Annotated in this window: 49 protein-coding genes, 2 pseudogenes and 1 other annotated feature; of the genes and pseudogenes, 25 read left to right on the top strand and 26 right to left on the bottom strand. The window is 64.7% G+C overall.

Annotation, left to right across the window (positions count from 1 at the left end):
* Positions 1 to 160 precede the first annotated feature (160 nt).
* The gene (locus tag CF70_RS13435) at positions 161 to 499 is read right to left on the bottom strand and encodes a single-stranded DNA-binding protein (RefSeq protein WP_011013259.1); all 339 of its coding nucleotides are present in this window, start codon (positions 497 to 499) and stop codon (positions 161 to 163) included.
* A 109-nt stretch (positions 500 to 608) separates the two neighbouring features.
* Between CF70_RS13435 and CF70_RS13430 the strand changes: the two genes are divergently transcribed.
* The 18 genes from CF70_RS13430 (at position 609) to CF70_RS13345 (ending at position 15,112) form a co-directional block, all read left to right on the top strand.
* Entirely contained in the window at positions 609 to 968 is a 360-nt protein-coding gene (locus tag CF70_RS13430) for a transcriptional regulator (RefSeq protein ID WP_011013260.1), read from the top strand.
* A 314-nt stretch (positions 969 to 1,282) separates the two neighbouring features.
* Positions 1,283 to 2,248 carry a P-type conjugative transfer ATPase TrbB gene (gene trbB, locus CF70_RS13425; RefSeq protein WP_011013261.1) on the top strand — a complete coding sequence of 322 codons (966 nt, stop codon included), beginning with the start codon at positions 1,283 to 1,285 and terminating at the stop codon, positions 2,246 to 2,248.
* A 29-nt stretch (positions 2,249 to 2,277) separates the two neighbouring features.
* Positions 2,278 to 2,742 carry a conjugal transfer system pilin TrbC gene (trbC, locus tag CF70_RS13420; protein WP_011013262.1) on the top strand — a complete coding sequence of 155 codons (465 nt, stop codon included), beginning with the start codon at positions 2,278 to 2,280 and terminating at the stop codon, positions 2,740 to 2,742.
* Positions 2,743 to 2,745: 3 nt separating this feature from the next.
* On the top strand, positions 2,746 to 3,057 hold the full coding sequence (locus CF70_RS13415; RefSeq protein WP_011013263.1) for a conjugal transfer protein TrbD: 312 nt from the start codon (positions 2,746 to 2,748) through the stop codon (positions 3,055 to 3,057).
* A complete protein-coding gene (locus tag CF70_RS13410; protein WP_011013264.1) occupies positions 3,054 to 5,612 on the top strand; it encodes a VirB4 family type IV secretion/conjugal transfer ATPase in 2,559 nt (852 codons plus the stop codon). The genes CF70_RS13415 and CF70_RS13410 overlap by 4 nt, the downstream gene beginning before the upstream one ends.
* Positions 5,609 to 6,397, top strand: coding sequence for a conjugal transfer protein TrbF (locus CF70_RS13405; RefSeq protein ID WP_011013265.1), 789 nt, complete (start codon positions 5,609 to 5,611; stop codon positions 6,395 to 6,397). The genes CF70_RS13410 and CF70_RS13405 overlap by 4 nt, the downstream gene beginning before the upstream one ends.
* 17 nt (positions 6,398 to 6,414) lie before the next feature.
* Positions 6,415 to 7,308 (top strand): P-type conjugative transfer protein TrbG, encoded by an 894-nt coding sequence (gene trbG, locus CF70_RS13400; RefSeq protein WP_014386236.1) that lies wholly within the window; start codon positions 6,415 to 6,417, stop codon positions 7,306 to 7,308.
* Positions 7,309 to 7,310: 2 nt separating this feature from the next.
* The gene (locus tag CF70_RS13395; RefSeq protein ID WP_011013267.1) at positions 7,311 to 7,772 is read left to right on the top strand and encodes a lipoprotein; all 462 of its coding nucleotides are present in this window, start codon (positions 7,311 to 7,313) and stop codon (positions 7,770 to 7,772) included.
* Positions 7,773 to 7,775: 3 nt separating this feature from the next.
* The gene (locus CF70_RS13390; RefSeq protein ID WP_035827489.1) at positions 7,776 to 9,155 is read left to right on the top strand and encodes a TrbI/VirB10 family protein; all 1,380 of its coding nucleotides are present in this window, start codon (positions 7,776 to 7,778) and stop codon (positions 9,153 to 9,155) included.
* Between the two features lie 16 nt (positions 9,156 to 9,171).
* Positions 9,172 to 9,945, top strand: a complete 774-nt coding sequence (gene trbJ / locus CF70_RS13385; protein ID WP_011255135.1) for a P-type conjugative transfer protein TrbJ — start codon at positions 9,172 to 9,174, stop codon at positions 9,943 to 9,945.
* Between the two features lie 9 nt (positions 9,946 to 9,954).
* Complete coding sequence (gene trbK / locus CF70_RS13380; RefSeq protein ID WP_011255136.1) at positions 9,955 to 10,176, top strand: entry exclusion lipoprotein TrbK; 222 nt, start codon at positions 9,955 to 9,957, stop codon at positions 10,174 to 10,176.
* 11 nt (positions 10,177 to 10,187) lie between these two features.
* Positions 10,188 to 11,906 (top strand): P-type conjugative transfer protein TrbL, encoded by a 1,719-nt coding sequence (gene trbL / locus CF70_RS13375; protein WP_012478193.1) that lies wholly within the window; start codon positions 10,188 to 10,190, stop codon positions 11,904 to 11,906.
* 18 nt (positions 11,907 to 11,924) lie between these two features.
* Entirely contained in the window at positions 11,925 to 12,503 is a 579-nt protein-coding gene (locus CF70_RS13370; RefSeq protein WP_011255138.1) for a TrbM/KikA/MpfK family conjugal transfer protein, read from the top strand.
* 1 nt (position 12,504) lies between these two features.
* A complete protein-coding gene (locus CF70_RS13365) occupies positions 12,505 to 13,140 on the top strand; it encodes a transglycosylase SLT domain-containing protein (RefSeq protein ID WP_011255139.1) in 636 nt (211 codons plus the stop codon).
* A gap of 29 nt (positions 13,141 to 13,169) precedes the next feature.
* The gene (locus tag CF70_RS13360) at positions 13,170 to 13,439 is read left to right on the top strand and encodes a hypothetical protein (protein WP_011255140.1); all 270 of its coding nucleotides are present in this window, start codon (positions 13,170 to 13,172) and stop codon (positions 13,437 to 13,439) included.
* Positions 13,436 to 14,134: a TraX family protein gene (locus CF70_RS13355; protein WP_012478194.1), complete on the top strand. Its 699-nt coding sequence runs from the start codon at positions 13,436 to 13,438 to the stop codon at positions 14,132 to 14,134. The genes CF70_RS13360 and CF70_RS13355 overlap by 4 nt, the downstream gene beginning before the upstream one ends.
* A gap of 15 nt (positions 14,135 to 14,149) precedes the next feature.
* Positions 14,150 to 14,593 carry an OmpA family protein gene (locus CF70_RS13350; protein WP_011255142.1) on the top strand — a complete coding sequence of 148 codons (444 nt, stop codon included), beginning with the start codon at positions 14,150 to 14,152 and terminating at the stop codon, positions 14,591 to 14,593.
* Between the two features lie 102 nt (positions 14,594 to 14,695).
* A complete protein-coding gene (locus tag CF70_RS13345; protein WP_012478195.1) occupies positions 14,696 to 15,112 on the top strand; it encodes a hypothetical protein in 417 nt (138 codons plus the stop codon).
* 215 nt (positions 15,113 to 15,327) lie between these two features.
* On the opposite strand, the pseudogene CF70_RS13340 reads toward CF70_RS13345, so the two are convergent.
* Positions 15,328 to 15,870 (bottom strand): annotated as a pseudogene (locus CF70_RS13340) (Tn3 family transposase); the annotation flags it as partial.
* Between the two features lie 66 nt (positions 15,871 to 15,936).
* Between CF70_RS13340 and CF70_RS13330 the strand changes: the two are divergent.
* Positions 15,937 to 17,498 (top strand): IS3 family transposase gene (locus tag CF70_RS13330; protein WP_152548611.1). Its coding sequence is split into 2 segments (ribosomal slippage): positions 15,937 to 16,375 and positions 16,375 to 17,498, totalling 1,563 coding nucleotides; the frame shifts between segments, so codons are not numbered across the junction.
* A 36-nt stretch (positions 17,499 to 17,534) separates the two neighbouring features.
* Here the strand turns inward: CF70_RS13330 and CF70_RS13325 are convergent.
* Both CF70_RS13325 and CF70_RS13320 read right to left on the bottom strand, forming a co-directional pair.
* Positions 17,535 to 17,960: pseudogene (locus tag CF70_RS13325) on the bottom strand (Tn3 family transposase); the annotation flags it as partial.
* Positions 17,961 to 17,997: 37 nt separating this feature from the next.
* Positions 17,998 to 19,229, bottom strand: a protein-coding gene (locus tag CF70_RS13320) for an IS3 family transposase (RefSeq protein WP_152548598.1) whose coding sequence is annotated in 2 segments (ribosomal slippage) — positions 17,998 to 18,941 and positions 18,941 to 19,229 — 1,233 coding nt in all. Because the reading frame shifts where the segments join, the coding sequence is not laid out codon by codon here.
* Positions 18,835 to 18,951 (bottom strand) — a sequence feature (AL1L pseudoknot). Its footprint overlaps the gene before it by 117 nt.
* A 272-nt stretch (positions 19,230 to 19,501) precedes the next feature.
* On the opposite strand from CF70_RS13320, the gene CF70_RS13310 reads away from it, so the two are divergent.
* Positions 19,502 to 19,741 carry a tyrosine-type recombinase/integrase gene (locus CF70_RS13310; RefSeq protein WP_035865128.1) on the top strand — a complete coding sequence of 80 codons (240 nt, stop codon included), beginning with the start codon at positions 19,502 to 19,504 and terminating at the stop codon, positions 19,739 to 19,741.
* 199 nt (positions 19,742 to 19,940) lie between these two features.
* Here CF70_RS13310 and CF70_RS13305 read toward each other — a convergent pair whose 3' ends face one another.
* The 9 genes from CF70_RS13305 to CF70_RS13265 all read right to left on the bottom strand — a co-directional run bounded on the left by CF70_RS13305 (position 19,941) and on the right by CF70_RS13265 (position 35,803).
* Positions 19,941 to 22,856 (bottom strand): Tn3-like element IS1071 family transposase, encoded by a 2,916-nt coding sequence (locus CF70_RS13305; protein ID WP_003158660.1) that lies wholly within the window; start codon positions 22,854 to 22,856, stop codon positions 19,941 to 19,943.
* A 390-nt stretch (positions 22,857 to 23,246) separates the two neighbouring features.
* Positions 23,247 to 27,983: a zincin-like metallopeptidase domain-containing protein gene (locus CF70_RS13300; RefSeq protein WP_012478234.1), complete on the bottom strand. Its 4,737-nt coding sequence runs from the start codon at positions 27,981 to 27,983 to the stop codon at positions 23,247 to 23,249.
* Positions 27,984 to 27,986: 3 nt separating this feature from the next.
* A complete protein-coding gene (locus CF70_RS13295; RefSeq protein WP_012478235.1) occupies positions 27,987 to 28,379 on the bottom strand; it encodes a hypothetical protein in 393 nt (130 codons plus the stop codon).
* Positions 28,380 to 28,403: 24 nt separating this feature from the next.
* A complete protein-coding gene (locus CF70_RS13290) occupies positions 28,404 to 30,464 on the bottom strand; it encodes a DNA topoisomerase III (RefSeq protein ID WP_011255183.1) in 2,061 nt (686 codons plus the stop codon).
* A 14-nt stretch (positions 30,465 to 30,478) separates the two neighbouring features.
* Positions 30,479 to 31,015: a conjugative transfer signal peptidase TraF gene (gene traF / locus CF70_RS13285; protein ID WP_012478236.1), complete on the bottom strand. Its 537-nt coding sequence runs from the start codon at positions 31,013 to 31,015 to the stop codon at positions 30,479 to 30,481.
* Complete coding sequence (locus CF70_RS13280) at positions 31,012 to 32,916, bottom strand: type IV secretory system conjugative DNA transfer family protein (RefSeq protein WP_012478237.1); 1,905 nt, start codon at positions 32,914 to 32,916, stop codon at positions 31,012 to 31,014. Before CF70_RS13280 ends, traF begins: the two co-directional genes overlap by 4 nt.
* Positions 32,913 to 35,171 (bottom strand): TraI/MobA(P) family conjugative relaxase, encoded by a 2,259-nt coding sequence (gene traI / locus CF70_RS13275; protein WP_012478238.1) that lies wholly within the window; start codon positions 35,169 to 35,171, stop codon positions 32,913 to 32,915. The genes CF70_RS13280 and traI overlap by 4 nt, the downstream gene beginning before the upstream one ends.
* A 34-nt stretch (positions 35,172 to 35,205) precedes the next feature.
* Positions 35,206 to 35,577 (bottom strand): conjugal transfer transcriptional regulator TraJ, encoded by a 372-nt coding sequence (gene traJ, locus CF70_RS13270; protein ID WP_011255188.1) that lies wholly within the window; start codon positions 35,575 to 35,577, stop codon positions 35,206 to 35,208.
* 4 nt (positions 35,578 to 35,581) lie between these two features.
* The gene (locus CF70_RS13265; protein ID WP_011798730.1) at positions 35,582 to 35,803 is read right to left on the bottom strand and encodes a hypothetical protein; all 222 of its coding nucleotides are present in this window, start codon (positions 35,801 to 35,803) and stop codon (positions 35,582 to 35,584) included.
* Positions 35,804 to 36,166: 363 nt separating this feature from the next.
* On the opposite strand from CF70_RS13265, the gene CF70_RS13260 reads away from it, so the two are divergent.
* From CF70_RS13260 to CF70_RS13250, 3 genes are read left to right on the top strand one after another with little or no spacing between them, the layout of a single operon-like run.
* Positions 36,167 to 36,586: a TraK family protein gene (locus CF70_RS13260; protein ID WP_012478175.1), complete on the top strand. Its 420-nt coding sequence runs from the start codon at positions 36,167 to 36,169 to the stop codon at positions 36,584 to 36,586.
* Entirely contained in the window at positions 36,586 to 37,311 is a 726-nt protein-coding gene (locus CF70_RS13255) for an ArsA-related P-loop ATPase (RefSeq protein ID WP_012478176.1), read from the top strand. Before CF70_RS13260 ends, CF70_RS13255 begins: the two co-directional genes overlap by 1 nt.
* Positions 37,311 to 37,751 (top strand): conjugal transfer protein TraM, encoded by a 441-nt coding sequence (locus CF70_RS13250; RefSeq protein ID WP_012478177.1) that lies wholly within the window; start codon positions 37,311 to 37,313, stop codon positions 37,749 to 37,751. The genes CF70_RS13255 and CF70_RS13250 overlap by 1 nt, the downstream gene beginning before the upstream one ends.
* Before the next feature lie 193 nt (positions 37,752 to 37,944).
* Here CF70_RS13250 and CF70_RS13245 read toward each other — a convergent pair whose 3' ends face one another.
* The 13 genes from CF70_RS13245 to CF70_RS13185 all read right to left on the bottom strand — a co-directional run bounded on the left by CF70_RS13245 (position 37,945) and on the right by CF70_RS13185 (position 46,125).
* Complete coding sequence (locus CF70_RS13245; protein WP_035827498.1) at positions 37,945 to 38,580, bottom strand: IncP plasmid survival protein KfrC family protein; 636 nt, start codon at positions 38,578 to 38,580, stop codon at positions 37,945 to 37,947.
* A 29-nt stretch (positions 38,581 to 38,609) separates the two neighbouring features.
* Positions 38,610 to 38,957 (bottom strand): IncP plasmid survival protein KfrB, encoded by a 348-nt coding sequence (gene kfrB, locus CF70_RS13240; RefSeq protein ID WP_011255193.1) that lies wholly within the window; start codon positions 38,955 to 38,957, stop codon positions 38,610 to 38,612.
* Positions 38,958 to 39,130: 173 nt separating this feature from the next.
* A complete protein-coding gene (locus CF70_RS38680) occupies positions 39,131 to 40,153 on the bottom strand; it encodes a DNA-binding protein (RefSeq protein ID WP_012478179.1) in 1,023 nt (340 codons plus the stop codon).
* A 199-nt stretch (positions 40,154 to 40,352) separates the two neighbouring features.
* Positions 40,353 to 41,411: a transcriptional repressor gene korB gene (locus tag CF70_RS13230; RefSeq protein ID WP_012478180.1), complete on the bottom strand. Its 1,059-nt coding sequence runs from the start codon at positions 41,409 to 41,411 to the stop codon at positions 40,353 to 40,355.
* Positions 41,408 to 42,172 carry a ParA family protein gene (locus tag CF70_RS13225; protein WP_013397098.1) on the bottom strand — a complete coding sequence of 255 codons (765 nt, stop codon included), beginning with the start codon at positions 42,170 to 42,172 and terminating at the stop codon, positions 41,408 to 41,410. Before CF70_RS13225 ends, CF70_RS13230 begins: the two co-directional genes overlap by 4 nt.
* Positions 42,169 to 42,477: a transcriptional regulator KorA gene (locus tag CF70_RS13220; RefSeq protein ID WP_011255197.1), complete on the bottom strand. Its 309-nt coding sequence runs from the start codon at positions 42,475 to 42,477 to the stop codon at positions 42,169 to 42,171. Before CF70_RS13220 ends, CF70_RS13225 begins: the two co-directional genes overlap by 4 nt.
* A gap of 120 nt (positions 42,478 to 42,597) precedes the next feature.
* Entirely contained in the window at positions 42,598 to 43,008 is a 411-nt protein-coding gene (locus CF70_RS13215) for a DUF2761 domain-containing protein (RefSeq protein ID WP_011255198.1), read from the bottom strand.
* A gap of 1 nt (position 43,009) precedes the next feature.
* Entirely contained in the window at positions 43,010 to 43,336 is a 327-nt protein-coding gene (gene kleE / locus CF70_RS13210) for a KleE stable inheritance protein (protein ID WP_012478184.1), read from the bottom strand.
* A gap of 209 nt (positions 43,337 to 43,545) precedes the next feature.
* The gene (gene kleA, locus CF70_RS13205) at positions 43,546 to 43,782 is read right to left on the bottom strand and encodes a stable inheritance protein KleA (protein ID WP_011255200.1); all 237 of its coding nucleotides are present in this window, start codon (positions 43,780 to 43,782) and stop codon (positions 43,546 to 43,548) included.
* Between the two features lie 157 nt (positions 43,783 to 43,939).
* Positions 43,940 to 44,197: a transcriptional repressor KorC gene (gene korC, locus CF70_RS13200; protein WP_012478185.1), complete on the bottom strand. Its 258-nt coding sequence runs from the start codon at positions 44,195 to 44,197 to the stop codon at positions 43,940 to 43,942.
* A 16-nt stretch (positions 44,198 to 44,213) separates the two neighbouring features.
* Positions 44,214 to 45,422: a hypothetical protein gene (locus CF70_RS13195; RefSeq protein ID WP_012478186.1), complete on the bottom strand. Its 1,209-nt coding sequence runs from the start codon at positions 45,420 to 45,422 to the stop codon at positions 44,214 to 44,216.
* A gap of 11 nt (positions 45,423 to 45,433) precedes the next feature.
* Positions 45,434 to 45,652 carry a hypothetical protein gene (locus CF70_RS13190; RefSeq protein WP_012478187.1) on the bottom strand — a complete coding sequence of 73 codons (219 nt, stop codon included), beginning with the start codon at positions 45,650 to 45,652 and terminating at the stop codon, positions 45,434 to 45,436.
* 44 nt (positions 45,653 to 45,696) lie between these two features.
* Positions 45,697 to 46,125, bottom strand: coding sequence for an antirestriction protein (locus tag CF70_RS13185; protein WP_011114069.1), 429 nt, complete (start codon positions 46,123 to 46,125; stop codon positions 45,697 to 45,699).
* Positions 46,126 to 46,297: 172 nt separating this feature from the next.
* Between CF70_RS13185 and CF70_RS13180 the strand changes: the two genes are divergently transcribed.
* Together CF70_RS13180 and CF70_RS13175 are read left to right on the top strand one after the other, a co-directional pair.
* On the top strand, positions 46,298 to 46,561 hold the full coding sequence (locus tag CF70_RS13180; RefSeq protein ID WP_011114070.1) for a type II toxin-antitoxin system RelB/DinJ family antitoxin: 264 nt from the start codon (positions 46,298 to 46,300) through the stop codon (positions 46,559 to 46,561).
* On the top strand, positions 46,548 to 46,829 hold the full coding sequence (locus CF70_RS13175; RefSeq protein ID WP_011114071.1) for a type II toxin-antitoxin system YafQ family toxin: 282 nt from the start codon (positions 46,548 to 46,550) through the stop codon (positions 46,827 to 46,829). Before CF70_RS13180 ends, CF70_RS13175 begins: the two co-directional genes overlap by 14 nt.
* The last annotated feature ends 221 nt before the right edge of the window (positions 46,830 to 47,050 follow it).

Raw genomic sequence — 47,050 nt, 5'->3', positions numbered from 1 at the left:
GCGCGTTGCGCTCGGCCGCGTAGCGGCGGGCAAGCGCCGTCGCGTCGGCCTCACTCAACCCGCCGTCGATGAGCTTGCGGCGGTAGCCCTGCTCGTCGAAACTGTCCGGCATATCTTCGTCCTCCTAGCATAACGCCCGGCCTGTGGCCGGGCGCGTTTCTCATTTGCCGCCTGGTTCCTTGGTATCCAGGTACTCGATCACGTCGGCGATGAAGTCAAAGCCGTACTCGGTCTGGCCGTCCTTCTCGAACTTCGTCGGCTCGATGCGGCCCTGGACGAACACCTTGGAGCCTTTGCCAAGGTACTTGCCCGCGTTCTCTGCCAGGCCGGCAAACGACTTGATGCGGAAGAAGTCGGTTTGCTCTTTCTTCTCGCCGGCGCGGTCGCGCCACACGCGGTTCACGGCCAGGTCGAATACGGCGCGGGCGCTGTTTTCGCTATGGCGAACATCAGTATCACGGGTAAGATTGCCGATAAACTGGAATTGGTTATGGCTCATGCGTAGCTCTCCAGGCTGTGATGAAGCCTAGAGTTTAGCTAAACCTAATTCCGAGGTCAAGAACTTTAGCGGCTAAAATTTCGAGCCGCCCATGCGCAAGGCGACGCCTTTGTATAACTACATCTTCTTCACGAACGTGCTGCGGCTGCTTGATGAGCGCCACATGACGAAAAAGGAGCTATCGGACAGGTCGGGGGTTTCGATCTCCTTCCTGTCCGATCTCACTACGGGCAAGGCCAATCCGTCCCTCAAGGTCATGCAGGACATTGCCAAGGCCCTTGATGCGCCGTTGCCCCTTCTGCTTGAATCAACCGACTTGGACAAGGACACGCTCGATGCCCTGGCCGGCGGCAAGGCTCCGCAGAGCCTTCCTGCCGGTTTCGAGCGAGTGGCGGCGGTGCTACCGTCGCATCAGGCATTCATCGTCAAGAAGTGGGGCGAGGCCGCCCGCAAGAAGCTCCGGGGGTAGGACGCCAAGAAAGAAAGCAGGGAAGGGACGCGGCAAGGAACTGAGCCAGCAGAAGCCAGCACTTTTTAGCCGCTAAAGCCCGCCGGGGTGGCTCAACCCCCGGAACACCCACAACGCAAGCCATAGGTTCGGTGCGAGGCGCACGGAGCATGCGCCGCGTTGTTTCTATTGCGATCAGCTCGGGACACGATTGAAAACACTCAATCCGTCATTCCGTTTGCTTGCTCGTCAAAAGACTTCGGTATATCGTATGAACCTGTGTAGAATGCGTGCGGTCAGGGCAGCACGCAAATCACATACATGGGATACACGGAATGACCGAACAGAAGCTGGAACACAACACGATCAAGGAACGGGCGAAGAAGAAGCTCGAACGCGACATGGGGCCGGAGCTGTTGGCAGCTCTGAACGATCCCAAGACCGTTGAAATCATGCTCAACGCGGACGGCAAAGTCTGGCAGGAGAAGCTGGGCGAGCCGATGAAGTGCATCGGCACCCTTCGCTTCGCGCAGGCCCAAGCCATGATCGAAACCATTGCCGGCTACCACGGCAAGGAAGTCACGCGGCAGCGGCCGATCCTGGAAGGCGAGTTCCCGCTAGACGGTAGCCGCTTTGCCGGCCAGCTCCCCCCGGTCGTGCCCGCACCGACCTTTGCGATCCGCAAGAAGGCGGTCGCCATCTTCACCCTGGCGCAGTACGTCGAGCGCGGAATCATGACCGCGCAGCAGCGCGATTCCTTGATTGCCGCCGTGCGTGCCCACCGGAACATCCTGGTGATCGGCGGCACCGGCTCGGGCAAGACCACGCTGGTGAACGCGATCATCAACGAGATGGTGCTTCAAGACCCGACCGAACGGGTTTTCATCATCGAGGACACCGGCGAAATCCAGTGCGCCGCCGAGAACTACGTCCAGTACCACACCAGCATCGACGTGACCATGACGGCGCTGCTCAAGACCACGCTGCGCATGCGGCCCGACCGCATCCTGGTCGGCGAAGTGCGCGGCCCCGAAGCACTTGATCTGTTGATGGCCTGGAACACCGGGCACGAAGGAGGAGCCGCAACCCTGCACGCAAACAACGCCAAAGCGGGCCTTGATCGGCTCGCCATGCTCATCAGCATGCACCCCGATTCACCCAAACCCATTGAACCGCTGATAGGCGAGGCGGTTCACGTGGTCGTTCATATCGCCCGCACCCCTGACGGCTCGCGGCGCATCCAGGAAATCCTTGAGGTTTCCGGCTACGCCAACGGCCAGTACGCAACCAAAACCCTGTAACCCTGTAACCCTGTAAGGAGCTTAGACCCATGCAATCGACCCTTCCCGCGTTCCGCTTCGACAGCCGCGCCGTGTTCTACCTGGGCATGTTCGCCCTCTTGGCGTTCTTCCTGCTGGCCCCCCAGCACGCTTTCGCCTCCGAAGGCACCGGCGGTTCCCTGCCGTATGAAGGCTGGTTGACCAACCTGCGCAACAGCGTCACCGGCCCGGTGGCCTTCGCGCTGTCGATCATCGGCATCGTTGTCGCCGGCGGCATCTTGATCTTCGGCGGCGAACTCAACGGCTTCTTCCGCACGTTGATCTTCATCGTCCTGGTCATGGCCCTGCTGGTCGGCGCGCAGAACATGATGAGCACCTTCTTCGGCCGTGGCGCGGAAATCGCCGCCCTGACCGATGGCGTGCTGCACCAGGCCAAGGTCGCGGCGCTGGACATGGCCGGCTTCCCTGGTGAAGCCATCGCACGCTGGGCCGAACGCGGCCACATCGCGGGGTAAGTCATGGCACTGCGCGCGATCCCCATCCGTAGGGCCGGCAACCGAGAAAACCTGTTCATGGGTGGCGACCGCGAGCTGGTGATGTTCTCGGGCCTGCTGGCCGGGGCGCTGATTTTCAGCGCCCAAGAAGTGAGGGCAACGGTGTTCGGCATCGCCTTGTGGTTCGGCGCGTTATTCGTGCTGCGCCTCATGGCGAAGTCCGACCCGAAGCTGCGACACGTGTACCTGCGGCACCGCCGGTACAAGCCGTACTACCCGGCTCGCAGCACGCCCTTCCGTGAAAACACGCCGAGTCAAGGGAAGCAATACAAATGATCGAAGCAATCGCAATTGGCATTGCTGTACTCGGTGCGGTTCTGTTGCTCATCCTCTTTGCCCGTATCCGTCAGGTCGATGCCGAGCTGAAGCTCAAGAAGCATCGGTCGAAGGACGCGGGCCTGGCCGACTTGCTCAACTATGCCGCCGTGGTCGATGACGGCGTGATCGTGGGCAAGAACGGCTCCTTTATGGCCGCCTGGCTGTACCAAGGGGATGACAACGCCAGCAGCACCGAAGAGCAGCGGGAAATGGTGTCCTTCCGCATCAACCAGGCCCTGGCGGGCCTGGGCAGCGGCTGGATGGTTCATGTCGATGCCGTGCGCCGGCCGGCACCCAACTACTCCGAGCGCGGCGTCTCCACCTTCACCGATCCGGTGTCGGCCGCCATTGATGAAGAGCGCCGGCGGCTCTTCGAGGGCCTGGGCACGATGTACGAAGGGCACTTCGTATTCGCCGTGACCTGGTTTCCGCCAGTGCTGGCCCAGCGCAAGTTCGTTGAGCTGATGTTTGACGATGACGCGGTGACGCCCGACCACACGGCCCGCACCGTGGGCCTCATCGAGCAGTTCAAGCGCGAAATCCGCAGCCTGGAATCGCGCATGTCCTCGGCCGTCAAGCTCACGCGCTTGAAGGGCCACAAGATCGCCACGGAAGAGGGCAGGGAAGTCACGCATGACGACTTCCTGAGCTGGTTGCAGTTCTGCGTGACCGGCAACTATCACCCGGTGCAGCTCCCCAGCAACCCGATGTACTTGGACGCCGTGATCGGCGGGCAAGAGCTGTGGGGCGGCGTCGTTCCGAAGATCGGCCGCAAGTTCATCCAGGTGGTGTCCCTCGAAGGCTTCCCCTTGGAGTCAACGCCTGGCCTGCTGTCGGCCCTGGCCGAGCTGCCGAGTGAATACCGCTGGTCGAGCCGCTTCATCTTCATGGATCAGCACGAGTCCTTGAAGCACCTGGACAAGTTCCGCAAGAAGTGGAAGCAGAAGATTCGCGGCTTCTTCGACCAGGTTTTCAACACCAACACCGGCAGCGTCAACCAGGACGCGGCAACGATGGTGGCCGATGCCGAGGCGGCCATCGCCGAGGTCAATAGCGGCCTGGTGGCCGCCGGCTACTTCACGTCCGTGGTCGTGTTGATGGATGAGGATCGGGAGCGCCTGGCGGCCGCCGCGCTGTCGGTCGAGAAGGCCATCAACCGGCTGGCCTTCGCGGCGCGCATCGAGACGATCAACACGATGGACGCCTACCTGGGCAGCTTGCCCGGCCACGGCGTCGAGAACGTGCGCCGGCCGCTCATCAACACGATGAACCTGGCCGACCTGCTGCCGACAAGCTCCATCTGGACGGGCAGCGCCACCGCGCCGTGCCCGATGTACCCGCCGCTGGCCCCGGCGCTCATGCACTGCGTCACGGTCGGCGCTACGCCCTTCCGGCTGAACCTGCACGTGCGCGACCTGGGCCACACCTTCATGTTCGGCCCGACCGGCGCGGGCAAATCGACGCACCTGGGCATCATCGCCGCGCAGCTCCGGCGCTATGCCGGCATGTCGATCTACGCCTTCGACAAGGGCATGTCGATGTACCCGCTCGCGGCCGCAATCAATGCCGGCTCGAAGGGCAAGACTGGCCTGCACTTCACGGTGGCCGCCGACGATGACCGCCTGGCCTTCTGCCCGCTCCAGTTCCTCGAAACGAAGGCGGATCGGGCTTGGGCGATGGAGTGGATCGACACGATCCTTGCGCTCAACGGCGTGGACACCACGCCAGGGCAGCGCAACGAGATCGGCCACGCGATCATGAGCATGCACGCCAGCGGCGCGCGCACGCTCTCCGAGTTCTCGGTGACGATCCAGGACGAAGCGATCCGCGAGGCCATCAAGCAATACACGGTGGACGGCTCGATGGGCCACCTGCTCGATGCCGAAGAGGATGGCCTGTCGCTCTCCGACTTCACGGTGTTCGAGATCGAAGAGCTGATGAACCTCGGCGAGAAGTTCGCGCTGCCGGTGCTGCTGTACCTGTTCCGCCGCATCGAGCGCGGCCTTAAAGGCCAGCCGGCCGTCATCATCCTGGACGAAGCCTGGTTGATGCTGGGCCACCCGGCGTTCCGCGCCAAGATTCGGGAATGGCTCAAGGTCTTGCGCAAGGCGAACTGCCTGGTGCTCATGGCTACGCAAAGCCTTTCCGACGCGGCCAACTCGGGCATCTTGGATGTGATCGTGGAATCGACCGCGACCAAGATTTTCCTGCCGAACGTCTATGCCCGCGACGAGGACACGGCGGCGCTCTATCGCCGCATGGGCCTCAACAAGCGGCAAATCGAAATCCTCGCCACGGCGGTTCCGAAGCGGCAGTACTACTACGTCTCCGAGAACGGCCGCCGCCTCTATGACCTCGCCCTGGGGCCGCTGGCCCTGGCCTTCGTCGGCGCGTCCGACAAGGAATCGGTCGCCGCCATCAAGAGCCTGCAAGCGAAGTTCGGCCATGAGTGGGTCGATCACTGGCTGGCCGGCCGCAATCTGAATCTCAATGACTACCTGGAGGCCGCATGAGCTTTGCCGACACCCTCAAGGGCTTGATCTTCAAGAAGCCCGCCACGGCCGCAGGACGCGACAAGCGCGACCCTCGGCAGACCGATGAACCGCTGGAAGGCGGCCGACGCCAGGGCGAGGCCGAGAACCCCTATCTGGCCGCTCGTCGCACCTGGAACGATCACGTGGGCGGCGTCGTGTCGTCTCGCCAGACCTGGCAAGTGATCGGCATCTTGTCGCTGTTGATCGCGCTCGCCGGCGTCGGCGGCGTGATCCACATCGGCAGCCAGTCGAAGTTCATCCCCTACGTGGTGGAAGTGGACAAGCTCGGCCAGACAGTGGCCGCCGGCCCGGTGCAAGCGGCCTCGAAGGCCGATGCCCGCGTCATCCATGCGACGGTCGCCGAGTTCATCACCGACGCCCGCACGGTCACGCCGGACGTGGCCTTGCAGCGCCGCTCTGTGTTCCGCGTGTACGCCAAGTTGTCGCCCAACGATCCGGCAACGCCAAAGATGAATGAGTGGTTGAACGGCACCCCGGATGCCAGCCCGTTCCGTCGCGCTGAAAAGGAAATGGTGAACGTCGAGATCAAGACGGCCATCCCGCAGACGCCGGACACCTGGCAAGTCGAGTGGGAAGAAACCGCCCGCGACCGTCAAGGCACACCGAAGGGCAAGCCCGCGATCTGGCGTGCGCTGGTCACTGTGTACGTCGCGGAAGTCACGCCGCAAACCACGGATGAGCAACTTCGGAACAACCCCCTAAGCGTGTACGTGCGGGACTACTCCTGGTCGCGCGTTCAATGAACCCAAGGACATTCACCATGAAGAAAATCTTTTCCGTTGTCGCCTTGGGCGCTGCGCTGCTGTCGCCCACCCTGGCCCTGGCCGCCGATGACCTGGCCGACAAGTATTTCACCGGCAAGAACCCGACGCTGACGCCTCAAGAGCGCGCGGCCATCGACATTGCGAAGCGATGGAACGCGGGCGCTGCCACCGGCATGAAGCCCGTCGCCGGCTCCAATGGCGCGATCAAGTTCCTGTTCGGCGCGCAGCAGCCCAGCATCGTGTGCGCGGTGCTCCAGGTGTGCGACGTGGCCTTGCAGCCAGGCGAGCAAGTCAACTCGATCAACCTGGGCGACACGGCCCGGTGGACGGTCGAGCCGGCCATCACCGGCAGCGGCCCCAACGAAGTGCAGCACCTCATCATCAAGCCGATGGATGTTGGCCTGGAAACCAGCCTCATCGTGACGACGAACCGCCGCGCCTATCACCTGCGCCTGCGCTCGCATCGCACCGAGTACATGCCGCAAGTCTCGTTCACCTACCCCGAGGACGCGCTTGCGAAGTGGGACGCGATCCAGCGCCGCGAAACGCAAGAACGCACCGACCGCACCATCCCGCAGACCGGCGAGTACCTGGGCGATCTCAAGTTCGACTATGACCTGTCCGGCTCGGCGAGCTGGAAGCCGGTGCGTGTGTTCAACGATGGCCGCAAGACCATCATCGAAATGCCCGGAACGATGGAGCAAACCGAAGCGCCGACGCTCCTGGTCGTGCGCCGCGAGGGCGGCATCTTCCGCGACGAGGAAACCGTGATGGTGAACTATCGCGTGCAGGGCAATCGCTACATCGTGGACACGGTGTTTGACCGCGCGATCCTGATTGCCGGTGTTGGTGGAAGCCAAGACCGCGTGACTATCTCCCGGAGGAAGTGACCATGCGCAAGATCATCTTTGCTGCGCTGTTCGTCCTCGCCCTGGGCGGCTGCGCGACCACCGGCCAATACGGCAACTTCGTCCCGCCGACCGCAACGGTCGATCAGCAGCAGCTCGCCCGCGAAGCGGTGCAGCAGCTCGCTGTGCTGTACCCGCCGGCCAAGACGCGCCTGGAGCTGCAACAGGCCACGCCTGATGCCTTCGGCCAGGCCCTGGTGCTGACGTTGCGCGAGCGCGGCTATGCCCTACTGGAGTTCAACCCGGCCAGCGCGAAGGCGCAGGCCACGGCGGCCAGTGAGCCGGCATCGCCGGCGGCCCTGCCGCTGCGGTACGTGCTCGACCAGGCCGGCGACTCGAACCTGTACCGCCTGACTCTGTTGGTCGGCCATCAATCCATCACCCGCCCGTACCTGGTGCAAGACGGCAGCTTTGCGCCGGCTGGGTATTGGGTGCGCAAGGAGTGACCTATGAGTGACCAAGCCGATCAAATGGCACCGGACGCCTCGCCGGGCGCGGTATCGAAGAAGTCCGGCGTGCGGCGTGTCAACAACATGCCGATGTACATCCTTGCGGCCGCGCTGGGTGCCTTCCTGCTGGTGATGATGCTGGTCGCGGCGGATCGCGCTGCGAAGCAGAACGCACCGGCGCAAGGCGCGGCCGAGAAGGCGGGTAACACGACGATGTTCGCCAAGGAGATCGTCGGCGACAGGGATGGCGGCACGGTAGAAGCGGCCTCGCCGCTCAAGCCGCCGGAGCTGGCGACCGGGCCAGAGGCTGCGCCGGTGCTTGTCGCGCGCCCCGACCTGGACGCGCCGCCGCCACCGCCCAGCGGCAACCTGGGCCAGCCGGTGCATGACGATGAAGCCGACCGCATCCGCATGGCGAAGCTGCAAATGTTCCAGGAAGCGGTCAAGGCCAAGACGGGCGTTCGTGTCGATGCGCCGCGCAGCAGCGGGTCATCGGGCGCGCAGCCGGGCACGCCGCAGACGCGCGACGAAATGCTGTCCCGCCTGGCGGCTGTGCGGCAGCAAATCGGTGCGCAAGCATCGGGCGATCCGACCGCCGCCTATCAGGCCCGGCTCGCGCAGCTTCGCGCCTCGGGCGTCGGCGGCCAGCAGGCCGGCGGCGGCGTGGGTGGTGGTGCGCCGCAGCTCTTGCAAACCGCCGGTGGCGGCCAGGGCAAGAACTACGCGCAGTTCGCGGGAAGCGGCCAGGGCGACCGTTGGCGGCTGGACTCCCAGCCCGAAGCGCCGCGCTCGCCCTTCGAGCTGCGCGCCGGCTTCGTGGTGCCGGCCACGCTCATTTCGGGCATCAACTCCGACTTGCCGGGCCAGATCATGGCCCAGGTCGCGCAGAACGTGTACGACACGCCGACCGGCAAGCATCTGCTGATTCCGCAAGGCTCGCGCCTGGTCGGGTCGTATTCGAGCGATGTTGCCTACGGTCAGTCGCGCGTGCTTGTGGCTTGGCAGCGCATCGTGTTCCCCGATGGCAAGGCGATGGACATTGGCACGATGCCGGGCGCGGATAGCGCCGGGTACGCGGGCTTCAATGACCAGGTGAATAACCACTACCTGCGCGTGTTCGGCTCGGCCTTCCTCATGTCGGGCGTCATCGCCGCCGTGAGCATGAGCCAGGACAACAGCGGTTCCACCGGCAATCAGCAGCGCGCCAGCGATGCTTTGAGCGAAGCACTTGGGCAAGTGCTGGGCAACACCATCGCCCAACTCGTTTCCAAGAATCTGAACATTGCCCCGACCTTGGAAATCCGCCCCGGCTATCGGTTCAACGTCATCGTGACCAAGGACATGACGTTCTCGAAGCCGTACCAATCGTTTGACTACTAACGCCAGGAGAAAGCAAATGAAGCAGAAGTTTTTAGCCGCTAAAGTCGCTCTCGCCGTCACTCTGATGGCCGGGTCGATCACCACCATGTCGCCCGCGCAGGCCGGCATTCCCGTCATCGACGGCGGGAACCTGGTGCAGAACGTCATGACGGCCATCGAGTCGGTGGCGCAGACGCTCAAGCAAATTGAGCAGTACCAAACCCAGCTCCAGCAGTACGAAAACATGATCCAGAACACGGTCGCGCCGGCGGCCTATATCTGGGATCAGGCGCAGTCCACGATCAACGGGCTGATGAATGCGGTCGATACGCTGAACTACTACAAGACCCAGCTCGGCAGCATCGACTCGTACCTGGGCAAGTTCCAGGACGTGGCCTACTACCGCAGCTCGCCGTGCTTCAACGGCACCGGCGGCTGCACGCCCGCCGAACAGGCCGCAATGGCCGAGAACCGCCGCCTGGCGAGCGAGAGCCAGAAGAAGGCCAACGATGCCTTGTTCAAGGGCCTGGATCGCCAGCAGGACGCCTTGAAGTCCGACGCGCGCCAGCTCGAACGGCTCCAGTCGGCCGCGCAGGGCGCGAACGGGCAAATGCAGGCCATCGGCTTCGCCAACCAGCTCGCGGCCCAGCAGGCAAACCAGCTTCTGCAAATCCGGGGCCTCATGGTCGCGCAGCAGAACGCCATCGCCACGCGGATGCAGGTCGAAGCCGACCGTGAAGCGCAGCAGCAAGCCGCCGGCGAGGCGCTGCGCAAGGGCGAGTACAGGGCCAGTCCGGCCCGTAATTGGTAAGGGGGATACATGCGCCTATCCAAACCCTCGATCCTGGCAGCGGCCGCCCTTGTGGCGGCCCTGCTGGCCGGCTGCGAGAAAAAGCCCGAGCCGGTGACGCTGCCCGAAGTGAATGCCGAGAACTGCAAACCCGAGAACATCGCCAAGCTCGATAAGAGCGTGCAAGAGGCGTTTTCATCGCAGTGCCTGCGGGCCGGCTCGTTCAAACCTAGCGAACCTAAGTCCTGGTGAGGTACTGACGAATGAGAATGCCAGCCAGCTTGAAACTCGCCCTGCCGCTGCTCGTTTGGCTGGCGTTCTTTTCTACGGACGCTTCCGCCCAAATGAACAGCTCGGGCCTCTTCGATGACGTTCTGAACCGCTACAACGCCGCCGCCAGCGGCTGGGCCGGTGTCATCACCAACGCCGCATCCTGGTTGTTCTGGCTGCTGGTGACGATCTCGATGGTCTGGACGTTCGGCATGATGGCCTTGCGCAAGGCCGACATTGGGGAGTTCTTCGCGGAGCTTGTCCGCTTCACCATCTTCACCGGCTTCTTCTGGTGGTTGCTGACGAACGGCCCTAACTTCGCCTCGACCATCTATGCGTCGCTACGCCAAATTGCCGGCAACGCGACGGGCTTGGGTCAAGCCTTGTCGCCTTCCGGCATTGTCGATATTGGCTTTGCCATCTTCTACAAGGTGATGGATCAGTCCTCGGTGTGGTCGCCGGTGGACAGCATGGCCGGCATCCTCATGGCCGTTGCCATCTTGATCGTGCTCGCGCTCATCGGCGTGAACATGCTTCTTCTCCTGGCGTCTGGTTGGGTGCTCGCCTATGGCGGCGTGTTCTTCCTCGGCTTCGGTGGGTCGCGGTGGACTTCCGACATGGCGATCAACTACTACAAGACCGTGCTGGGTGTGGCCGCGCAGCTCATGGCAATGGTGCTGCTGGTCGGCATCGGCAAGACCTTTCTGGATGACTACTACGCGCGCATGAGCGAGGGGATCAACCTCAAGGAAATGGGCGTGATGCTCATCGTCTGCGTGATCCTGCTGGCACTCGTCAACAAGATTCCGGCGCTCATCGCCGGCGTCATCACCGGCGCGAGCGTGGGCGGTGCCGGCATCGGCAACTTCGGCGCAGGCGCGGCCCTCGGTGCCGCTGGCATGGCGGCCGCAGCAGCGGCAACCGGCGGCGCTGCTCTGGCGGCCGGCGCGGCCTCGGCCGCCGGCGGTGCTTCTGCGGTCATGGCCGCGTTCTCGAAGGCCAATGAAAACGTCTCGTCCGGGTCGGATGTCATGTCCATGCTGGGCGGTGGTGGTGGCGGCGACTCTGGCGGTGGTGGTGGCGGTGAAGCCGGCACCAGCACGCCCCTGGGCCAAGCCGCCGGCTTCGGTGGCGGCGGTGGCGACTCTGGCGGCGGCGGCAGCAGCGGCGGCGAGTCGAAGGGCGGCGACAAAGGCGGCGACAAGGCCGGCGGCGATAAGGCCGGCTCCAGCTCGAAGGGTGGCGAAGGCGGCGGCCAGAAGGCCAGCGGCGGCGGTGACGCCGGCGGCGCGAAGGCCGGCCAGGGTGGCGGCCAGGGCCAGGGAGCGGGGCAGGGCGGCCAGCAGGACGCACCTGGTAGTACCGGCCCCGGCATGCTGGCCTCGGCCGCTTCCGCGCTTGGCAAGGCCGGCCGCGTCACGGCCGACGCCGGCGCGAACTTGGCGAAGGGTGTAGGTGCGGTGGCGGCCGCGAAGGCCGCCAGCATGCGCGACTCGGCGATGGAACGCATCGCCGACACCACCGGCGGAAAGATCGCGGCCGCGATCAAGGCGCAGGGCGGCAGCTCGGCCGACACGAGCATCGACGTGCCCGATCAACAACCCTCGCCGACCTTCGGCGACAACAGCCTGGCCGGAGCTGACAGCTCTGCCGATCCCGAGTCCGAAGTAGCCGCGTTCCGTGACGGCGGCCGCAACGACAAATCTGCGTAACCCAAAGGAGTGTTCATCATGAAGAAGAAGTTGCTTTCCATCGTGGCCGCTGTGGCGGCCCTCTGCTCGGTCGGCACGGCCAGCGCGCAAGACGTGCTGACCGGCGACACCCGCCTGGCTTGCGAGGCGATCCTGTGCCTCGCAAGCGGCACCCGCCCGAGCGAATGCGCGCCGTCGCTTCGCAAGTATTTCAGCATCACGGCGCGGAAAATGTCCGACACGATCAAGAAGCGCAAGAACTTCCTCGATCTGTGCCCGGTGTCGAACCAGACGCCGGAAATGTCCGCGCTGGTGTCGGCCATGTCGCGCGGCGCTGGCCGTTGCGATGCGCAGGCCCTGAATCAAACGCTGGTGTTCTGGCAGGGCTACGAGGACGGGACGACGTACATCAGCAACCAGATGCCCGACTACTGCGCGGCCTACACCAACCACGCTTACACCGATTTCAGCAGCACCAAGCCGCGCTATGTCGGCACGCCAGAAAGGGGCGGGTATTGGGTCGAAGCGGCCGACTATGACCGGGCGCTGGCCGAGTACAACGAACGCATCCGGCGCGAGGACGAAGAGCGCCGCCGCGCTTCCTGGGGGGGTTACTGACATGCCCTTTGCTGCCGACCTTCCGCCGCAGCTCCAGGAGCGCGTCGTGTGCGCCGTTTCGGCGGCCGTGAAGTACGAAGTGCCGGCCAACATCGTGTTGGCCGTCGCGGAGAAGGAAGGCGGCAAGCCGGGCCAGTGGGTGCGCAACTCGAACGGCACTCATGACGTGGGGCCGATGCAGTTCAACACGGCTTACCTGCGCGACCTGGCCCGCTACGGCATCACGGCGGACGATGTAGCGGCCGCTGGCTGCTACTCGTTCGACCTCGCCGCCTGGCGCTTGCGGATGCACATTCGCAACGACAAGGGCGATCTCTGGACGAAGGCCGCGAATTACCACTCACGCACGCCGCAGTACAACGCGGTGTATCGCGCCGACCTGATGCGCAAGGCCGCCAAGTGGGCGGATTGGCTCGAAGCTCGGTTCGTCACGCTGGACGTGACGAAGGCGGGGGCCACGCCCTCGATGCCGACCGGGCCAGCGCCGGCGGTGCAAGCCGCCCAGCAGGCCACGGCAGCGGCCCCAGCGGCCGCGCCGGCGGCCAGGCCGGCAGCAGCTCCATCCATCAACGTCGCGGGCGGCTACGTGCCGCGCTCGATCTCCTTCAACAACAGAAGCGAAGGCTCGCCGGAGTAGGGCGGGCCTTCCGATTTAGCGGCTAAAACATGGACAAATTCCACGCCTTCATGATGCGCTACACGCTCGGTTTCGGCCGGGTGCTGACCGCCTATTGCAACTGGGCCGAATCGCAGGCCAAGGGGCAATTCGATCTGCTCTTGCTGGGCCTCGGCCCGATCTTCGCGCTGGGTCTGCTGCTGTGGGCGCTGCCGGCATGGATCGGCAAGCCCATTGCCTTCGTGCTGTCGCTTCCTGCGCTGTACATCATCTTCCTGGTGCTGCGCGCCTATGCCTCACGCGGGGGCAAGCGCGGATGAAGCCCTTGCACGTGCCGGATGGGACGGTCGAAGCGTTGAAGTGGCTCGCGCTGGCCCTGATGACCGGCGATCACGTCAACAAGTACCTGTTCAATGGCACGCTGCCGTTTCTCTTCGAGGCCGGCCGCCTGGCGCTGCCGATCTTCGTTTTCGTGCTGGCCTACAACCTGGCTCGACCTGGTGCATTCGAGCGCGGCGCGTACACGCGCACGATGAAGCGCCTCGCGGTGTTCGGCGCTGTGGCCTCGGTGCCCTTCGTCGCCCTGGGTGGCCTGTCCGCCGGGTGGTGGCCCCTCAATGTCTTGTTCACGCTCCTGGTCGTGACGGCGTGCGCCTACCTGGTGGAAAAGGGCGGCCCGCTGCACCTGGTCGGCGCCGGCCTGGTGTTCCTGGTCGGTGGCGGCCTGGTCGAATACTGGTGGCCGGCCGTGGCCTTCGGCCTGGCGGTGTGGTCGTACCGCAAGCGGCCCACCTGGGCCGCCGCGGCCGTCGCGCTGCTCGCCTGCGCGGCGCTGTGGTTCATCAATCGCAACCTGTGGGCGCTGGCCTCGCTGCCGCTGCTCCTGGTCGCTTCCCGCGTCGATCTGCCCATGCCGCGCCTGCGCTGGGCGTTCTACGCCTATTACCCGCTGCACCTGGCCGCTCTGTGGTTGATCCGCATCCCCATGAGCAAGGCCGGCTACCTGTTCTTCTGATTTGGAGTCCGCACCATGCGCAAAGCCCTTTTTCTGACCCTCTCCTTGGCGTCCCTTGCCTTCGCGCCTGGCGCGATGGCCGCCGGCGCTGCCGGCATGGCGGCCGTGAGCTATGGCGAGCCGGTCTTGACCGCTGTTTCGGTGTCCTTCTCCGACAGCAGCACCACGTTCCGGCCGGACGCTTCCACGGCCGAGCTGCTGGCCGAGGCGAAGGGGGCCACGATCATCTACGTCAGCGGTCGCACCAGCACGCTACGCCCCAGCGCGGCCGATGAGGCCCTGGCCTTGCGCCGGGCCTTGTCGGCCCGCCAGTACCTGATTGCGCGCGGCGTGTCGCCGCTCAAGATCATGGTGAACTTCGCTTCGGCATCCGACTTCGTGGCCGACAACTCGACGCCAGAAGGGCGGCACCAGAACCAGCGCGTGGACATTGAAGTCATCTACGTGCCTACGTACTAAAAGCCGCTCGCTTCGGTCTAGCGGCTGCGTCACCTGCCTAGTGGTGAGCAGTCGGGGGCATCCCGACACCCAATTTCCTAACCAACCCTCAAGGTCGTGTCTATGCAATCAACCAAGAAGTGTCTAGCCCTCGTTATTCCATTGCTCGCCCTCGCGGGCTGCGCTGCGTTGGATCAAGTCGCCAAGGATGTGCAGAAGGCCACCGCCCCGGTGATGCTCACGGAATCCCTGCCGCAAATCTGCCAGGCCGCGAAAGACAACCAGGTGCGAGCAAACGGCCTCTATGCCAACAAGGGCCTTGCGGTCAGCGGTGAAGTGCGCTCCGTCACCGAAGGCTTCCAGCCTCGCTATCGGGTGTTCCTGCGCTCCGGCCAGGTTTCGGTGCATGCCGGTACAGACAACAAGCTCAACGTCACCCAGCTTTCAACCGGGAAAACCGCTCGGGTGTCGGGTGTCGTGTCGGACGTGAGCTACGACTACAACGGGTGTTCGATCTCGCTGAAAGACGCGACGTTTTAACTGCGCTGCTGGCGTCCCCTAGCGGGCCTCCATCGCCGTTCCTGGCGATGCTGCAGGCCCGTTTTCCTTGACAGGGGTCGATTTGTTTTCGTTGTCAAAAGTGACGGTAGGAGATCGAGCACTGGCGTAGGGGTGGTCTGCCAAGCCATTGATTTCATTGGGTTTCCTGTTGATTTTTTTGATCGCCGTTTGAGGGCGCAAAAGCGTGCTCGGTTTCAACCGCCGGTCCCGGTTTTCGGCGTGGTCTGTGACGGCAGGATTTCACTGGCATAACGCTCCACTGGAAAGCGGAATACGCCCCTCAAATTGATACCTTGCAGCCGCGTCGGCGCAATTTTCCCCGTGAGCTCCGCCGGGATGACCTGACGCCGGTTGGCCCAGCGGTCCAGAACGGCCTGCATCTGGGTTGTGTTCCAGGCCATGATGATGTTGGCCAACAGACTCAAGGCGTCAGCCACCGCCTGCATTTCCTCGGCCCGCTTGGCCTGAGCCGGGCTCACTCTGCCGGTATAAATCGCCCGCTTCAAGGCATTGACCGCCTCACCCCGGTTGAGTACCCGACGCAGCTCATTCCTGAAGGCGTCTTTGACAAAGTAGTCGGCCAGGAACGCAGTTCGCAGCAAGCGCCCCAACTGAACACCCGCTTCGTAGATGGGGTCTCCCCGCGCCGCCGATCCAAATCTGGCCAGCGCTGCAACTGCGCTGGCGTTGCCGCTCATCACCGAGGCTGCCAAATGGACCAAGGTGTCCCAGTGCTTCCCCCCCGCGTCAGAATAGTTGTCGCCTCTCTATGATGTTGAACCTGGGGGCGACAAGGATGAGAGATGGCTCGGTACGGAGAAGCATTCAGGAACAGAGCGGTGGCGCGGTTGTTGCCGCCGGAGAGCGCCCAAGTGGGCGTGGTATCACAAGAGATTGGGGTTTCGGTGCAGACATTGGAACGATGGCGTGAGGATGCGCAGTCCAGGCCCGCCCGAGGGCGGGCCTGGACTGCGCGCGCTCGACTCGAAGCGGTGATCACTACGGCGGCGATGGACGAGGCCGGCAAGAGCGCCTGGTGTCGTGAGCACGGCGTATATCCGGCCGAACTCGATCAGTGGTGTGCCAGCGCCACCGCGGCCTTGGCCGAGCCCGAGGAGGCCCGCGCCAGTCCGCAAGCCACCCGGCAAGACAAGAAGCGGATCAAGGAGCTCGAACGCGAACTGCTGCGCAAAGACCGGGCGCTGGCCGAAACGGCAGCCCTACTGGTCCTGTCAAAAAAAGTCGCGGCGATCTTCAACAAGGGAGAGGGCGAATGATCGGCCTCGAAGATCGCCAGGCACTGGCCCGAGATATCCATGTTGCGCAGGCGGCAGGCGCGCGCTTGAAGCCCGCCTGCGAGATGGCCGGCATCAACTTGCGCACGCTGCAACGCTGGCAAGCTGGCGAAGGCCTTGTCGGCGGTGATCGTAGGCCGCAGGCAGTGCGCCCTGTCCCGCCCCATGCCCTCTCTGAGGCCGAGCGCGCCCAGGTGCTGGCCCTCGCCAATGCGCCGCGCTTTGCCGCCGTGCCGCCGGCGCGCATCGTGCCCATGCTGGCCGATGAAGGGGTCTATCTGGCCAGCGAATCCACCTTCAGCCGCATCCTGCGCGCGCATGGGCAATCCGCTCACCGTGGGCGCGCCAAGACACCCAAGGCGGTCCGGCCGCCGACCACGCACATCGCTACCGCCGTGCGCCAGGTTTGGTGCTGGGACATGACCTACCTGCCGGCACAAGTCACGGGGCGCTGGTTCCACCTTTACCTGATTCTCGACTTGTACAGCCGCAAGATCGTCGGCTGGGAGGTGCATGATAGCGACCATGCCGACCATGCCGCCCATCTGGTGCGCCGCACGGCGCTGGCCGAAGGGATTGCCGCCTTGAGCGCCAAGCCGGTTCTGCACGGCGACAACGGCTCGACCTTGAAAGCCACGACGGTACTGGCCATGCTCAACTGGCTGGGCGTCAAACCCTCGTACTCGCGCCCACGGGTCAGCGATGACAATGCCTATGCCGAGTCGCTGTTTCGCACCGCCAAGTACCGGCCCGAGTTTCCCACCCGAGGCTTCGCCGACCTCGACGAGGCGCGCGCCTGGGCAGCCGGCTTCGTCCAGTGGTACAACGTCGATCATCGTCACAGCGGTATCCGCTACGTCAGTCCGGCCCAGCGCCATGCCGGTGAGGATCAGGCGATTCTGGCTGCCAGGCATGCTCTTTACACCGAGGCTCGCGAACTCAACCCGGCGCGTTGGTCCGGCAATACGCGCAACTGGTCGCCCATTGGCGCAGTCACGCTCAACCCGGAACGTGAGTCCGTCATAAAGACGCATTTGCCTGACGTGAATACTCAACAGTTGGCTGCATGACCGAGGCGACAACTACCTTGACGCGCGCCGCTTCTCAATCAAAGCGGTATCGACGGTAGCCTCGCAAACTGCTGCGATCTCCGGTGGAATGATCGTGCCACGCGGCACGTACAGATGACGCTGCTTCAATTCCTTCAGTCGTGGGCATAGATCGAACCCCAGTAGCCGGGCCAACGCCATGGCAAAGTCGGTGTAGCCGTGGGTGTCCACCGCCAACTGGCTGGTCTCGATGGATTCTTGGCGCACGACACCCTCAATGGCGACCCCTGCCTGGCGCTCATTGAGCACAAAAGGCTGCGCGTAGAAGATCCCCCATCGGTCACGCACATGGGAGTAGATGCCAATCGAGGACGTGTTGCGTCTTGGATCCTGTCGGGCCTGCCACACCCGTTGGGTGGTTTCCATGCTCATCATGTCGGACGACGCCAGGTCCGTGCGACCCCATGTCGCTGCAATGGGGTGAATCGCCCCGGGATTCGTGGAGGCCCGTTGGTTTAAGTCAGACCTCCACCGTGGTGGCCTGACTGGCGAGTTGCCTGTAGTAGTTTGCCTCAGCCTCCGCCGGCGGGATGTAGCCGATCGGTTCGAGCAGGCGGTGGTGGTTGAACCAGGACACCCATTCGAGCGTGGCCAGCTCCACGGACTCCTTTGTTTTCCAGGGCGTCCGACGATGAATCAATTCGGCCTTGTAGAGGCCGTTGATCGTCTCGGCCAGCGCGTTGTCATACGAGTCGCCCTTGCTGCCCACGGACGGCTCAATGCCGGCTTCTGCCAGCCGCTCGGTGTAGCGAATGCTGACGTATTGCGAGCCCCTGTCGGAGTGGCACACCAGGCTGCCATCGCGTTCGGGTTGCCGCGCGTACAGCGCCTGCTCCAGGGCGTCCAGCACGAAGTCAGTTCGCATCGAGCTGCTCACCCGCCAGCCGACGATGCGACGGGCGAACACGTCGATGACGAACGCCACGTAGAGCCAGCCCTGCCATGTCGACACGTAGGTGAAGTCGCTGACCCACAGCTGGTTCGGCCGCTCGGCCCGGAACTGCCGGTTGACCCGATCCAGCGGGCAAGGCGCCTTGCTGTCGCTGACGGTCGTCTTCACCACCTTGCCGCGCAGCACGCCGCGCAGTCCCAAGCGCCGCATCAGCCGCTCCACCGTGCAGCGGGCCACGTCGGTCCCCTCTCGTGCGAGCTGCCTCCAGACTTTGTCGGCGCCGTAGACCTGCATGTTGGCGTTCCAGACGCGCTCGATCTGCGGCACCAAGGCCTCGTCACGGTGAGCCCGGGCACATCGCTTGTGCGGCTCGCGCAGCAGCGCCGCATGGCGCCAGTATCCCGACGGGGCGATCTGCAGTGCCTTGCAGATCGGCTCGACTCCGTGGGTGGCGCGATGCTGGTCCACGAAGTCGTTCAGGACTTCAGTCGGCGGTCGAGCTCCGCCTGGGCGAAAAACGCGCTGGCCAGCTTCAGGATCTCGTTGGCCCGACGCAGCTCTTTGACCTCGCGTTCCAGGCCCTTGACCCGCTGCGCCTCGGACGTCGTGACGCCCTCTCGCACCCCGGAATCGACCTCCACCCGCTTGACCCATTCCAGCAGCGTCTGCGGGACGCATCCGATCTTCGGCGCGATCGATTCGACTGCTGCCCACAACGACGGGTACTCCCCTCGGTGCTCCTGCACCATCCTCACCGCGCGCTCACGCACCTCCGGTGAGAACTTGTTCGACTTCTTCATGGCTCAATCCTCTCAGAGATTTGAGCCTCCTCAAAACCCGGGGCGATTCAGTACGACGACAAGCGTCATCGGGGTATTTTCTCGTTCATTGAGGACCCCAAAATGTCTGAAACCGCTACCCTCCGCAGAACCCGTTAGCTCAACGGGAGGCTTACCGACCTCCAACTGCGCAACCTCGTTACCCGCGATCGCCCCTACAAAGTCGCTGACGGCAACTCCCTGTACGTACTGGTCGCGCCCACTGGGCTGCGCGCTTGGATCGCAAGAAATCAATGAGCAACAACACGATCTTGAAGGCTCTCGAGCGGATTGGCTACAAGGGAAGGATGACCGGGCACGGATTCAGAGGTTTAGCCTCGACGGCGCTGTACGAGCGGCAGTTCCCGTCTGATCACATCGAGCTGCAACTCGCGCACGTGCGCGGAAAGGTCCGCGGCGCGTACGACCACAGTAGGCAGCTGCCGCAACGCCGCGCGATGATGGAGTTTTGGGCCAATCACCTAGACAGCTGATTGACCGCGACGCGAGCGTGAAGGGTGATGCTCCAATCGCTATTGAGGCCGCAGTCGGGGTCTCCTCGTTTTCAGTGCAATAAGTGACGGTACGAAAAGCTAGCACTGGCGCGGAGGTGGTGTTGGTAGATCGTTGATTTCATTGACTTTCCTGTTCACTTTCAAATCTGCGATTCGTGGCGTCAAACCGTGGTCGGTTTCATCCATTGGTGCCAGTTATCGATGCATTTGGCCGCGAAGGCAGGATTTGGTCAGCATAGCGGTCAACCGGGAAGCGAAACACACCCCGCAAGTTGATGCTCTCCAGCCTGGTGGGCGCAATCTTCCCGATCAGTTCCGGTGGAATGACCTGGCGGCGGTTCGACCAGCGATCCAGGACCGCCTGCATCTGTGAGGTATTCCACGCCATCACGATGTTGGCCATCAGGCTCAACGCATCGGCCACAGCCTGCATTTCATCGACACGTTTGGCCTGCGCCGGGCTGATCCGGCCGGTATAAATGGCGCGCTTGAGGGCGTTAACAGCCTCGCCCCGATTGAGCACCCGGCGCAACTCGTTCCTGAAAGCGTCCTTGACAAAGTAGTCAGCCAAAAACGCCGTACGCAGCAACCGCCCCAATTGCACGCCAGCCTCATAGATTGGATCGCCCTGGGCGGCAGAACCGAACCGCGCAAGAGCTGCCACCGCACTGGCATGTCCGCTCATGACCGAGGCTGCCAGGTGCACCAGACTATCCCAATGCTTTTCGATCAAAGCGACGTCGACATTGGCTTCGCACACCGCAGCGATTTCTGCGGGCACTTTGGTGCCGCGTGGCACAAAGAGGTGGCGCTGTTTGAGTTCCTTCAACCGCGGGCAAAGATCAAAACCAAGCAAACGGGCATGTGACATGGCAAAGTCGGTGTAGCCATGGGTATCCACAGCAAGCTGGCTGGTCTCCAGCTTTTCTTGGCGGATGACACCTTCAATGGCCACGCCCGCCTGGCGCTCATTGAGCACAAAGGGCTGCGCATGGAAGATGCCCCACCGGTCTTTTACATGGGAGTAGATTCCAATGGAAGGTGTGTTGCGCCGAGGATCAAGCCGGGCTTGCCACACCCGTTTGGTGGTCTCCATGGTCATCATGTCAGAAGATGCCAAATCGGACCGCCCCCAGGTGGCGGCAATCGGGTGTCGCTGCATGAATTCCAGCACAGCCTGGCAGGCCTGGCTCAGACGCCGTTCGTCCCGCGCCCAGCGCATGGCCTGGCGAATGCTGGTGGCAGACAATTGCGGAATCATGCGCGCGCATTCGACCGCAGTCAGACTGGTGCCGTGGGCCATGATGCCGGCATAGACCATCAGCAGCTCGTCGGTAGAGCGCGGCTCACGTCCGAGCATGATCCAGCTAAAGCGCACCTGGGCGTCAACGGCCAGAATCACTTCCGGCAATTGAACCTCACCGATGCGGTGATCCAAAGCCGCGCGCAGCTTGGTCACTTCTGGGTCTTCGTCCTCTGCGGGCAATGGCGACAAATGGAGTTCATCATCCACGCGCAGTACGCCACTGCGGGCTGCAGCGGCCACCGCATCGACACCGGCAGTTACTCTGGCCAGCAAAGGCTTCAAGAAAGTGGCAGCCTTGCTGGGTAACGATAGACGGGCATAGTGTTTCTTGGACTCTGCCTGCCAACGCTCGTCCGTGAAGAACAAGCGCGCACGACCCCGAAAGCTCAGGCTGTGCTCAATCCAGACCGAGCCATTGCGCACCGCGCGGCGCAGGGCAAACAGGGTGGCCACCTCCAACGCCTGAAACGCCCGTTCCCGGTCTGGGCTGGAGATCGAAACCTGCCAGATCATTCCCAGACTTGGTGCCACCACTTCAACTGGCAGCTTTCTGGATCCTTTGAGATATAAAGCTTGCAGCTTGGCAAGGTACTCGATGGCAGGATGCTCGCCGGTGGCCTGCCAGGGCAGCTTTGCAATGGCGACGAGCAACGACCGCACGGGGCGAATTCCATCAATCAATCCCTCGCGGACCAGGGAGGCCCTGCTCGGTGGTTTGCGTTTCTGGGTTTCGGTGATCAAGGCTTCAAGACGGGCACGCAACTCAGCATCTGGCACCGCACCTTGCGCGCTCAAGGCAACAAGTTCGCCGAGCAGCGTTTTGTACATTGCGGCCCAATTGACGGTAGCGGGGACATCGGCGGCAGCCTGACGCCACAGATCGGCGATCCGGCGCTGCACCATAAGGATCAACTGGTCTGTGGTGGTGAACAGGCAATACCGAAGAAAGCATGCGACCTCCACGGTGCGCGCTGGCTCTTTGATCTTGGCTCCGGCTGAGGGCGGCCTGGAGACAAGTCGGCGCGCGTAGCGGCGCAAGATGAGATCGGGGATGTCTGCCAGGTGCTTATGAACGTCCAGCGTGTAAAGCAGGTCGATGCGCTCCAGTACCTCGCTGATTTGGCGGGTTGAGTGTTTCGCCGGTGCAGCCCATAGCCAACTCTGCTGGGTTTGTCCATCTGGGCGCAGCTCTGAAACTGAGGCTCGCCAGCGATCAAGTGTTGCTGGATCAACGCTGGCGGCGATGGCGGTGCCTGTTTCAACTTCAAGCTGGGCAAGTGCCGCCGCAATCAGTGTCCGAATTGCCCGCTCGTGCACGATCACCAGCTTGTTCTTGTACAGCCATTGACGCGCCCGCACGAGTAGCTGATCGCGGTCGGCGCAGCGCGCCACTTCGTCGCGCAGTTCACGTACCAGTGAGCGGCGCTGGTGCTCGCTCATCCACTGGAATCCAAGGACCGTGCAGGCTACTTGTTGGTGATCGAATAGCGTGCGCCCGCGTTCATACATGGCTCTCAGCGAGGCGACTTCTGGTGCTGCAATGCCAAGCTCGTTGCCAAGGTGGCGCCACAAGGCTACTGGAATTACCCGAAAGGCACCGAGCAAACGCCCACTCATGCGCAGGAAACCAATATGGAGCGCCAGACCAAGCTTGTGGGAATCACCTCGGCGTGCATTGATTGCGTCGCGCTCGGCACCATCGAAGGTGAAAAATGCCTTCATCTCGAAGTCGCTGATATCGCGGGGGAGCCCACGCATCCCCAAAAACGTTGTGTGCCAACCCTGCATCGTGAACCTCAAAAGTGGGAGGCCACCATACCCGTTTACAAAGCGAACAGGAAAGTCAATGAAATCAACGGTCTACCCAGACCACCCCCGCGCCAGTGCTAGCTTTGCGTACCGTCACTTATTGCACTGAAAACGAGGAGACCCCGAAATGGCGATGCGAGATCCAGGCGGGCAGGGCGGCCGCCATCGTCGGAACTGGCGATGGTCGACCGCGCCGGCGTGCATCGCCGGAAATGGCGATGCTGCAGCTCGACGTGCGCGGGCCTGGTGGCATCGTCGGATGCGGCGATGCTCGAGCAAAAAAAAGCCGCCTCGGGGTGCGAGGCGGCGATGACTGCCGGCGGCCAGGGAGGGAGGAAACCGCGCGTGTGGTTGCAGCCCTCCGGGACTTTAGCCGATGCGTGCCGCGCGGCGCGGGCGTTCCGGCTGCTGCTGTTGCTTCTCCGCACGCTCCTGGCGCTGCTCCTGCTGCTGTCGGCGGCCTTCCTCGATCAGCACCTGGCCCACGGCTGCGCCGACCTGGCGCTTGAGGCCGTCGCGGCCCAGCTCGCTCTTGTTCGCCAGGTCGTTGAAGTCGGTGAAGCCCTTGGGGTTCGCCTGCTGCTCGCCCGGCGCGAAGATCGGGAAGATGGCCTTGCCGCCTACGGCCTTCGCGGCTTCCTCGGCCTTGGCGCGGCCGGGGTTGTGGCCGCGCTCGATCTCCTGGGCCTTGTCGTCGTCGCCGGCGATCACGATGGGCTTGTCGGGGAACTTCTCGCGCAGGGCGCGGGCCACGTGCGGCAGGTTGCCCGAGTCGAACGCGGCCACGGTGGCATGCCCCAGCCCTTCGGCCAGGCTCGCGGCCGTGGCATAGCCCTCGGCGATCACCAGCGCCGGCGCTGCGGCCAGCGCATCCATGCCGCCGACCGGGTGGAAGCATCCTTCCTTCTTGCTGTCCTTGGCGAACCGCTTGGTGCCGTCCTCCTGGATGTACTGCATCGTCCACTGCTTGCCGTCCACGTCGAAGGCGGGGATGTAGGTTTTCTGGCCCTCGCGGTCGGTGAACACGCCGGCGTGGGCCTCGATGCCCTTGGCTTGCAGGTAGGGCGTCGGCTGCTCGACCGGCACCAGGTCGGGCATCTGGCGGCCGACGCGCTGCGCGGTGGCTTCCTGGAGCTTGTCTTGCTCGGCGGCACGCTGGGCCAGCTTCTCGGCCGCCTCGGCCTGGAGCTTGGCCTTCTCCTGGTCGCTCAAGGCGTAGCCCTTGCTCTTCCAGGTAATGTCCGTGCCGGTCTTGTTGTTGATGATCCGGCCGGCCGGGTGGCCGTCCAGGTGGCCGACATAGAAGCCATCGAGCGTGCCCTTCTTGCCGCCCTCGACCGGCACGCGATGCCGCTTGCCGTCCATGATCGGGTGATCGCCCTGGGCGTTGCTGCCGGTGAACAGGCCGGCGCTGCGCATGGCCTCGGCGAACTCTTCCCTTGGCGTCATCGCTGGCCCCTGCTGGGCCTGCACGTTCTCGGGCTTCCACTGTTCCAGCTTCGCCATGTCGGCGCGAGGGCCGGCATACCAGGACTTCGCGGCCTTGTCCCAAAGCGCGCCGGCGGCCTTGGCGGCGTTGCGCTGCTCGTAGGGCACGGCAAGGTACTGCCGGGCCTGCTGGACGGCCTGTGCGGCCTTCTGGCCGCCGTCCTGGGCCTCGGGTGCCTGCTGGGTCGGCTTGGCCTCTACGGCCGGCGTAGCGGCTCCCTGCGACCATTTGGCGAAGGGGGCCGCATCCACTCCCGCCGGCACGTACCAGGACTGTTCCTTGCGATCCCAGCGCGCTCCGAGCTGCTTGGCCTCGTCCTTCTCTTTGAACGGCACGCTGATGTACTGCCGTTCGGTTGCCTGGCTGGCCTGGGCCGGCTGCTGGTCGGCCGCAGCCACGCGCTGTTCCTGCGGTGCCTGGTGCTCCACGGAGTCGCCGCGCTCGTCATCGACCCGCTGGGAGTTCTTGGCTTCCTCGGCCGCGACGAACGCTTTGGCCTCCAGCGCCTTCCGGGCTTCTTTAGCCGCTGAAATGTCCTCGTCGGTGCTGTTCGGGTCGCGGCGGACGCGATCCTCTTGCACGCGGGCAAGCCGGGTCGCCTTCTCGTACTCGTCCGTCTGCGAATTGGCGTCGATCAGCGCCAGGCGGTCGGCCAGCTCGTCGGCCTCGCCCAGCGTGCGGGTGGCGGTGAGGTAGGCAAAGGCATCCTCGCCGAACTGCGCTTCGCCCTTCCGGGCGTACAGGTGGTACGCCTCCGGCGTCTCCGTGGCCAGGTCGGCGGCCCGCGTCTCGCCGTCACGCTCGACCACGCCGACAACCCGCACTTCACCCGTCCAGTCGTGGGGCAGGGGGAAGCCCAGCGCATCGTCGGCCGCCAGGTGGAAGGCTTGGCGGTCGCGCTCGCGTGAATTGGTGTTGCCGGTTGCCAGGTCAAGCCGCGTTGCAGCGACTACGGCATCCGGCCGGCGCTCTTCGACCAGGTGATCTATTGCGTCGTTGATCTTCGCTTCCAGCGGCTCCAGGTCGTAGGGCAGCTCGTGCCGCGTCCAGAACTCGTTTTGCGTGTTCATCGGCTGCATGCGATCCAGCACGTCCAGGGCGCGGTCGATCTGCTCCAGGGTCGCGCCTTCGAGCGCACGGCCCACCGTGCCCAGCTCGACGTGCTTCAACATCCAGGCTTCGGCCTGGTCGGTCTGCTGGGGTACTTGCATCGTGGCCTCCTGACTCGCAACGGTTTGACGGGCATCGCGCACGGCCTCACGCCAGGCGTTCGACGCGGCCACGAAGGCATCGCCGGCCTTCTGCACGGCCTCATCGTCGTGCTGGGTCTTGTAGCGGGCATCGCCGGCGTTGTTCTCGCCATAGGCGCGCACCAGCTCGCGCTGGAAAGCATCGTCGGCAGCCTTCATGGCCTCGTGCTGCTCGGCCGTGCGTTCGGCCACGGACAAGGGCTTTGCCTCTTGCTCCTGGGCCAGCGCCGGCAGGGCCAGCAGTTGATCGGGCGCGTAGCTCTCCAGCTCGGCCAGGCTTCTGACCTGGTGCGGTTGTTCGTCTTGTTCGTGGAAGGCAAAGATGCGCTCGCCATCCGCCCACCGCGATTGCGCGTCCAGGTGAGAAACGATCTCCTGGCCGTGCTCGCGCAGCTCATCATTGAGCTGCTGGGCCTCGGCCTGCTGCGAGGCGATGCTGTAGATCGGCTCCAGGCCGTTCTTGACGCGCCGCTCGTCGGCGTACTGCTCGGCCTTGGCGTTGATCTGGCGGGCGATCTCTTCCGGCTTCTGGTCGCGGCCATCGGCATCGCCGATCACCTGGTCGCCCAGCTTCAACGTGACGTAGCGCCGGCGCTCGGCGTCGTCGTGGTAGCCGGCCGACAAGCGCCGCTCGCCGTTCGGGGTGGTCATGGTGCCCAGCGGCCCGACACCTTCAAAGGTGCGATGGACGGAATCCACACGGCCAGGCTCTTGCAAGCCGCTGTAGGCAACCTCCCAGCCGTGTTTTTCGACCAGGGCCTGGAGCGTCAAATCGGAGTAGTGCTGCTCGGGCTGCTGCACCTGGGCCTGCTCTTGTTCCTGAACCTGCTTCTGCTCGAAGGCCAGCACGTAGTCGTGAATCTTCTCGGCGTCGGCAGCGGCGCGGAACACTTCCAGCGGCTCGTCTTGCAGGGCCTTGATCCAGGAACCGACATAGGCGGCGTGCTGGCCCGGATCGTGGCCGATGCCCAGCTCGTCGCCGACGATCATGGAAGCGATCTCGGCGCGCAGCTCTTCCTTGGCGTACCCCTCGGAACCGAAGGGATGGGCCAGGTCGCGGTCAAGGCGGGACGGGTGGCCCGTCCAGTGGCCCAGCTCATGCAGGGCGGTCGCGTAGTAGTTGTCGGCGGTGGGGAACTGGCCCCGGTCGGGAAGGTGGATGCTGTCGGTCGCGGGCCGGTAGAACGCGCGATCACCAGGCGCGTGCGTGATCGACGCACCGGACGCTTTCAGGATGTGCTCGGCGCGCTCGACGGCGCTCCAGGTCTGTTCCTTCTTCTGGATCGGCGGCAGGCCGTCGATCTGCTCGGCGTTGAACACCGTGGCGAAGAACACGCGCGGGCGTTCGAGCTGCACGGTTTCCTTGACCGGCTCGCCCTTCGCGTTGAGAACGGGCCGGCCGCTCTCATCGACCTTGTTCTGTTCCTCGCTGAACTTCCAGTATTGGACAGGCGTTCCCTTCTCGCCCTTGCGAACCTGCGCGCCCACGGCGGCGGCCTGCTTGTAGGTCATCCAACGGCCATCGCTGCGGCCCTGGGCCATCAAGTGAATGGCGTTGATGCCCTTGTACCGCTTGCCGGTGGTCGGGTTCATCGGCAGGTAGGCGTTCGGCTCGCCAGGCTCCCACGGCCGTTGCCACGGCGCGGTGCCTGCCTTGAGCTGCTCGATCAGTTTTTCGGCAACGACTTCATGAAATGGCTTCTTGGGTTCCATTGCTTCATCCCTTCGGAATAGTTCGTTGATCTGCGGAAAGGTCTGCTGCGTCCTGGAACGGTCGTGAAGGCCATCCGCGACCATGCACACGATGTTGTGCAGGTCGGCGACTTGCATGGGCCGCACGCGGGCGATGCAGGTTTCCATGAATGACTGCTGGCCGCGCTCCAGCACCTGGGCCTGGCCCGCGTGCTGGCCGGGCGCGATGCTTTCGCAATGCAGCGCCCAAACCTCTTCCGCGCGCACGTCCATCGAAGCGCCGGCATAGCGGCGGTTGATGTCCTCCCAGCGTGGTTTCAGGCTCGGTTCCTCGCGGGCGGCGATCAGGCCGTCCAGCAGGGCGCGTTTCTCGGCCGGCTTGAAGGTGTTGGCCCCGTAGTGGCCCAGCACTTCATGCCGCAGCGTCAGCACCAGGTCGGCGGCGTCGTCCATGTTCGCCAGGGGCACGTCCACGCGGCCACGGTAGGCCCGGCCGTTGTGGATCGTCTCCTTCGGGACATAGCCGCCCTTGAGGTCTGCCGGGACTTCTGCTGCCCGGTGGCCGTACAGCTCGCCGGTGTTGTCGCGGAACCGATAGGCCAGCTCCAGCGCGCCGGGATAGTCTCGGACGAACGCCAGGGTGACGGCTTGCGCCTCGGCCTGGTTGATCGGCATGGGTTAGCCCTCCTGCGCCTTCTTGCGCGCGATGGCCTCGTCCAGCGATTCGCCCGGCTTCCAGTCGTACAGCTCGCGGATGTTGGTCGTATTGACGAAGGGCGGAAGGTCGTCGCTCGGGCCGCCTTCGGTGATGAAGGCCGGGGCCTGGTCGTCGCCCTGCGAGGCCAGGGCCGCCAGGTCGTCGCCGCTCTCTGCGGCGTCCTGCTCGCTCAATGCGTCCTCCACGAACGCGCCGGCGCGCTCGGCTTCCTCGGGGTCGAACTCGGCCTGGTAGCCGGGCGTCGCCGCGTCGGCCAGCTTCTCGCGCAGCGCGCCGGCGGCGGCCGCGTTGTCGTCAATGGCGGGCAGCTCGGGCAGCACGTCATCGGCCTGGGTGGTGTTTTGCTGGTTCATGGTCATGCTCCTTCGTCTTGGTGGTTACTCGGCTGGGCCATTGCGGCCCTTGCTGTAGTCGGGCCGGCCTTTCAGGTCGGGATAGGTCTGCTTGCACGTGGGGAAGTTGCTGCATCCCCACCAGAATTGCCCCTTGCGCTTGGCCGGCCTGCGCGACAAGCCATTGCCGCAAGCCATGCACTTGTGCAGGGACGAAACCGGCGTGGCTTCCTTGCCGCCGGCGATGCTCACGGCTCCGCTGTTGGCCTTCGCCACCTGGTCGCGGATGAACGCCTCTTGCTTCGTAATGAAGGCGTCCAGGGCCGCCGTGCCCAGCTCGACGCCCTTCAACATGCGTTCGTAAAGGGCGGTCAGCACCGGGCTTCGCACCACCTCGGGCAGCGCGTCGATGACGCTGCGGCCCAGCGTCGTGCTGACGATCTGCTTGCCCTTGGTTTCCAGGAACTCGCGGCGTTTCAGCTCGGAAATGATGGATGCGCGCGTGGCGGACGTGCCGATGCCATCGCCTTCGCGCAGCATCTTCTTGTGCTCCGGGTCGCTCACGAACTTGTGGATGTTCTCCATCGCGCGAATCAGCGTGCCCTCGGTGAAGCGCGCCGGCGGCTTGGTTTTCGCATCGCGTCGGGTGGCCTCGGTGCAGGTCACACCGTCGCCTTGCTTCATCGGTGGCAGGGTCTGCGCGCCGTTCTCGTCGTCGCCTTCCTTGGCGTCCTCTTCGTCGGCCTGCTCGAACACGTCACGCCAGCCGTTGCGCGTGACCACCTTGCCGGACGCGGCGAAGTTCTCGCCGGCGATCTCCACGCCGACCGTGGTTTGCATGTACTCGTGCAGCGGGTAGAACTGCGCCAGGTAGGCGCGGACGATCAGCTCGTAGATGTTGCGCTCGCGCTCGCTCAAGCCGGCCTTGCTGCCTTTCTGCATGGTCGGCACGATGCCGTGGTGGGCGGTGATCTTCGAGTCGTCCCACGTCTTGGACTTGATGCGCGGGTCGGCAGCATCGACCAGGCCGGCCAGCTCGGGGTTCACGTGCTTGACGGCCTCCAGGACGCGCGGCGCGTCGGCGTGCTGCGACTCCGGCAGGTAGGCGCAGTCGGTGCGCGGGTAGCTGGTCAGCTTGTGCGTCTCGTAGAGCGCCTGGCAGGTGTTCAGCACGTCCTCGGCGCTGTACCCGTAGCGCGCGGACGCCAGCGCGGTAATGTCGGACAGCGCGAAGGCCAGCGGCTGGTTCTTCTTCTTGGCTTCCTGCTTGTAGGTGGCGATGGTGCCCGGCTGGCCCTTGACGGCGGCCACCAGGGCATCCGCGACGGCGGTATCAACAAGGCGGCCTTCGCTGTCCAGGCCGGCTTGATCTTCCTTCGCTTTCCAGGCGGCGGCGAAGCTGCCGCCGGCGTGCTCGACCACGGCCTTGATGGTGTGGTACGGCACCGGCTTGAACGCCTCGATCTCGCGGTCGCGGCCGACAACAAGCGCGAGCGTCGGGGTCTGCACGCGGCCCACGGTCAGCAGGGCGCGCGAACCGCCGCGCTGCGCCCGCAGGGTGTAGGCGCGACTTAGGTTCATGCCGATCAGCCAGTCGGCCCGCTGCCGCCCGCGTGCGGCATCGGCCCAGCCCTTGTACGTGGTGTTTTCCTTCAAGGCGGCCAGGCCGCGCTTGACGGAAACCGAATCCTGGGCAGACACCCAAAAGCGGCGCGCCGGCTTGCTGCTCTTGAAGTGCTCCAGCACTTCATCGACCAGCAACTGGCCTTCACGGTCGGGGTCGCCGGCGTTGACGATCTCCTTGGCTTCTTTCAGCAGCTTGCCGATCACGGCGAGCTGCTTCTTGGCATCGTCCTTCGGGTGAAGAACCCACGTCTGCGGGATGATGGGCAGCTCATCGACGCGCCATAGCTTCTTGCCTGATTTGCCGGTCGGCACGTCATCGGGCGTGTACTCGTCCGGGTCGGCCTGCTCCAGCATGTGCCCAAAGCACCAGGTCACTTTGTCGCCGCCGCACTCGATGAAGCCGTCGCCCTTGCCGGTGATGCCCAGCTCGCCGGCGATGGCTTTTGCGACGGATGGTTTTTCCGCGATGAACAGTCGCATGGTGGTTTCCTCCCCTACCAGGTGATGACCGGACGGATCACGGTCTGAACTTGAGAACGATTGATCGGGCCGAAGTAGCGGCCGTCGAAAGACGTGTCGCTCACGTCCGACATAAGCAGCAGCTCGGCATTGCCCAGCGTGTAGGTGCTGGCCTGGAAGCGCGGCAAGGGCCGACCGGACTTGTCGGCCTGGATGGGCTTGCTATGTGGCAGCAGCTCGCCATTGACGCGCACGCCGTCATCGGCCACCGATACGGCATCGTCTTTAGCGGCTAAAACGCGCTTCATCATGTAGCCGTAGTCGCCTGGGCAGAACCCGGCCCCGATGTAGCCCCTTTCCTTGGCGTCATCGAACACGCCGACCTTCGGCGGGCACCAAAGCACGTAAGCGCCCCGCTCCACCGGCGCGCTGCTCGTCCAGTACAGGCCGACCGGAATGCTCTTGGTGGTGTTGATGCGGGCACCGGCGGCATAGCTGCCGGCGGCCAGCACCAGGGCGGCCAGGCCGGCGACGGCTACGCCTTTCGTGATGCGTTTCAGGATGCGGCTCATATCGTGATGCCCTCCCCTGCCTCGACAACCTGGCGCAGCCGGTCGGTGGCCTTCGGCGCGGGGATCGAGGCCCGCGCCTGAAACACCGGGTCTTTGAAGTACAGCGGCTGCTTGCCGTAGATGGCGGGGTAGCCCGCGACGTAGATCACCATGTCGCCGGCTTCCTCGATCTCGCCCTTGTCGTTCTTCTTCGGCCCCGGCATCCGCAGGCATTCATCGGGCGTCAGCAAGGGGCGCTGCACTTCCTGGTAGGTGCGCGACACCTGGCCCAGCATCGCCGCCGTGCGGCGGCCGCTGGTCGTGATCTGCTCCTTCACCACGGTGGTCTGCCCGGTCAGTCGGGACAGGTGTTCGGCTGTCTCGACGCGGTTGGGCGGGTAGGCGTTCTGCACGTGGCAGTTCGACGTGATGCTTTCGTCGTGGCCGTAGCCCGTCTCGCGGCTTCGGAGCTGGTTAATGTCCTGGCAAATCAGGTAGCACTTGATGCCGTAGCCGGCGACGAAGGCCAGCGACTCTTGCATGATTTCGAGCTTCCCGAGGCTCGGGAACTCGTCCAGCATCATCAGCAGCCGGTGCTTGTAGTGGGCCACCGGCCGGCCGTTCTCGAAGTCCATCTTGTCGGCCAGCAGGCGCACGATCATGTTCACCATGACGCGCACCAGCGGCCGCAGGCGGGCCTTGTCGTTGGGCTGCGTGACGATGTACAGGCTCACCGGGTCGTCGGAGTGCATCAGGTCTTTGATGCGGAAGTCCGACCGGCTCACGCTGCGCGCCACCACTGGATCGCGGTACAGGGCCAAATAGGATTTGGCCGTGGACAGCACCGATCCGGCTTCTTCCTCTGGCCGATCCATCATGTCGCGGGCGGCCGATCCGATGGCGTGGTGGTTCTGACCGTCCACGTGCCCGTAGGTGGTCATTTCCATCCATAGCTCGCCAATGTCCCGGTTCGGGTCGGCCAGCATGGCATCGACCGATGGCAGCGTGGCCGTGCCGCCGTCGTTCCTGGCCTTGTAGAGCGCGTGCAGGATGACGCCGACCAGGAGCGCGAAGGCGGTCTTTTGCCAGTGGGAATCCAGGCCCTTGCCGTCCGGGTCAACTATCAAAGTTGCTAGGTTCTGCACGTCGCCGACTTCGGCCTCGGTGCCGACGCGGATTTCGTCCAGCGGGTTCCAGCACACGCCGCCCGAGCTGCTGGCCGGCTCGAAGCGCAGCACCTTGTTCTTCGCGTGCTTCTGCCGCCAGCCGGCGGTCAGCGCCCACAACTCGCCCTTCAAGTCGGTGATGACGCTGCTTGCGCCCCACGAAAGCAGCGTCGGCACCACCAGGCCGACGCCCTTGCCGCTTCGCGTCGGCGCGTAGGTCAGCACGTGCTCGGGGCCGCTGTGCCGCAGGTAGTAGAAATTGCCGTCCTTGTCCTGCCAGCCGCCGACATAGACGCCGGTGGCGGTGGGTGCGTCCTTGCCGGTCACGATCTCCAGGACGTTCCGCTCGCGCGGCAGCAGGCCGGCCGCCTGAATGTCCTTCTTTTCGGCCCAGCGGGCCGAACCGTGCAGGTATTCGTTCGCCTTCGAGCTGTTGGACGTGACGACTTTCGCCACGGCCACACCCAGCAGGCCCACGGTGGCAGTCACCATGCCGATGCTGCCGGCCCGCATGATCTCGTCGGGGTACTGGCTGTACCACTTCGCCGACCAGTTCAGGATCGACCAGGGCGCGTACACGTGCCCGAGGTTGGCCCCGAGGCTCGCGTGATACTGGAACGTGTAGGCGAAGAACTGTGTCGCGGCCTGGAGGCCGCCGACCAGGGACACCCCGCCGAGGATCGGCAGCAACTTGCTGGGCTTCGGCTTCGCGCTGCGAACCTGCGGCCCCACGGCGTTGTTCATCTTTATTTTCATCTACTCCTACCTTTCGACGTTTTGATGGAGCCTTTTGGCGTGATCGTCACGGCATCGCCGACCGCGATGCGCGACATGCGCCGGGCCGTGGCCTGGTCAATGGGCATCACCATGACCTCATCGCCTCGTTTCAACAGGGCCAGCGCCTGGCCCTCGATGTTGCGGACACCCTCGAAAGCAAGGCCACCTTCACCGGCAGTATATCGCGCGTGCTTCGGTATATCGAAACCTTTCGAGCGTTTCGACTCGCGTTCGGCGATGTATTTATCCGCCGCCGCGAGGCCCGGCGGGGCCGCTGCTACTCCTGATCCTGGCCGAGAAATATCCCGTCGCAGTTGGTGATCTGGTTGGGTTCCTTGCTGCTCCAGGTGACGAGGAACATCACGCGGCAATAGCACTTCACTTCCGCCGGCGATGCGAACCACACCGAGTTGGGACAGTGTTCGCAAACGGTGCTGGCTTTGGGGCGGCGGGACTCGTCCAATGCGTCCAATGTCGGGCTTCCGGTGGACGGCTCCGGCGTGAACGCCGGCGGTGCCGGCTCGCCCGCCACCTGGTCGCCCGAAGCCTGCTCGGGCGACGGCGATGGGTCGGGCAGCGTCGTCGTGGGTAGCGGCGCGCTGTCCAGGGCCGCCAGGGCCGCGTCCAGCTCGTCCTCGATGCTCTGCGGGTCGCTGGTCGGCTCGCTCGGTTCGGTCGGGTCGCTCATGGGTGTTCTCCTTCTTCAATAGCGCAAGCCGCCGGCTCTCCAGGGCCGGATCGGCGAACGTGATGGGTAGCTGGGAATCAACGGCCGCGCGAATGATCTGCGCCTGAAACTGCGTGGTGCCGTTGACGGTGATGCGGCTGCCGTAGCGTTCCATCGCCAGCCGTAGAGCTTCTTGCAAGCCCTCGCGCGTGGCCTCGCGCGAGACTTGCAGCTTGTCGCCATCGTCCCGAACGGCCGTCAGGCCGGCGCGGAAGATGATGGTGCCCTTCTTGGTGATGTTGTCCGTCACCGGGGCATGGCCGGGGCGCGGATCGCCCCGGCCCTGGATGGTGTTGCCTTTCAAGCCCTGCGCCGCCTCGCGGGCGCGCAGGGCGGTCAACGCCTCCGCGTTGCCGTGGGTCGCTTCCTTCTTGAGCCAGTCGGCCCACGTGCGGCGGCTGTGGCTGTCGTAGAGGGCCTGGCGGTCTTGCTGGTACTGCTTGTTGATCGCCTGGATTTCGTCGCGCAGGGCCTTGCTGGCCTGGGCATACAGCAGCTTCTTGTTCGGGCCGCTCTCGCCGATCACCTTGATCGTCGCGCGGCGCAGGCGGCCGGAACGCTTCGCGGCCTCGACCAGCCGATCCTTGCGCCGGCGGGCCTGCTCCAGCGCCTGCCCACGTGTCGCGGTCAAGGTCTGCTGCTCGGCCTTGTACCGGGCGTACAGCTCGACCGTGTTCACGCGCAAGCGGATCGGGTCTTTCTGGTACTGCCGCTTCGCTTTGGTTCGTGTCTGCCGTTCGGGCGAAGCCTCGAACGGGCCAAGCCGCGCCTCCAGCTTCGGCTTGGAAAGGTCGCGGGCTAGGGTGCTCGCCTTGACCATCGTTCCGTCGCCGGCCTCGATCACCAGGCCGTTCGCACGCTCGCGCAGTTCCAGGCCGTTGTCGCGCATGACCTGGTGCAGCTCCTGCCAGGACTGCGCGCCCTTGATCTCGTCCAGGCATTCCCGCTTGATCCAGCCGACCAGGCTTTCCACGCCCGCGTGCTGCTCCATGTCGGCCGCCCTGCCCTCGGCACCGCGCTGGCGTGGTTCGTGGTTGTCCCGCTCCAGCCCGTAGTCGCGCTCCAGGGCCGTGCAAAGCTCGGCCAGCGCCCGATGCGAGTAGTACGGCTCGTGCATCGTGTTCCGGGTCGGGTGAATCTTGTTGATGGCGATGTGGATGTGCAGGTTGTCGGTGTCGTTGTGAACGGCACTGACGCGCTGGTGTTCGCCGTAACCCAGCCCGGCGCAGATACGTTCCTCAATCGCCCGCAGGGTGTCGGCGCTGGGCTGCTCGCCGGCCCGGAAGCTGACGATCAGGTGATAGGTCTTGTCGCCCTTGGCCCGCGTGTTCGTGTGCTGGGTCGCCAGAACCTCGGTGATGGCGTCCTGCACGGACACGGCATCGCAGTTCGTGATCTGCACCTGGCCCAGCCGGTGATCCTTGCTCTGCGCGTCGGTGACGTAGTTCACCAGGCCGGCGAAGTCGGACTTGCCCAGCGAGCGCATGGGTACGTGCTTGGCGATCATCGGCCAGCCCCTGGCTTTTTAGCCGCTAAAAAGCTCAAGGCTCGGCCCTCGGCTGCACCACGGACTTCATGAGTCGGCTCATTTCGTCCTGGGTGGCTTCGATCCGGCCCAGCAGGGCAAGGATCGTGGCGTCTCCGAAGCGGGCCGTGCGCGGGTCGTCGGTGAGCCATAGCTTGAGCAAACCGCCCAGCCGGCCGAGGTCGCCATTCACCCGCACCAGCTCGCGCACGTACTCGTAATCCATGACGCCCCTGATCTGGTAGCCCTGGCCCACGTCGCGCAGGTAGCGCGCCACGCTGACCCCGGCCCTCTTGGCGTTCGCCTCGATCTGTTCCTTCTCGTCGGGGAACACCGGCACCCGTAGGTGCTGCCGCCGCTTCGCGGTCGGCTGTTCGTCGGCTTCCATGTCGCTACCCCTTGAGCGCGTGCGCCGTGTGTCGCGCGTAGGTCGCCACGGCTCGCCAGTAGGCGGCCATCGGCCCCTTGCGGCGTGCCCATGCCTTTTCCGCCTCGTCGTTGGCCTGCGTGCGCAGCTCGCGCAGCACGCGGGCAAGGCGCTGCCGGTCGGCAACCGGAAGCGCCTGGAGTTCGCGGCCTGCTGGAAGCTCCAGCAGCGGATTGATGTAGCCCATGTCGTTCGTCTCTCGCTTCTTGGCCGGCGGTAGCCGGCAGCCTCGCAGAGCAGGATGCCCGTTGAGTGCCGCAGGCGCGAATAAGGGACAGCGAAGATAGATAACCGGCCCGCCGGTTAGCTAACTTCGCACATCCTGCCCGCCTTACGGCGTTGATAACACCAAGGAAAGTCTATACCGAAACCTTCGCATCTGTCTGCATTTAGCGCGAAAAGATGGCGGATATATCGAATGAAGGCGTACAATGCCCGGAAAGCGCGCTAGATGCAGCGGTGTCAAGCTGCTATCCACGCGCTTTACATAGACTTTCCACGGGTCGATACATGAAAATGACGGCTATTTACAAACCACGGAAGCGAGGCGATGGCAGAAAGCAGCTACCCCCAAGAGCTGGCCGCGCGGATCGAGAAACGGGCCGCCAAGAAGCGCCGACAGGACGCGACGGCCGTTGCATTCCTGGCCGTGCGCGTGGACGTGAAAGCCGCGATGGATGCTGGCTATGCAGTGACGACGATCTACGAGGACATGCGCGAGATCGGCCGGGTCAAGTGCAGCTACGAGACGTTCCGCAAGCACGTCCAGCGGTACATCAAGGCCGCACCAGCAGCACCCGCGCCGGTGCCTCCCCCGGCGGCCAACCAGGCCAAAGGGGAGAAGCCGGCGCAACAGGAAGGGGGGTCGAAGGCGAGGAAGCCGAAGGCACCCGAGCCGAAGAAACCCGAGTCGGCAGGGATCGCCGGCTTCAACTACAACCCGAAACCGAATAAAGAGGATTTACTGTAATGGCGAAAATTCACATGGTCTTGCAGGGCAAGGGCGGCGTCGGCAAGTCGATGATCGCGGCCACCATTGCGCAGTACAAAGCGAGCAAGGGGCAGACGCCGCTTTGCATCGACACCGATCCGGTCAACAGCACGTTTGAGGGTTACAAGGCCCTGAACGTGCAGCGCCTGAACATCATGGACGGCGACGAGATCAACACCCGGAACTTCGATGCCCTGGTGGAGCAAATCGCCTCGACCAAGGGCGACGTCATCATCGACAACGGGGCCAGCTCGTTCGTGCCGCTGTCCAGCTACTTGATCGGCAACCAGGTTCCGGCGCTGCTCCAGGACATGGGGCACGAACTGGTGGTGCATACGGTCGTCACCGGCGGGCAAGCCTTCCTGGACACCCTGAACGGCTTTAGCACGCTGGCCCGGCAATTCCCGGCCGAATGCGTGTTCGTGGTGTGGCTGAACCCGTATTGGGGGCCAATCGAGCACGAAGGCAAGGGCTTCGAGAAGATGAAGGCGTACACCGACAACAAGGCGCGGGTGTCGGCCATCATCCAGATTCCGGCGCTCAAGGAAGAAACCTACGGCCGCGACTTCTCGGAAATGCTCCAGGAGCGCCGGACGTTCGATGAGGCCCTGGCCGACTCGGCGCTCACGATCATGACGCGGCAGCGGCTCAAGATCGTGAAGTCGCAACTCTTCCAGCAGCTCGACAACGCGGCGGTGCTCTGATGGCGAGCGATGACAAGATCGAAGAGCTGATACGGGAAATCGCGGTCAAGCACGGCATCGCCGTTGGCCGCGACGATCCGATCTTGATCCTCCAGACGATCAACACCCGACTGATGCAGGACAGCCAGGCCGCGCAGCAAGAAATCCTGGATCGCTTCAAGGAAGAGCTGGAAGCCATCGCACACCGTTGGGGGGATGACGCCAAGGGGAAGGCCGAAAGGACGCTCAACGCGGCCCTGGCGGCCTCCAAAGAGGCGATGGCGAAGGGGATGCAGGACGGCGGCAAGGCCGCCGCCGAGGCGGTGCGGCGCGAGCTGGAAGCGGCCGCCGCGCAGCTCGCCGCGCCGATCCGCGAAGCGCGGCGCGTGTCGTACATGAACATCGTGGCGGCCGGCATGGCGGTTTTCGCGGCCGCCCTCGCGTTGTGGGCATCGCTGTAGATGGCGATGCGGGATCTCATCGTCAGAAATGGCGATGGTCGACCGCGCCGGCGGCATCGCCGGAACTGGCGAGGCTGGCCAGCCCCTTGCATCGTCGGGAATGACGGTGCTGCAGGATGCCGCCAGCGGCGGGCCTGCATCGCCGGAAACGGCGAGGCTCGAGGAAAAAGCCCGGCAGTGCCGGGCTTTCGTTTTAGACGGGCCGCGTGAGGCCCAAGCTCTGCGACCGGCCTGGTCGCTCCAGGGCCTGCGCCTGCTTTCGCTCCTGCTCTTCGCGGCGTTGCAGCGCCTGGTGCCGGCGTGCCGCATCGCGCATGGCATCCCAATCGGCCGCCAGCTCGGGTTTCTCGGCGCGCATCTTGCGGGTCGCCAGCTCTTCGACCTTCGGTGAGTGCAGGCCCATGCCTTCCTTGATCTCGCGGACGGCTTCCAGGCGCACGTGCAGGGACTGCAAGCGCGCCTGCTGCTGCATCTGCTGGTTCTGCCAAGCGCGTTTCGCGCCAGGCCGGGACAGTAGGCCCGGCTGGTTGGCCTGGGTCTGCTGCAAGCGCGCCTGCTGACGGTCGATCAGGTTTTCAAGCCGATCCTCGATGCGCTCCACCTGGTCGTGCTTGGCCTGAACGTACAGGGCAAGGGCTTCCTGGTAGGTCTGGTCGAGCGGGGCGGCCTCCAGGGCCGCTTGCTGCTCGGCCTCTGTGGCTTCGGCAGCGGCCAGCAGGCCGTCGCCGGCGGCGTCGGTTCTGCTGGTCGTGCTTGTTGCGAAGCCGGCGGATGCCGGCTGGATGCGGCGGGCGTCTGCCCGGCCGGCGGTGGGTGTGAGTCGTCTCAAGGCGTGGCCCTCCTTTTAGCCGCTAAAAGCTATCGGGACCGGCCTCGCGTGAGTTTCGGGGCCTCGGCGGCAACGGTTGCTTTGCCTTGCGCGCTGTAGCTGATGCTCTTTGCGCTCCCGATTTCAGGTACTTTATCGAAATCTGACCGGGCGTGCATGACAAAGTTCTTGCCTACCTGCTGGTACACCTGGTTGTTGTCGGCGTGAACGATCACGCCGTCATGGGTCTGCTTCTTGTCGGCCTGCTGGGCCATGTACAGGTTGTAGATGCCGGGCTTCAATGCGCCAGCCTTGTCAACCTTCTGGTTGGCCCATGCCCCTTCTTGCTCGGTCTGAACGATGCGTTGGCCGTTCATGACCAAGAGGCGCTGTTTCATCGGGCGCTCCTTATCGTCGGTGTGGTCATTTCAAAATGTGGAATAGATGGGCCTCCTTGCCAGTCCAGCAAGAAAAAAGCCGACCTCGGCATGCGCGAGGCCGGCTTTCCTCTCGTGGCCGGATGTGTAGTTCCAGGTTACACCCTCGATTTTATTGAAAACCGACCGAAATATCAGGTCTTTTTCGCGCCGCCCGTCTTGCCCTTCTCCTGGGCCATGACGGTTTCCAGGGCTTCGAGCCGGCCGCGCAGGGTCGCGGCGTCCTCGCGGGCCTGGCTGGCCTCCTTGCGCGCGGCATCGCGCTCGGCCTGGGTGGCCGTCAAGCGTTCGGCCTGGCGGTGCGCTTCGGCCGCTGCTGCCTTGCGCTGCTCCTGGTGCGCCTCGCGCTCGGCTTCGGCCTTGGCCTGCACCTTTGCCAGCTCGCCCCGCACCTGGTCAAGCTGCCCGGCCGCCGCCTCGGTGGCCTTCTGCTGCTCGGCCAGCGCCGCCCGCGCCTGGTCGGTGGCCTGGTTGGCTCGCTCCAGGTCGGCGCGCAGCTCGCCGGCCCGGCGCTCGATCTCCGTTGCCCGGCTGTTCGCGGCCGCCAGGTCGGCCCGCAGGGCCTCCGCCTGGTCGGCGCTCGCGGCGGCCTTCTCCTGGGCTTTGTCGCGCTCCGCTCGGGCTTGGCGGGCCTCCTGGTGGGCGTGATCCAGTTCCGTGCGCAGCTCGCCGGCTCTGGCCTCGGCCGTGGCCGCCCGCTCGCTGGCCGCTGCCAGCTTCTCGCGTAGCGCCCCAGCTTCCCCCTTGGCGTCGGTCTCTGCGGCCTCCAGGGCCTCGATACGGCCCTTGGCCTCGTCCAGCTCGCCGGTGAGCTGGTCGGCCAGCTCTGCGGCCTCCTGGCGCGCTGCCTCCATTTCCTGCCGGACGGCCTCCAGCGCCTCGCGCTCGGCGGCCAGCCGGTTGTTCGCCATTTCCAAGGCCACGGCCCACAAGTCGCCGCCCAGCTCGGCCAGCTTCTCGGTGATCGCCGCCGGTGCCGGCTCGCGGATCGGGGCCGCCTGGCTGGCCTTGCGTGCCCGCCATTCGTTCATCGCCTCGGAAATGGTCGTGAAGCTCCCGCCGCCGAGCTGCTTGCGCACGCTCGCCAGGGTCGGGTTCTGGCCGGCGGCGTCCAGCTCGTCGGCGACCGCAAATATCTGCTCTTTCGTGATTGCCATGATCGGGCCTCCTTTCGGCCGGTGTTGTATGTTGTAGCGTGTAGCATACTACAACATACAACATAGCGCAAGTGTTTAGCTGAACTTTTTTAGCGGCTAAAACGGGCCAGCCCGGCGCTGGGCGCGCAGGCAAAAAAAAGCCCCGCTCGATGGCGGGGCGCAGGGGTGCGGGGGCGGCGGGGTCTGGTGCAGGGGGGGTCTAGCCCTCCAGCAGCGCGACAAGCTGCACTTTGCCAAGGTCGGCCTCGAACTCCTGGCCGTCATCCTCGTACTTGAGCCAGGCCCAGCCCTCGGCCGGCGGCCGGCGGTTGAGGATCAGGCGGGCCGGGCGGTCGTCGTGCGTGACCTGGATGATCGCTTTCTTGAGCTTGTCCGGGTCGGGTTCCTTCGGCTCCTTCTTCTTGGCGTCATCCTCCGGGCCTTGCCCGTCGCCCTCGGCCTCGCCATCCGTCTTGCCGCTGAACGCATCGACGGTGTTGGGGTCGCGGTCGCCTTCCTGGTGGCGCTTGTCCTCCAGGTACTCGCGCAGCAGCTTGACCGATCCGCGCGTCAGCTCCTGGCTGTCGTCGGCCAGCCACGCACCCACTTCCTCGGGGTTCTTCTTGAACGCCGTCACCAACTCGTTGATGACGGTCACATCCTTGGCGCGGCCAGTGTTGAACGCCTCGGCAATCGGTTCGGGCAAGTCCAGCAGCGTGACGTGCTGTGTGACGAACGCCGGCGACTTGCCGATCTCCTTGGCGATCTCCGACTTCTTCTTGCCCTTCGCCAGCTCGCGGCCGATGAAGTCCGCGATCTCGCGGGCCGTCAGTTCGTTGCGTTGCAGGTTCTCGATTACCTGGTCGGCCTCGTTGTAGTCGTTGTCGATGAAAGCCGGGATGGTGGTCTTGTCGGCCCATTTCGAGCCACGGTAGCGCCGCGCACCGTGGTTGATGAGGTAGCGGCCCGGCGCGTCCGGGTTCTCGCGCACGCTGATGGGCGACTTCACGCCGCGCAGCTTGATCGTCTCGCCGATCTCGGCGATGGACTCCGGCGAGAAGCCGGGGTTGTCCGCCGTGCGCGGCTGGTGCGGGTCTTCGTCGATGAGGTCAAGCGGCAGCTCCTGCGGGCCGCCAGGGGCCGCATTCGCGGCCTGTGGCTCGTCCAGCAAGCTCGACAGGTCGCCGAGGCCATCCAGGCCCAGCCCGCCGCCCTTGGGCTTCTCTGCGGCCGCTTGCGGGGCCTTCTTCTTGGCGTTGGTCTTTACGGCGCTGGTCATTGCGCGATCTCCATCTTCGTGAACACGTAATCCGCCAGGGCGCGCACTTCCTGGGTGGCCTTGCGCGCAGCGGTTTTCTTGATCTTCCACACTGGCATCTGCTCGCCCAGCGCCTCCGCGATACTGTCTCGCGCGCCGACACTGAACGGCAAGATCAGTTGCGGATATGCCTGCTGCAAGGTCGCCAGGTTGCTGACGTGGCGCGGCTTCCGCGCGTCCACCTTGTTCGGCACCATGCCGAGAAAGCGCAGCTTCGGGTTTTGCTTGCGCAGGTTGCCGATGACGGCAACCATCTTCTTCATGCCTTGCAAGCTGTACGCCTCCATTTCGACCGGCGAAAGCATGTAGTCGGCGGCCAGCACGGCCGCCGTCATGGCAACGCCAAGGGAAGGGGCGGTGTCGATCAGGCACACGTCGAAGAACTCGCCTAGCGCCGCGATGCTGGCCCGCAGCGCGCCGGCGGCCTGGGCCAAGTCCATCTTGTCCAGGTTGGCCAGGCTGGCATCGGCCGCGATCAGCGCCAGGCCGTCATCCTCCCGGCCAGCGAACCAGGCGCGCAGCTCGTCGCCGCCGGCGGTGAACATGCGACTGGCGGGATAGCCCGAGTCGTGGCCGGCCAGCGTCCAGCTTGCATTGCCCTGGGTGTCCAGGTCGATCACTGCAACCCGAAGGCCGCGCTCCTGGAAGTCGAACGCCAGGTGGCAGGTTGCGAAGGTCTTGCCCTGTCCGCCTTTCTGAATTGCCGTGACCAGTGTTTTCATGAGTTGGGTTCCTGTTTCCTCTTTCCCTTGGCGTCGGCTTCCCAACGCTTGACGATGAACGCTTGATGCTCCGGCAGTACCGCCGTCACCCGCGCGAAGCCCTGCGGGAGCACTTCCCCCGCCGCTGCCCACACGCGACTGACCGCTTGCGATACCGCCCCCTTGGTCAGCCCCAGCGAGGCCACAAACTCGGCCTGGGGCCTTCCATCGACCAGCACGCCGCGCGCTATGTCGATGGTCTGTTGCCCGATCTCCAGGCCCTTGATCGCCGCCTGGAATTGGGCTTCGGTTAGCCGTTTCTTCATGGAGAACACCCATATAAACTCCACACCCGGTTGTTGAACAAAAGGCGGTGCCAGCCGCCGACCATGTGCAGAAGTTTAGCTAAACTCGCCGGGCGCGTCAAGCCTTTTAGCGGCTAAAAATCACCCCTTCTTGGCGTCATCCGAATACAGCGCGGCTAGGCGCTTGAGGTCGTCGGGGCCTTGCTGAACCTCGACCACCCGCATTCCGTAGCGCCCCATCTGCGACGCGGCGCGCGAAACTGCGAGCTGCTGCGCGTGGTCGGCGCTCACGAAGAACGTCATCAACGGCCCCACGGTGCGCGTGCCGCCGCTCGCAAAGCACACGTCGAACGAACCGCCATGCACATGCGGATCGACGCCTTCAACGAGCCGCCAGGGGTCAAGGCCCCATTCCTCGGATTGCGCGCTGTACCAATAGGCCGGCGCATCGCCGTTCAAATCGCTGGCCGCGTACTCGCGCACCAGGACGGCCACGCGGCCCGTGGTTGGCTCCACGAATCCCGGCGGGTAGGGCAGGGTCTGTTTTTTCATGTCAAAGCCCCTTCGGCTTGTAGATCGAAACGAAGTAGGTGATCGCGGTCAGCACCGCGAAGTACACCAGGAACGACCAGCCGGCATACACGCCAGGCGTGTTCCAGTGGTAGAGCATCCGCACGAACTGAAAGAAGGTGGCAATCGACAGCACCCACTTGAGGATCGGCCAGACCAACACGGTCGCCACCCATACGAACTTGACCAGGCCGGCCAGCAGGCCAGCACCGGGGGCCTTGTTGGGGGCAGCAGGCGCGGCGGCAGGCTCCACCGGCGCGGGCGCGGCGGGCTGCTCGATCTCCTTGGGGAACTTGATGATGTTGGACATAGCTTGACCCTCCACGCGCTTACGTGTTGAATGCTGGGTGCTCCCACTCGGAAGCATGGTTACGGTGTGCCAGCACCAGGCCAAGCGCCCCGGATCACTCCGGGGCGTTCCTCCACCTGGGGCCGCCCTTGATCTTGCCTCGGCTCACGCAATACTCCCTTCTTGGCGTCCTCGATAGGCCCGGCCGTTGCCGACCGGGCCATGTGCTCTTACCAGCCGGCCCGGCGCTTGGCCTGCTCGACGGCTTCCATCGACCAATGGCCCTTGGCCTGCCCCTCCAGGGAGCATCCGGCGAAGTACGCCTTGCCGCGCAGTTCCTCGGCTTTGCGCACCAGCTCGGCCGCCTCGGCCATCATGGCCGCGATCTCGTCACGGCGGGCCGGGAAGTCGGTCGCTGCCGCGCCCTCCAGCTCGTCAATCCAGGGCATGATCTTGTTGTCGCTCATCGGACTTTCTCCGGTAGTTGACCTGGGCGATGTGCCCGGCCTTCAAGTGCTATATTAGGGCAAAATGCCCTAGCCTGTCAAGCACTTTAGCTAAACTTTTTTCGCTTTACCGGAATCCGAAGGCTAAACTTTAGCCGCTAAAACCTTTCCCTTGGCGTCAATCCTCTTTCCAGATCACGCCCAGCCCGGCCAGGTCGCACAGGATCGCCCATGCCGCATAGGGAATCGGGGTGTCCTCGCCGATCCAGCGGCGGATCGTGCGGTCGCCCTTCGCGCCCAGCCCCAGCGCCTTCGCGGCCTTGCTGCCGCTGAACCCGGCCAGGCGCAGCACCTCGCGGACTTCCTCGCCGGTCGGTTGTGCCCAGCGTTCGGCCGGCTTCAAGCACTCCAGCCGGATATTGGCGTCGTTCGTCATTCGTTCGTTCTCCTGGTCAAGTGATAAGCCGCAACTGGTCGAAGCCGTAGATCGACTGGATGCAGCTCGGGTCTGAATCGACCACGCGCCGGCCTGCGCGATTGGTCTTGTACGTTACCGGCCTGTCGTCGTGCGCCCACACCTGGCGGGTGTCGGGATGCACCTTCACGATGATGATGCGCTTGCCGATGTAGCGGTCGAAAACCGGGTGATGGACGCTCACGATCTCGCACCGCTGGCCGGGCTTGAACTCCACCCGGTCGGCCGGGCCTCCATCGCCATTCCTGGCGATGCTGCAGGTTGCCGCGCTCGCTCCCGGCATCGTCGTTTCCGGCGATACAGGCCCGCCCTCGACCGGCTCGGCATCGTCGGCTTTGACGATGCTGCAGGTCATCGTCGTTTCTGGCGATGCGGGATCTCGCTCCGGGCCTGCGCCGGTGATTTTTCCCTTGGCGTCCAACCCGGCGGCCCTGGCCGCCTTGATCCTGGTCGCGGCCTCGGCCGCCCAGCGCCTGGCGATGAAGGCCCGATGCGAGGGCAGCACCACATCGACCAGGACGAACCCCGGCGGCACCAGGACGGTCGCCGGTTCGCGCCGCGCCGGCGGCTCCAGGCCGGCCAGCCAAGCGGGCAGGGGAGCATCGGCCAGGCGGTCGCGGTAGCTGGCCTCGACCATCACCGGGCGCTTCTTCTCGGCTCGCTGCGCAGCCAGGATGCCGCGCGCAACCTCGTCCACCGTCATGCAGCCCTGCGCCGTGTCGAAGTGCGAGCGGTAGCCCGTTTCGGAGATAAACGGCCTGTCCAGGTCGATGACGTGGAACTGGAAGTGGGCACCCAGCGGCCCGCCGTAGCCGGCCTCGTACTCCACCAGGGCGCGCATGTCGCCATCCGCGACCAGGAACTGGCCGCGCTGGCCCCACAAGGGCACGTCGCCAGGCACCGCCGCGCAATGGCGCTCGATGACCTGGCCGGGCGCGTCGTGGTCGGCCATGCTGCCCACGTGCGTTCCGCCGTTCATCTTCCAGATGACGGCCTCGTATCGGTCGCTGGCCGCCTCGGCGGCCGCACCGTCGCCGCGCATGATCGCCGCGTCGATCTCCACCACGGCCGCCACGGCGGCGGCCAGCAGCTCGTCGCGTTCGGTGGGCAGCTCGGCCAGCAGCTCGGCCGCCGGCGCGTTCCAGTCCTGGCCCGGCTGGGCCGGCGTCTTGCGTTTCTTCGCCATCGGCCGGCCCCTCAAGTGTCAGCACGCCGCCACGCGATCACGTCGCGGGCTTCGTAGCCGTGGCGCTTGCAGTCGTCGCAGAATCCCGAGCTGAACCCCTTGTGGTTCGTGCCGATCCATGCGGCCGGCTTGCCGCATTCGTGGCCGTAGGTGCCCGGCTCGGCGTTGTGGCACTTGCCGTCCGTCGCGTAGCTGTTCGTCGGTGCCTGGGGAGCGTTGTTCCTGGTCATGGTCGCCTCCTGGAAGCCCCGGCCGAAGCCGGGGCCGCCCCTCATCAGTCAATAGCCCGGTAGATCGCGGCCGCCTCGGCGTGGCTGGCTGCGAAGCCGCGCAGGAAGTGATAGCGGTCGATCAGGGCATCGCCGGCGTCCGTGTCGGCGGCCTCGGCCGCGAGCTGGCCCAGCGCGAACAGGGTTGCGACAATGCCGGCGGCGTCGGCCGACAACTCGCCTCGGAAGCCGTTGCCGTCCACCTCGATCTCCAGGCGGTCGGCCAGGTCGGGGGCCATGTAAAAACCGCCGTCCGACAAGGTGTAGTAGTGCCAATACGCGCCGCTGTAGCGTTCGCAGAGCCGGCGAAGCCAGGCATACACCAGGGCCTCGCCGCGCATCATCAGACGCGGGCCGAAGTAGGCGGGCAGGAAGTCGAGGCGCTGGGCCTCGGCGACCAGGGAAGCGGTAACGGGTTGCTCTTGGGTGTTCATCGGACTTTCTCCGGTAGTTGACCTGGGCGAAATGCCCGGCCTTCAAGTGCTATATTAGGGCAAAATGTCCTAATCGTCAAGCACTTTAGCTAAACTTTTTGGCCGCTAAACCTTGCCCTTTCCCTTGGCGTGCATTACAATGTAATTCACGAACCCAACCGGAGAACCAATCATGGCTGCAAACCAGCTCGTACAAACGCGCATCGACGGCGCGATCAAGGAAGAAGCGGCGGCCGTCCTGGCCGCGATGGGCCTTACCGTGTCCGACGCGGTGCGGCTGCTGCTCACGAAGGTGGCCCAGGACAAGGCGCTGCCCTTCGAGCCGCTGATTCCGAACGCCACCACCATCGAGGCGATGAAGGAAGCCCGCAAGGGCAAGCTGCCGCGCTTCGCCACCGTCAACGATCTGATGGCCGATCTGCATGCGGCAGATTGAGCGCACCGGCCAGTTCAAGCGCGACTACAAGCGCGAGGCGAAAGGGCAGCACCGGGCCACGCTCGACGCCGACCTGGTGCCCGTCCTGGTCGCGCTCGCCGACGACCAGCCGCTGGAACCTCGGCACCGCGACCACGCGCTGACCGGGGACTGGAAGGATCACCGGGATTGCCACGTCAAGCCCGACCTGGTGCTGATCTACCAGAAGCCCGACGCCGACACGCTGCGCCTGGTGCGCCTCGGCTCTCACTCCGAACTCGGCTTGTGATCGGCGCGGGCCTGGCCCCGCGTCTCACGTTTCATTGACACTTGAGGGGCGCTTTCCGCGCCACCGGCCGAGCTGGCCGACCCCCTTCCTTGGCGTAAAACCTGCGGCGGTGGAGCTGCTGCGATGCTTGAGGATCGCGCGGCCGGTCGAACCGCGGCGACCTGGTTGGGGAGTGTGAGGGGGCTTTGCCCCCTCGCAAGCTCTCGAACTTACTGCCTTCC

It is taken from the genome of Cupriavidus sp. SK-3 (assembly GCF_000611145.1).
Lineage (GTDB): Bacteria > Pseudomonadota > Gammaproteobacteria > Burkholderiales > Burkholderiaceae > Cupriavidus.
The sequence above is the reverse complement of the archived record's forward strand: the minus strand, read 5'-3'. Positions and strand labels throughout refer to the sequence as shown.

What these genes read in the sequence shown, in the direction of transcription:
- CF70_RS13230 (WP_012478180.1), bottom strand. Translation starts at nt 41,411, where the DNA reads ATGACCAGCGCCGTAAAGACCAACGCCAAGAAGAAGGCCCCGCAAGCG.
- kleA (WP_011255200.1), bottom strand. Translation starts at nt 43,782, where the DNA reads ATGAGCGACAACAAGATCATGCCCTGGATTGACGAGCTGGAGGGCGCG.
- CF70_RS13390 (WP_035827489.1), top strand. Translation starts at nt 7,776, where the DNA reads ATGAGTGACCAAGCCGATCAAATGGCACCGGACGCCTCGCCGGGCGCG.
- CF70_RS13220 (WP_011255197.1), bottom strand. Translation starts at nt 42,477, where the DNA reads ATGAAGAAACGGCTAACCGAAGCCCAATTCCAGGCGGCGATCAAGGGC.
- CF70_RS13295 (WP_012478235.1), bottom strand. Translation starts at nt 28,379, where the DNA reads ATGAACCAGCAAAACACCACCCAGGCCGATGACGTGCTGCCCGAGCTG.
- CF70_RS13365 (WP_011255139.1), top strand. Translation starts at nt 12,505, where the DNA reads ATGCCCTTTGCTGCCGACCTTCCGCCGCAGCTCCAGGAGCGCGTCGTG.
- CF70_RS13265 (WP_011798730.1), bottom strand. Translation starts at nt 35,803, where the DNA reads ATGGGCTACATCAATCCGCTGCTGGAGCTTCCAGCAGGCCGCGAACTC.
- trbC (WP_011013262.1), top strand. Translation starts at nt 2,278, where the DNA reads ATGCAATCGACCCTTCCCGCGTTCCGCTTCGACAGCCGCGCCGTGTTC.
- CF70_RS13300 (WP_012478234.1), bottom strand. Translation starts at nt 27,983, where the DNA reads ATGCCGATCAACCAGGCCGAGGCGCAAGCCGTCACCCTGGCGTTCGTC.
- CF70_RS13190 (WP_012478187.1), bottom strand. Translation starts at nt 45,652, where the DNA reads ATGACCAGGAACAACGCTCCCCAGGCACCGACGAACAGCTACGCGACG.
- CF70_RS13185 (WP_011114069.1), bottom strand. Translation starts at nt 46,125, where the DNA reads ATGAACACCCAAGAGCAACCCGTTACCGCTTCCCTGGTCGCCGAGGCC.
- traI (WP_012478238.1), bottom strand. Translation starts at nt 35,171, where the DNA reads ATGATCGCCAAGCACGTACCCATGCGCTCGCTGGGCAAGTCCGACTTC.
- CF70_RS13355 (WP_012478194.1), top strand. Translation starts at nt 13,436, where the DNA reads ATGAAGCCCTTGCACGTGCCGGATGGGACGGTCGAAGCGTTGAAGTGG.
- CF70_RS13225 (WP_013397098.1), bottom strand. Translation starts at nt 42,172, where the DNA reads ATGAAAACACTGGTCACGGCAATTCAGAAAGGCGGACAGGGCAAGACC.
- CF70_RS13305 (WP_003158660.1), bottom strand. Translation starts at nt 22,856, where the DNA reads ATGCAGGGTTGGCACACAACGTTTTTGGGGATGCGTGGGCTCCCCCGC.
- CF70_RS13405 (WP_011013265.1), top strand. Translation starts at nt 5,609, where the DNA reads ATGAGCTTTGCCGACACCCTCAAGGGCTTGATCTTCAAGAAGCCCGCC.
- trbJ (WP_011255135.1), top strand. Translation starts at nt 9,172, where the DNA reads ATGAAGCAGAAGTTTTTAGCCGCTAAAGTCGCTCTCGCCGTCACTCTG.
- trbG (WP_014386236.1), top strand. Translation starts at nt 6,415, where the DNA reads ATGAAGAAAATCTTTTCCGTTGTCGCCTTGGGCGCTGCGCTGCTGTCG.
- CF70_RS13280 (WP_012478237.1), bottom strand. Translation starts at nt 32,916, where the DNA reads ATGAAAATAAAGATGAACAACGCCGTGGGGCCGCAGGTTCGCAGCGCG.
- trbK (WP_011255136.1), top strand. Translation starts at nt 9,955, where the DNA reads ATGCGCCTATCCAAACCCTCGATCCTGGCAGCGGCCGCCCTTGTGGCG.
- traJ (WP_011255188.1), bottom strand. Translation starts at nt 35,577, where the DNA reads ATGGAAGCCGACGAACAGCCGACCGCGAAGCGGCGGCAGCACCTACGG.
- CF70_RS13395 (WP_011013267.1), top strand. Translation starts at nt 7,311, where the DNA reads ATGCGCAAGATCATCTTTGCTGCGCTGTTCGTCCTCGCCCTGGGCGGC.
- CF70_RS13415 (WP_011013263.1), top strand. Translation starts at nt 2,746, where the DNA reads ATGGCACTGCGCGCGATCCCCATCCGTAGGGCCGGCAACCGAGAAAAC.
- trbB (WP_011013261.1), top strand. Translation starts at nt 1,283, where the DNA reads ATGACCGAACAGAAGCTGGAACACAACACGATCAAGGAACGGGCGAAG.
- CF70_RS13310 (WP_035865128.1), top strand. Translation starts at nt 19,502, where the DNA reads ATGAGCAACAACACGATCTTGAAGGCTCTCGAGCGGATTGGCTACAAG.
- CF70_RS13195 (WP_012478186.1), bottom strand. Translation starts at nt 45,422, where the DNA reads ATGGCGAAGAAACGCAAGACGCCGGCCCAGCCGGGCCAGGACTGGAAC.
- CF70_RS13435 (WP_011013259.1), bottom strand. Translation starts at nt 499, where the DNA reads ATGAGCCATAACCAATTCCAGTTTATCGGCAATCTTACCCGTGATACT.
- CF70_RS13410 (WP_011013264.1), top strand. Translation starts at nt 3,054, where the DNA reads ATGATCGAAGCAATCGCAATTGGCATTGCTGTACTCGGTGCGGTTCTG.
- kfrB (WP_011255193.1), bottom strand. Translation starts at nt 38,957, where the DNA reads ATGAAACAGCGCCTCTTGGTCATGAACGGCCAACGCATCGTTCAGACC.
- korC (WP_012478185.1), bottom strand. Translation starts at nt 44,197, where the DNA reads ATGACGAACGACGCCAATATCCGGCTGGAGTGCTTGAAGCCGGCCGAA.
- CF70_RS13215 (WP_011255198.1), bottom strand. Translation starts at nt 43,008, where the DNA reads ATGAAAAAACAGACCCTGCCCTACCCGCCGGGATTCGTGGAGCCAACC.
- CF70_RS13250 (WP_012478177.1), top strand. Translation starts at nt 37,311, where the DNA reads ATGGCGAGCGATGACAAGATCGAAGAGCTGATACGGGAAATCGCGGTC.
- trbL (WP_012478193.1), top strand. Translation starts at nt 10,188, where the DNA reads ATGAGAATGCCAGCCAGCTTGAAACTCGCCCTGCCGCTGCTCGTTTGG.
- CF70_RS13255 (WP_012478176.1), top strand. Translation starts at nt 36,586, where the DNA reads ATGGCGAAAATTCACATGGTCTTGCAGGGCAAGGGCGGCGTCGGCAAG.
- CF70_RS13350 (WP_011255142.1), top strand. Translation starts at nt 14,150, where the DNA reads ATGCGCAAAGCCCTTTTTCTGACCCTCTCCTTGGCGTCCCTTGCCTTC.
- CF70_RS13370 (WP_011255138.1), top strand. Translation starts at nt 11,925, where the DNA reads ATGAAGAAGAAGTTGCTTTCCATCGTGGCCGCTGTGGCGGCCCTCTGC.
- CF70_RS13290 (WP_011255183.1), bottom strand. Translation starts at nt 30,464, where the DNA reads ATGCGACTGTTCATCGCGGAAAAACCATCCGTCGCAAAAGCCATCGCC.
- CF70_RS13345 (WP_012478195.1), top strand. Translation starts at nt 14,696, where the DNA reads ATGCAATCAACCAAGAAGTGTCTAGCCCTCGTTATTCCATTGCTCGCC.
- kleE (WP_012478184.1), bottom strand. Translation starts at nt 43,336, where the DNA reads ATGTCCAACATCATCAAGTTCCCCAAGGAGATCGAGCAGCCCGCCGCG.
- CF70_RS13260 (WP_012478175.1), top strand. Translation starts at nt 36,167, where the DNA reads ATGGCAGAAAGCAGCTACCCCCAAGAGCTGGCCGCGCGGATCGAGAAA.
- CF70_RS13180 (WP_011114070.1), top strand. Translation starts at nt 46,298, where the DNA reads ATGGCTGCAAACCAGCTCGTACAAACGCGCATCGACGGCGCGATCAAG.
- CF70_RS13360 (WP_011255140.1), top strand. Translation starts at nt 13,170, where the DNA reads ATGGACAAATTCCACGCCTTCATGATGCGCTACACGCTCGGTTTCGGC.
- traF (WP_012478236.1), bottom strand. Translation starts at nt 31,015, where the DNA reads ATGAGCCGCATCCTGAAACGCATCACGAAAGGCGTAGCCGTCGCCGGC.
- CF70_RS13175 (WP_011114071.1), top strand. Translation starts at nt 46,548, where the DNA reads ATGCGGCAGATTGAGCGCACCGGCCAGTTCAAGCGCGACTACAAGCGC.
- CF70_RS38680 (WP_012478179.1), bottom strand. Translation starts at nt 40,153, where the DNA reads ATGGCAATCACGAAAGAGCAGATATTTGCGGTCGCCGACGAGCTGGAC.